Origin of the sequence: Acetobacter sp. AC2005 (genome assembly GCF_037901235.1) — a bacterium.
GTDB classification, from domain to species: Bacteria; Pseudomonadota; Alphaproteobacteria; order Acetobacterales; family Acetobacteraceae; genus Acetobacter; species Acetobacter oryzoeni.
The window spans coordinates 1-57,671 of sequence record NZ_CP149626.1 but is presented as its reverse complement, the minus strand read 5'-3'; the positions used below and the strand labels follow the sequence as shown (position 1 = coordinate 57,671).

At 56.8% G+C, this 57,671-nt stretch carries 45 protein-coding genes and 8 pseudogenes (1 of these 53 running past the window's edge); 27 read left to right on the top strand and 26 right to left on the bottom strand.

Annotation, left to right across the window (positions count from 1 at the left end; genetic code table 11):
* The 4 genes in view from QQM41_RS13240 to QQM41_RS13225 are tightly spaced (each overlapping or abutting the next) and all read right to left on the bottom strand, a layout consistent with a single transcriptional unit that may run on beyond the window.
* Nucleotides 1-872 carry the 5' portion of a restriction endonuclease subunit S gene (locus QQM41_RS13240; protein ID WP_339078197.1) on the bottom strand. It extends 361 nt beyond the left edge of the window, so the window shows 872 of its 1,233 coding nt (coding positions 1-872); the start codon lies at nucleotides 870-872; its stop codon lies beyond the left edge, outside the window.
* Nucleotides 865-1,170: a nucleotidyltransferase family protein gene (locus QQM41_RS13235; protein ID WP_168455094.1), complete on the bottom strand. Its 306-nt coding sequence runs from the start codon at nucleotides 1,168-1,170 to the stop codon at nucleotides 865-867. The genes QQM41_RS13240 and QQM41_RS13235 overlap by 8 nt, the downstream gene beginning before the upstream one ends.
* Nucleotides 1,167-1,571: a nucleotidyltransferase substrate binding protein gene (locus tag QQM41_RS13230; protein WP_168455095.1), complete on the bottom strand. Its 405-nt coding sequence runs from the start codon at nucleotides 1,569-1,571 to the stop codon at nucleotides 1,167-1,169. Before QQM41_RS13230 ends, QQM41_RS13235 begins: the two co-directional genes overlap by 4 nt.
* Nucleotides 1,568-3,181 (bottom strand): class I SAM-dependent DNA methyltransferase, encoded by a 1,614-nt coding sequence (locus QQM41_RS13225; protein WP_339078195.1) that lies wholly within the window; start codon nucleotides 3,179-3,181, stop codon nucleotides 1,568-1,570. The genes QQM41_RS13230 and QQM41_RS13225 overlap by 4 nt, the downstream gene beginning before the upstream one ends.
* A gap of 514 nt (nucleotides 3,182-3,695) precedes the next feature.
* Between QQM41_RS13225 and QQM41_RS13220 the strand changes: the two genes are divergently transcribed.
* The 4 genes from QQM41_RS13220 (at nucleotide 3,696) to QQM41_RS13205 (ending at nucleotide 6,422) form a co-directional block, all read left to right on the top strand.
* On the top strand, nucleotides 3,696-4,376 hold the full coding sequence (locus QQM41_RS13220; RefSeq protein ID WP_061490152.1) for an Abi family protein: 681 nt from the start codon (nucleotides 3,696-3,698) through the stop codon (nucleotides 4,374-4,376).
* A gap of 181 nt (nucleotides 4,377-4,557) precedes the next feature.
* Nucleotides 4,558-4,818 (top strand): type II toxin-antitoxin system RelB/DinJ family antitoxin, encoded by a 261-nt coding sequence (locus QQM41_RS13215; protein ID WP_003618686.1) that lies wholly within the window; start codon nucleotides 4,558-4,560, stop codon nucleotides 4,816-4,818.
* Nucleotides 4,815-5,108 carry a type II toxin-antitoxin system RelE/ParE family toxin gene (locus QQM41_RS13210; RefSeq protein ID WP_339078194.1) on the top strand — a complete coding sequence of 98 codons (294 nt, stop codon included), beginning with the start codon at nucleotides 4,815-4,817 and terminating at the stop codon, nucleotides 5,106-5,108. The genes QQM41_RS13215 and QQM41_RS13210 overlap by 4 nt, the downstream gene beginning before the upstream one ends.
* A 195-nt stretch (nucleotides 5,109-5,303) precedes the next feature.
* Nucleotides 5,304-6,422, top strand: a complete 1,119-nt coding sequence (locus QQM41_RS13205; RefSeq protein WP_339078193.1) for an ATP-binding protein — start codon at nucleotides 5,304-5,306, stop codon at nucleotides 6,420-6,422.
* A gap of 175 nt (nucleotides 6,423-6,597) precedes the next feature.
* Here the strand turns inward: QQM41_RS13205 and QQM41_RS13200 are convergent, their stop codons facing one another.
* Nucleotides 6,598-7,818, bottom strand: coding sequence for an HNH endonuclease (locus QQM41_RS13200; RefSeq protein ID WP_339078192.1), 1,221 nt, complete (start codon nucleotides 7,816-7,818; stop codon nucleotides 6,598-6,600).
* 485 nt (nucleotides 7,819-8,303) lie between these two features.
* Between QQM41_RS13200 and QQM41_RS13195 the strand changes: the two genes are divergently transcribed.
* The 3 genes from QQM41_RS13195 (at nucleotide 8,304) to QQM41_RS13185 (ending at nucleotide 12,675) form a co-directional block, all read left to right on the top strand.
* On the top strand, nucleotides 8,304-9,377 hold the full coding sequence (locus tag QQM41_RS13195) for an alkene reductase (RefSeq protein WP_339078191.1): 1,074 nt from the start codon (nucleotides 8,304-8,306) through the stop codon (nucleotides 9,375-9,377).
* A gap of 609 nt (nucleotides 9,378-9,986) precedes the next feature.
* On the top strand, nucleotides 9,987-11,264 hold the full coding sequence (locus QQM41_RS13190) for a hypothetical protein (protein WP_061498825.1): 1,278 nt from the start codon (nucleotides 9,987-9,989) through the stop codon (nucleotides 11,262-11,264).
* Nucleotides 11,265-11,352: 88 nt separating this feature from the next.
* The gene (locus QQM41_RS13185) at nucleotides 11,353-12,675 is read left to right on the top strand and encodes a ClC family H(+)/Cl(-) exchange transporter (protein WP_339078190.1); all 1,323 of its coding nucleotides are present in this window, start codon (nucleotides 11,353-11,355) and stop codon (nucleotides 12,673-12,675) included.
* A gap of 2 nt (nucleotides 12,676-12,677) precedes the next feature.
* Here the strand turns inward: QQM41_RS13185 and QQM41_RS13180 are convergent, their stop codons facing one another.
* From QQM41_RS13180 to QQM41_RS13160, 5 genes and pseudogenes are all read right to left on the bottom strand, one after another.
* Entirely contained in the window at nucleotides 12,678-15,152 is a 2,475-nt protein-coding gene (locus tag QQM41_RS13180; RefSeq protein WP_408736038.1) for a heavy metal translocating P-type ATPase, read from the bottom strand.
* Nucleotides 15,153-15,734: 582 nt separating this feature from the next.
* A pseudogene (locus tag QQM41_RS13175) lies at nucleotides 15,735-16,070 on the bottom strand (integrase core domain-containing protein); the annotation flags it as partial.
* Between the two features lie 116 nt (nucleotides 16,071-16,186).
* Nucleotides 16,187-16,636, bottom strand: a pseudogene (locus tag QQM41_RS13170) (transposase); the annotation flags it as partial.
* A gap of 14 nt (nucleotides 16,637-16,650) precedes the next feature.
* A complete protein-coding gene (locus QQM41_RS13165) occupies nucleotides 16,651-17,988 on the bottom strand; it encodes an IS110 family transposase (protein WP_339078189.1) in 1,338 nt (445 codons plus the stop codon).
* Between the two features lie 315 nt (nucleotides 17,989-18,303).
* Nucleotides 18,304-18,651 (bottom strand): annotated as a pseudogene (locus QQM41_RS13160) (IS5/IS1182 family transposase); the annotation flags it as partial.
* 74 nt (nucleotides 18,652-18,725) lie between these two features.
* On the opposite strand from QQM41_RS13160, the gene QQM41_RS13155 reads away from it, so the two are divergent.
* From QQM41_RS13155 to QQM41_RS13115, 9 genes are all read left to right on the top strand, one after another.
* Entirely contained in the window at nucleotides 18,726-19,757 is a 1,032-nt protein-coding gene (locus QQM41_RS13155; RefSeq protein WP_339078188.1) for an IS110 family transposase, read from the top strand.
* 413 nt (nucleotides 19,758-20,170) lie between these two features.
* Complete coding sequence (locus tag QQM41_RS13150) at nucleotides 20,171-20,446, top strand: hypothetical protein (protein ID WP_249023744.1); 276 nt, start codon at nucleotides 20,171-20,173, stop codon at nucleotides 20,444-20,446.
* 122 nt (nucleotides 20,447-20,568) lie between these two features.
* Entirely contained in the window at nucleotides 20,569-22,002 is a 1,434-nt protein-coding gene (locus tag QQM41_RS13145; RefSeq protein ID WP_029604385.1) for a DUF6880 family protein, read from the top strand.
* Between the two features lie 105 nt (nucleotides 22,003-22,107).
* On the top strand, nucleotides 22,108-22,332 hold the full coding sequence (gene vapB, locus QQM41_RS13140) for a type II toxin-antitoxin system VapB family antitoxin (RefSeq protein ID WP_086653942.1): 225 nt from the start codon (nucleotides 22,108-22,110) through the stop codon (nucleotides 22,330-22,332).
* On the top strand, nucleotides 22,332-22,736 hold the full coding sequence (gene vapC, locus QQM41_RS13135) for a tRNA(fMet)-specific endonuclease VapC (protein WP_124306977.1): 405 nt from the start codon (nucleotides 22,332-22,334) through the stop codon (nucleotides 22,734-22,736). Before vapB ends, vapC begins: the two co-directional genes overlap by 1 nt.
* A gap of 207 nt (nucleotides 22,737-22,943) precedes the next feature.
* On the top strand, nucleotides 22,944-23,144 hold the full coding sequence (locus QQM41_RS13130) for a type II toxin-antitoxin system CcdA family antitoxin (protein ID WP_012813343.1): 201 nt from the start codon (nucleotides 22,944-22,946) through the stop codon (nucleotides 23,142-23,144).
* A complete protein-coding gene (locus QQM41_RS13125) occupies nucleotides 23,145-23,450 on the top strand; it encodes a CcdB family protein (protein WP_042788970.1) in 306 nt (101 codons plus the stop codon).
* Nucleotides 23,451-23,662: 212 nt separating this feature from the next.
* A complete protein-coding gene (locus QQM41_RS13120; RefSeq protein ID WP_339078187.1) occupies nucleotides 23,663-23,836 on the top strand; it encodes a hypothetical protein in 174 nt (57 codons plus the stop codon).
* A 22-nt stretch (nucleotides 23,837-23,858) separates the two neighbouring features.
* Complete coding sequence (locus QQM41_RS13115) at nucleotides 23,859-24,890, top strand: IS110 family transposase (protein ID WP_237934641.1); 1,032 nt, start codon at nucleotides 23,859-23,861, stop codon at nucleotides 24,888-24,890.
* Nucleotides 24,891-25,352: 462 nt separating this feature from the next.
* Here QQM41_RS13115 and QQM41_RS13110 read toward each other — a convergent pair whose 3' ends face one another.
* Genes QQM41_RS13110 through QQM41_RS13095 form a run of 4 tightly spaced genes read right to left on the bottom strand, consistent with a single transcriptional unit; the run spans nucleotide 25,353 to nucleotide 31,603 of the window.
* The gene (locus tag QQM41_RS13110) at nucleotides 25,353-28,487 is read right to left on the bottom strand and encodes an efflux RND transporter permease subunit (RefSeq protein WP_339078186.1); all 3,135 of its coding nucleotides are present in this window, start codon (nucleotides 28,485-28,487) and stop codon (nucleotides 25,353-25,355) included.
* Nucleotides 28,487-29,521 carry an efflux RND transporter periplasmic adaptor subunit gene (locus QQM41_RS13105; RefSeq protein WP_124296635.1) on the bottom strand — a complete coding sequence of 345 codons (1,035 nt, stop codon included), beginning with the start codon at nucleotides 29,519-29,521 and terminating at the stop codon, nucleotides 28,487-28,489. Before QQM41_RS13105 ends, QQM41_RS13110 begins: the two co-directional genes overlap by 1 nt.
* Nucleotides 29,518-30,960, bottom strand: a complete 1,443-nt coding sequence (locus QQM41_RS13100; RefSeq protein ID WP_339078185.1) for a TolC family protein — start codon at nucleotides 30,958-30,960, stop codon at nucleotides 29,518-29,520. The genes QQM41_RS13105 and QQM41_RS13100 overlap by 4 nt, the downstream gene beginning before the upstream one ends.
* Entirely contained in the window at nucleotides 30,953-31,603 is a 651-nt protein-coding gene (locus tag QQM41_RS13095) for a cation transporter (RefSeq protein WP_010516881.1), read from the bottom strand. The genes QQM41_RS13100 and QQM41_RS13095 overlap by 8 nt, the downstream gene beginning before the upstream one ends.
* A gap of 73 nt (nucleotides 31,604-31,676) precedes the next feature.
* On the opposite strand from QQM41_RS13095, the gene QQM41_RS13090 reads away from it, so the two are divergent.
* From QQM41_RS13090 to QQM41_RS13080, 3 genes are all read left to right on the top strand, one after another.
* A complete protein-coding gene (locus tag QQM41_RS13090; RefSeq protein ID WP_003618791.1) occupies nucleotides 31,677-32,075 on the top strand; it encodes a helix-turn-helix domain-containing protein in 399 nt (132 codons plus the stop codon).
* Between the two features lie 335 nt (nucleotides 32,076-32,410).
* Nucleotides 32,411-33,673 (top strand): sodium:proton antiporter, encoded by a 1,263-nt coding sequence (locus tag QQM41_RS13085; RefSeq protein WP_003618713.1) that lies wholly within the window; start codon nucleotides 32,411-32,413, stop codon nucleotides 33,671-33,673.
* On the top strand, nucleotides 33,673-34,356 hold the full coding sequence (locus QQM41_RS13080; protein WP_339078184.1) for a YoaK family protein: 684 nt from the start codon (nucleotides 33,673-33,675) through the stop codon (nucleotides 34,354-34,356). The genes QQM41_RS13085 and QQM41_RS13080 overlap by 1 nt, the downstream gene beginning before the upstream one ends.
* A 115-nt stretch (nucleotides 34,357-34,471) precedes the next feature.
* Here the strand turns inward: QQM41_RS13080 and QQM41_RS13075 are convergent, their stop codons facing one another.
* Both QQM41_RS13075 and QQM41_RS13070 read right to left on the bottom strand, forming a co-directional pair.
* Nucleotides 34,472-36,217 carry an oleate hydratase gene (locus QQM41_RS13075; protein ID WP_339078183.1) on the bottom strand — a complete coding sequence of 582 codons (1,746 nt, stop codon included), beginning with the start codon at nucleotides 36,215-36,217 and terminating at the stop codon, nucleotides 34,472-34,474.
* Between the two features lie 45 nt (nucleotides 36,218-36,262).
* A pseudogene (locus QQM41_RS13070) lies at nucleotides 36,263-37,080 on the bottom strand (YoaK family protein).
* A 285-nt stretch (nucleotides 37,081-37,365) separates the two neighbouring features.
* On the opposite strand from QQM41_RS13070, the gene QQM41_RS13065 reads away from it, so the two are divergent.
* The 5 genes and pseudogenes from QQM41_RS13065 to QQM41_RS13045 all read left to right on the top strand — a co-directional run bounded on the left by QQM41_RS13065 (nucleotide 37,366) and on the right by QQM41_RS13045 (nucleotide 44,440).
* Nucleotides 37,366-38,160: an ImuA family protein gene (locus QQM41_RS13065; RefSeq protein WP_339078182.1), complete on the top strand. Its 795-nt coding sequence runs from the start codon at nucleotides 37,366-37,368 to the stop codon at nucleotides 38,158-38,160.
* Nucleotides 38,045-38,947: pseudogene (locus tag QQM41_RS13060) on the top strand (Y-family DNA polymerase); the annotation flags it as partial. The gene QQM41_RS13065 and the pseudogene QQM41_RS13060, both read left to right, overlap by 116 nt.
* Before the next feature lie 78 nt (nucleotides 38,948-39,025).
* Entirely contained in the window at nucleotides 39,026-40,411 is a 1,386-nt protein-coding gene (locus QQM41_RS13055) for an IS1380 family transposase (protein ID WP_339078180.1), read from the top strand.
* A 181-nt stretch (nucleotides 40,412-40,592) separates the two neighbouring features.
* Nucleotides 40,593-41,267, top strand: a pseudogene (locus QQM41_RS13050) (DUF6504 family protein); the annotation flags it as partial.
* A gap of 2 nt (nucleotides 41,268-41,269) precedes the next feature.
* Complete coding sequence (locus QQM41_RS13045) at nucleotides 41,270-44,440, top strand: error-prone DNA polymerase (RefSeq protein WP_408874588.1); 3,171 nt, start codon at nucleotides 41,270-41,272, stop codon at nucleotides 44,438-44,440.
* Nucleotides 44,441-44,712: 272 nt separating this feature from the next.
* Here the strand turns inward: QQM41_RS13045 and QQM41_RS13040 are convergent, their stop codons facing one another.
* The 7 genes from QQM41_RS13040 to QQM41_RS13010 form a co-directional block, all read right to left on the bottom strand.
* The gene (locus QQM41_RS13040; RefSeq protein WP_339078180.1) at nucleotides 44,713-46,098 is read right to left on the bottom strand and encodes an IS1380 family transposase; all 1,386 of its coding nucleotides are present in this window, start codon (nucleotides 46,096-46,098) and stop codon (nucleotides 44,713-44,715) included.
* 110 nt (nucleotides 46,099-46,208) lie between these two features.
* Entirely contained in the window at nucleotides 46,209-47,264 is a 1,056-nt protein-coding gene (locus tag QQM41_RS13035) for an ArsO family NAD(P)H-dependent flavin-containing monooxygenase (protein ID WP_339078179.1), read from the bottom strand.
* Between the two features lie 8 nt (nucleotides 47,265-47,272).
* The gene (gene arsH, locus QQM41_RS13030; RefSeq protein ID WP_025440028.1) at nucleotides 47,273-47,971 is read right to left on the bottom strand and encodes an arsenical resistance protein ArsH; all 699 of its coding nucleotides are present in this window, start codon (nucleotides 47,969-47,971) and stop codon (nucleotides 47,273-47,275) included.
* 23 nt (nucleotides 47,972-47,994) lie between these two features.
* Nucleotides 47,995-49,290 carry an arsenic transporter gene (locus QQM41_RS13025; protein ID WP_339078178.1) on the bottom strand — a complete coding sequence of 432 codons (1,296 nt, stop codon included), beginning with the start codon at nucleotides 49,288-49,290 and terminating at the stop codon, nucleotides 47,995-47,997.
* Complete coding sequence (gene arsC, locus QQM41_RS13020) at nucleotides 49,290-49,712, bottom strand: arsenate reductase (glutaredoxin) (protein WP_070324232.1); 423 nt, start codon at nucleotides 49,710-49,712, stop codon at nucleotides 49,290-49,292. The genes QQM41_RS13025 and arsC overlap by 1 nt, the downstream gene beginning before the upstream one ends.
* Nucleotides 49,709-50,062 (bottom strand): metalloregulator ArsR/SmtB family transcription factor, encoded by a 354-nt coding sequence (locus QQM41_RS13015; protein WP_339078177.1) that lies wholly within the window; start codon nucleotides 50,060-50,062, stop codon nucleotides 49,709-49,711. The genes arsC and QQM41_RS13015 overlap by 4 nt, the downstream gene beginning before the upstream one ends.
* Nucleotides 50,063-50,139: 77 nt before the next feature.
* Nucleotides 50,140-50,835: a VIT family protein gene (locus QQM41_RS13010; protein WP_035379753.1), complete on the bottom strand. Its 696-nt coding sequence runs from the start codon at nucleotides 50,833-50,835 to the stop codon at nucleotides 50,140-50,142.
* A gap of 157 nt (nucleotides 50,836-50,992) precedes the next feature.
* On the opposite strand from QQM41_RS13010, the gene QQM41_RS13005 reads away from it, so the two are divergent.
* Nucleotides 50,993-51,598 (top strand): cytochrome b/b6 domain-containing protein, encoded by a 606-nt coding sequence (locus QQM41_RS13005; protein WP_339078176.1) that lies wholly within the window; start codon nucleotides 50,993-50,995, stop codon nucleotides 51,596-51,598.
* A gap of 163 nt (nucleotides 51,599-51,761) precedes the next feature.
* Nucleotides 51,762-52,982 (top strand): chromate efflux transporter, encoded by a 1,221-nt coding sequence (gene chrA / locus QQM41_RS13000; protein ID WP_039998682.1) that lies wholly within the window; start codon nucleotides 51,762-51,764, stop codon nucleotides 52,980-52,982.
* A gap of 450 nt (nucleotides 52,983-53,432) precedes the next feature.
* Here the strand turns inward: chrA and QQM41_RS12995 are convergent, their stop codons facing one another.
* Both QQM41_RS12995 and QQM41_RS12990 read right to left on the bottom strand, forming a co-directional pair.
* On the bottom strand, nucleotides 53,433-54,623 hold the full coding sequence (locus QQM41_RS12995) for an IS91 family transposase (RefSeq protein ID WP_336763672.1): 1,191 nt from the start codon (nucleotides 54,621-54,623) through the stop codon (nucleotides 53,433-53,435).
* Nucleotides 54,624-54,642: 19 nt separating this feature from the next.
* Nucleotides 54,643-55,275 (bottom strand): annotated as a pseudogene (locus QQM41_RS12990) (tyrosine-type recombinase/integrase); the annotation flags it as partial.
* 79 nt (nucleotides 55,276-55,354) lie between these two features.
* On the opposite strand from QQM41_RS12990, the gene QQM41_RS12985 reads away from it, so the two are divergent.
* On the top strand, nucleotides 55,355-56,386 hold the full coding sequence (locus QQM41_RS12985) for an IS110 family transposase (RefSeq protein WP_237934641.1): 1,032 nt from the start codon (nucleotides 55,355-55,357) through the stop codon (nucleotides 56,384-56,386).
* Nucleotides 56,387-56,725: 339 nt separating this feature from the next.
* Here the strand turns inward: QQM41_RS12985 and QQM41_RS12980 are convergent.
* Nucleotides 56,726-57,004: pseudogene (locus QQM41_RS12980) on the bottom strand (phage integrase N-terminal SAM-like domain-containing protein); the annotation flags it as partial.
* Between the last annotated feature and the right edge of the window lie 667 nt (nucleotides 57,005-57,671).

Genomic DNA, 57,671 nt, shown 5'->3' with positions numbered 1-57,671 from the left:
GCAAATGTACAAACTCGTTCGGTAGGACTTGCTGCAATATTGGGTGCATTATTATGGTATCCGATAATGCCATTTTTCCCTTGATCGAGAACTGGTACTTTTCCTGATAATGCTAAGTCTTTCTGACTGTAGAGCTTTCCAACTTTCAAGCGTTCAACACAGTCTCCAATGCGTGAGATTTTCCATCCTTTGGGCTTTTCCTCATCGTCCAGCCTATCGGGAAAAAGTTCCCACAGTTCTGGTGCGAGGTAAGGGGCTTCTCCGGCCATTTTTGCCCGTGCTGGGCCGAAATCGACAAACCAGTCCCGAAACAACGCCCGCGCCATCGCCTCCAGCGTCTCGTTCGTCCGACGGTTGAGGTCGATCTTGTCGTCAATGGAAGATAGTAAAATTCCGATGCGTTTCTGTGTATCAAAAGAGGGATAGGAAATAGGAACCGATCTGAGAGCTTTTTGACTGATTCCCGGAACGGTTGTGCCTGTCGAATAGCTTTCGAGTATGTTCTGCTGTGATGGAGAGGATAACAAGTAACGCAGAAAGGTGTTGTCAAGAACACCGCTTTTCCCACGCAAACAAACGATGCGCTGGCCTAAGGCATATTGGACAGTTTCTTCTGTAAGCTGGATAACTTCGCCCATAGGGCCTTCTGTCGTCATCACAACATCGCCAACGTGCGGCAAACCTCTCACCATCCATTTCGAATAATAATCGGAAGCGATTTTTTGTTCGATGGGGTGAAGCAATCCGCTAGTTTTTACGACTTTTGCGGAAAGAACCGGTATTCCTACTGACGATTTCGGCGGACTCTTCCCTCGATAGTCTAATAGGGCTTCGAGGCAGTTCTCGAGAACATCGTCTTGCCAATCAGTCATGAAATATGATGCCTGAGTTATCAATTATGTTTTGGAATGCCGCATCGGCTTGCGCCCAATCCAGCACATCGACTTTCCACGGGAGATCGGACTCTGAAAACGCCTCTTCGAGCCGCGCGCGCGTTTCCAACGGCAACGGTTCGTCCCCCATAACCGCCAGATCCAGATCAGAGAACGGCTTGGCCTTCCCTGTCACGCGCGAGCCAAACGCCCGGACCTCCCGGTCAGGCACAATCTCGTTGAGAATACGCAGCACGATGGCCCGCTCTTCGGGCGTGATGTCGATCCGGTCCGTCACGCGGTCCGGTCTTTCAGAACAGCCAGCAGGAACGCCGCCTCGTCGATAAAATCCGGGATCGTCGCCACAACCTGCTTTGCGGAGGCCTCGTTATAGGTGTGGCTGGTCATGTTCCGCATCTTGCGAAACACGCTCCATTGCGGCCATGCGCTTTTGAGAAGCCCGGCTTCATTGGCGGAGCGGATCAGGTCCGGAAAGCCCATGCGGTCATATTCCTCGGGAGAGGCAGAATTGGCTTCCAGAAAGCGCTTCAGGGTCTTGTGGCTGAGTTCATAGGTAAATTCGAAACGCTGAATTAACCCGTCGCGCAACTGCTCGTCGTCTGGGTGGGCCACATGCCGCGCCCAGCCTTCCTTCAGACGACCCAGCGCCCGTTCCAGTGGAGTAAGATACAGGGTCATGAAGCCTCCTGCGGGACGATCAGCTTCAGAGACGCGGTGATTTTCGCGTTCAGTTCCTCGCCCTGTTGGAACTGCTCCTGCAAGGTTTTCTCCAGCGCCGCGAAGCGTTCCGCAAAGGGCACGCTGTCTTCTTCAGCCTCTTCCGCACCGACATAGCGGCCGGGTGTCAGCACAAAGCCGTGCTGCTCCACCTCGTCGAGCGTGACGGACTTGCAGAAGCCGGGAACGTCCTCGTAGGGGGCCGCGTCCTGCTCGCCGCGCCAGGCATGGTAGGTGTCGGCGATGCGGGCGACGTCCTCGTCCGTCAGTTCGCGGCGGGTGCGATCGACCATCGTGCCGAGCTTGCGGGCGTCGATAAACAGCATTTCCCCGCGACGGTCCCGCCAGCCTTTGGGGTTTTTGGTCCGGGTCAGGAACCACAGGCAGGCCGGAATCTGGGTCGAATAGAAAAGCTGGCCGGGGAGGGCCACCATGCAGTCCACGACATCGGCTTCCACCATGCGGCGGCGGATATCGCCTTCGCTGTTCTGGTTGGAGGACATGGAGCCATTGGCCAGCACCACGCCAGCGGTGCCATCTGGGGCCAGATGCCACAGAATATGTTGGAGCCACGCATAGTTGGCATTGCCCGCAGGCGGCTTGCCATATTGCCAGCGCGGGTCTTCCTCCAAGGAAGCATTCCACCAGTCCGACACGTTAAAGGGCGGGTTGGCCAGAATATAGTCAAAGCGCAGGTCTTTCAGCTCGTCACGCAGAAAGCTGCCTTCATTGTTCCAGCGAATGTCCGCGCCAATACCCCGCACCGCAAGGTTCATGCGGGCCAGACGCCATGTAGTGTGGTTGCTCTCCTGCCCGTAAATGGCAATGTCACCCAGCTTGCCCCCGTGGGTTTCCACAAAGCGTTCGGACTGCACGAACATGCCACCAGACCCACAGCAGGGGTCATATACCCGGCCCTTATAGGGTTCGAGCATGGAAACCAGCGTGCGCACCACGCTGGAAGGCGTGTAGAACTCACCCCCACGCTTCCCTTCGGCTCCGGCAAAACCACCGAGGAAGTATTCATACACCCGGCCCAGCACGTCCCGCGCCTTATCCTCCGTATCGCCCATGCCAATGTCGGAGATCAGGTCGATCAGCTCACCCAGCATGACGGTATCAAGGGCCGGGCGTCCGTAATCCTTTGGTAGCACGCCCTTGAGCTGTTCCGGGTTGGCTTTCTCGATGGCCAGCATGGCCTCATCAATCATCTTGCCGATATTGGGCGAGCGGGCATTGTCCTTGAGATGAGACCACCGAGCCGTCTCCGGCACCCAGAAGATATTCTCGGCCAGATATTCGTCAGGATCTTCCGCTGCTGCCGGGTCTTCCAGCATCAGTTCAGCATGCCGGGCTTCAAATGCAGTGGAGATGTAGCGCAGGAAGATCAGGCCAAGGGCCACATGTTTGTAGTCTGAAGGCTCAAGGTTCTTGCGCAGCTTGTCCGCCGCCAGAAACATCTGCTGTTCAAAGCCCAGTGTTGCGGTCGCTGCCTTGGCCTTGCGTGCTTTGGTGGTTTTCTTAGGAACAGAGGCAGCATCAGGGTTTTTACGTGGACGACCGCGTGGCATGAACACAAAGCCTTAATATGACAATAAATTAGAGCTGCATTTTGGCCTATTCTAGCCGTCTGGTCGAGTAGGAAGGGCAGGATTGTGGGTTTCCGTTACAAGATAACCGTCATAAGTCGACGTACTGATCGTATTGGTAGCAAACTTATCGGCGAACATGGAACAGATCCTGCAAATGCTCTCAAATTCTATTGCTCGTGAAATCAACTTGCGGAGAAAAGCTGAACTCCATTGATACCATAAATGACACAGATAAGCGGTCTCGTAATGGTGCAATATTCAACGGTGAGCTTCTATCTAATTTACTCTATGAAGCCATTAACTTCAAACACCGTCTTTTTTTGAAAATCGCCCCCCTTCCCTATACCTACGTGCGATAATTCCACTTATCGCAAGTAGGTAGAGGACCATAAAAAAAGGCCCTGTGAAGGGCCTTTAGTGCGTGCCCTCGGGCGCATATCCGAAGACAGAGGCGTATCCGAGAGATACGAAACAAGATATACGCGTCAGCGTCATGACGGTCAAGAATTTCCCGCTCTCGGAACCCGTTCTCCAGGCGCTGCAGACAAGCTTGTCGCCGGAGCGGTTTTCAACCTATCTCCGGGCCTCTGGCGGCCATCAGGAAAAGGCCCTGCGTCTCTACACGCGCAATACAGCCCTTAGTGCGGCCTTCTACGGGCCGCTGCAAGGCCTGGAGATTGCCGTGCGCAACGCCCTGCACCGGGAACTAACCGCCCGATTTGGACCTGCGTGGTATGACAATCGACTGACGGGCCTCAATCCCAAAGCCCAGGATCAGATTCTGCGTGCCAAACGCGACGTTCAGCGTGAGCACCGGCAGGCGGATCCACCCCATGTTGTGGCCTCGCTCAGCTTTGGCTTCTGGGTCGCACTGCTTGGCAAAGGCGGCAACAGCAACTACGAGATGATCCTGTGGCGCCCCGCACTGGCCAAAGCGTTTCCGCACGCCCGCCTCGGTCGAAAGCAGGCGCATCAGCAACTGGATTATCTACGGACGTTTCGCAACCGCATAGCCCACCACGAGCCGATATTTACCCGCCACCTCGCGGCCGATCACGAAGCCATTCTTCGGGTGACTGGATGGATCTGCCCCCTCACCCGCGACTGGATCGCCTCTCACAGCCGCGTGCCAACTCTCCTGGCACAACCGGCCTCAGCCGACCTGTTATTTTGAGTGTTCCAAGCTTAACGCAATGACCGCAAGGGGCAGGAGCAGACAGGCGGCAATCGCCTCTTTTCTGCCGTTTCCGCAACCGATCAGGTTTCTCGAATGCAGACATCAGCATCGACCATCTTTCGCTTCATTTGTACCAACATCTGTGATACATATGTGCATACACGCAAGGAGGCTTTGTATGTCTGCTGTTACATTCCGGGTAGATGAAACGCTGAAGGCAGCCGCAGTTAAGAAGTTGTCGGCTCAAGGCATTTCACTTTCTGACGCACTGCGCGATACGCTCGCGTATATTGCTGAAACGGGTCGCTCTCCCGTCAAGCGGAGGCTTGTCACAGACGAGGATGCGGAGCTTATCGAGATTGTGCGCGAACGCCTAAAAAACCCTGCCCAAAAGCATCGTATGACTTTTGCAGAGCTTAAGAACCGTCATCGCGAATGAAAGAGTATTGTCTTGAATTCGACGACAGAGCACTCAGAGAGTGGGATGCTCTTGACGGCAGCGTGCGTAAGAAATTTGAAAAGAAGCTGGAAAAGCTGATCTGGCACCCTCACTCTCCAGGAAATGAGCTTCATCGCGACCTATCAGGGTTTTACAAGATCAAGCTGCTGAAAGATGGCTGCCGTCTTATTTATCAGGTCATCGACGAACGGATCATCATTTATGTGATTGCCGTTGGCCGCAGAGCCGATAATGAGATTTATGAATTAGCATCAAAGCGGATAGAGTGAATTTACTTTCCGGCAGAAAATCAACTCCTGCCTTCATCTCATGCGCAGGGTTCGATAATCTGTATTGCTGAAAGTAGACGTCGAATCATACTCGGAAAATCTTCTTTCCTAACCAGAATCTACGTTTTAAAATCACTTCGATGGCGTGCATTGATCTAACGGTGTTCGCGTGAATTTGAATGACGCGAGGCGACATTGCTCACGAGAGCGCTTAATGAAATTACACTAGCCGACTTACAGGCACTTATCGACAATCAGGCACCAGAAAGCCGCAGGCTCGAATACAAACGTGATTTGTGGCCGCGAAATAAAGATGGAAACAAAGAGTTCCTTAAAGATATCTCCGCTTTCGCAAACAGCCAAGGTGGTGATTTGATTGTTGGAATAGAAGAAGTCGAGGGACAACCTAATGCGCTAGTAGGGATCGAGGTCGATGATACTGGCGCCGAAACTCTTGTCTTAGAGGAAAGGCTGCAATCTGGACTTGAGCCACGTTTATCAGGAGTGCGCCCACGCTGGCTTACCCTCGAAAATGGCAAACACATCCTCATCATACGCGTTCCAGACAGTCTCTCTGGCCCGCATCGCATACTCTCAACAAGTCAGTTTTACGCTCGAAGGAATGGGGGGGCTTACCCAATGGATACGCATGAACTGCGCGATGCCTTCATTGGGGGAGAGAGACTACACGAACGTCTTCGGGCGATACACCACGCTGACCAAAACATAAGCCATCGACAAGAACTACCTTTCGCAGTGAGTTCCGATCCTTCTGCAGTCATTTCTGTAATTCCTCTCGATATATTCCGTGGCGCGAGAGACTTAGATATTACCGTCGAAGAGAGTGTTGTCCCTCCTATACCCCAAGGAAATAGCGGAGCATCTTGGAATATAATTTTGGAAGGTGTCCTCTGGTCCGTAGGGCAATCACCCCATCCAGCCTTTGCTCTAACTCATAGGCAAGGCCGGTTCGATGGTTTCTGGACAATCGGCGGCATGCGTGAGGTAGCGAAAAACGAGAAAATGCTATTGGCCTTTCCAGACTCATTTAAGAACGGTCTGTATTCGAACGCATTTGGAGCTCAAACTAGGCTCAGGCAATACGGTGTGTATGGACCATGGCTTGTGATGGTTTCCCTCGTTAATATCAAAGGCTCTCAAATTCCCCGAGATACTCAAACCTTAGATATTGAGCCTCCTTTACGAAGGACTACTGCTTATTTGGGGGAAATCATGACGGAAACCATAACAGAGGACACACTACAACCACTGTTGAGCGCTTTCCAACGGACGTATGGGCGGCTTAAACGATAGAAGCAGTTCATATTGGACCGCTCCAGGATCGGCAGAGACGTTTCCTTTTCGGTATTTTCGCCGGAGAGCCGACCTTCCGCTTGCCCCCCTTAGCGGCCTATCTATTCGGAAAATGCGAAACAGGCACACAGATTCCGTCAGAACCAGCCACCTCTCTATTACGCCTTCGGTAGGACTATTCTGCTCCAGGTTGTTTTGACCGTCTCAATAGAAATTTTTCCTTGGTAGGAATCTGCATCAACGCGGCGACCAACTTCTGACTGATCTCGATTATGGCTGCTCTGCCCTTCTCATCCATCTCGATCATATCACCTTCATCGTAATAGTGCCCCAGGACATCATTGAGGACATTGTGGATAGTTCGTTCCCGGCTCACATCCTGATGGAGCTTGAGAACTGTTGACACGCGCGCAAGCGAGACGTCATTGAGTCTGCTGCCATCGGGTGCGTTGAGCCAGTCGAAATCGAGTGACACCTTGGCGGCCAGATCACCGTCCCAACGTGCCGGATTGAGTGGATCGGATGCGAGCCCGATCTCAATATTCCTTGGCCCACCTTTTTCAGCCAACACCATTTGCCAAGAAGCGATGTTAAATGCGTGATAATAGGCAAGAGTTCGCCCATAATCATCGCTTCTGACATAAATGAGATTGAACATCGGCCCATGGTTTTCCAGCAAATACTGATAGGCAGATTCAGGAAAATCACGAGCATCCACAGTGGTGAAGCACTGAAGGAAGTCTTCGCTCCCCTTGACGACGAAGTCGCGGGCTTGGGCAAAAGCCGCGTCTTTTAAAGGCATCGTCCCAACACGGGTTGCCAGCAAGACTAGGCTGGATTTTACCATCGAGCGGACGACTTCCTCACCGCCGCACTGGATCCGAGAGTGGAGTGTGCCGGGATATTCGTTCTGAAAGGAAGCGTACTGTCCCTCAATTTTGGCCCAGAAATGATCCTCGGTTACGCCTATAGCCGCTGCGGCATGAGCAACATATTTCCTAAATTCCTCCATGCTATCGACGCTGAAACTGACATCATAGCGCTCGTTGCCCAGTGGTGTGATAGTGAATGGTTTACCCCCAACGCGCTTGGGTCTACCACGAGAATCGAGAGTGATCGTTCCGGTCGATGCGAGGATTTTGGACAGACCGGGTGGAGGTTGACCGCTCCCGCTTTTCATCTGGAACATGTTGCGGAGCATGCGTAACTGCTCAGGCAGAACCTTGTCGATCGTCCCACCGAAGGATTGATTGCAGTGATTGCAATCAGCCCATTTGGTCGTCATTCGCCCACCTAGCGCGTCGAGCAGAATATGTTCAGGTTTAGTGCGAGTGCCCACTTCATTATCGCAGAAAATGCAAAGCACCTTGTCTTGTAATAACCTCTGCCGAATCATTATTAGCTCCAGTTACCCGTTGTGACGCGATAATTACGCCAGCGCCAACGTCACGGACGATTACAGCTTTTTCTGCCTTCAAAAGAACTTTTCGAGTCGGTGTGTGTAGTGAGCGGCAGCAATATCGCACTATAGAGAGAAATCGGTCGTGATTAACAAACTGAATATGTTTTATACACGTACACTCAATTAAACGTTTAGCTCTAATTATTCCGTAACCAAATGCCGGATTCTGGCAAGTTTCTGGGATGGCCTCGAACAGGTTCAATATCTTAGCGAGCGTCGTCCATTTGAGTGTCCGGTTTACCGATAGCCTTATCAAAAGCAGACATTCCGTTCCCCCCCCCAAATCTGCCTGTCGGCTTCACCAATTCAGCAGACAGGCAGTGCTCACCTCAAGTCAGACGAGGTTGTAAGCCTTCTGTTGTATTCCTCGTGAGGCTTCCCAAATTCATAGGAACTGCATCTTTTAAGAAGGATCTGTCATGACCAGCCTGTTTGAGCCGATTGAACTGGGAAGCATTTACGCCAAAAACAGAATTCTCATGGCGCCGCTGACACGCGGCAGAGCAACCCGTGATCATGTGCCCACCCCCATCATGGCCGAATATTACGCGCAACGGGCCGGAGCCGGTCTGATCATCTCAGAAGCGACCGGGATCAGCCGCGAAGGTCTTGGCTGGCCGTATGCGCCGGGCCTGTGGTCGCAGGAACAGGTGGAAGCCTGGAAGCCCATTACCGCCGCAGTTCACGCCAAGGGCGGAAAGATTGTGGCCCAGCTCTGGCATATGGGTCGGATGGTTCATTCCAGCGTGACGGGCCAGCAACCTGTGTCCTGCTCGGCGACAAAAGCGCCTGAAGCCCTCCATACGTACGATGGCAAGCAGGCTCCTGAAGTCGCCCGCCCTCTCACCAAGGAGGACATTGCCCGCATCCTGAACGACTACGAAAATGCTGCTCGCAATGCCCTTCAGGCAGGCTTTGACGGTGTGCAGATTCATGCCGCCAACGGTTATCTGATCGACGAATTTCTGCGGGACGGCACCAATCATCGTTCCGACGAATATGGCGGTTCGCCGGAAAACCGCATCCGCTTCCTGCGTGAAGTCACCGAACGCGTGATCGCAACGATTGGCGCGCACAAAACGTCAGTAAGGCTGTCCCCCAATGGCGATACGCAGGGCTGCATCGACAGTCATCCAGAGCAGGTTTTTGTGCCGGCCGCAAAGCTGCTGAATGACCTCGATATCGCTTTCCTTGAACTGCGCGAGCCCGGACCGAACGGCACGTTCGGCAAGACCGACCAGCCCAAGCTGCATGGTCCGATCCGCGAAGTCTTCAGGAAGCCGCTGGTTCTGAATCAGGACTACACACGGGAAGAAGCGATCGAGACAGTCGCTACCGGTGTTGCGGACGCCATTTCGTTTGGTCGGCCTTTCCTCGCCAATCCGGACCTCGTGCGTCGTCTGGAAGACAATCTGCCCCAGAACAAGGACGATATCCGCACCTGGTACTCGCAGGGTGCAGAAGGCTATACGGATTATCCGCTTGCTCGCTGATACCCTATTTTTCCCGCAAGTTCCTTCCAATGGAAGGAACTTGCATTTGAACTATAGAAAATATTTAGCCGCCGACGTGATACTTGTCGTGAAGTAGGCGAAATCACCTGAATAGTTCTACTCCCTGCCATGAATGTGAACACTGCGAAAGGCTGTTTTCGGTAACTCTATCCCGATAGCCGACTGTCTGTTTCCCCCCATTGTTGACATAAACGCTAAAAGAGATGGAATCTGAAATTTCACTTGCTGTTTTTATCACTAATCAGTGGTTTTTTCTCGGCCAAATAGAATATTATCCATATTAAATGGATTCATAACTCACTGATAAAACAGCATTCGAATTAACATTATCTTCTGGCTTTCGACAAGGTTTGTCGAAAGCCAGAAGATGATGATAAATCTGCCAATCAAGCAGAAGTCCCGACAACCACGCGGACAGATTCAGGCATTCCGCTTACGCCTCATCCCGGTCATAAGCGGGGCTATTCGACTTTCCGGAAAGCGGACATGAGTATCATAAACCTCGCCAGGCCTTGCGATTATCCGCATTGACGTGAGATGCTGTTACAATCAGTGTCAAGAGCGAATATAATTGTAGCTTCTGGACTGATGACCGACCTTATTCGAGACCTTATCCTTCGCTGGCGTGATGATCCGGCAGGCACCTATCAGAGCTGGTTTTTGTGGGATGAACGCCTCAAGAACTTCCGGTCTATCCGCCGTGGTCTGCAGCAGGTCGTTACCGAGATTACCGCTGGCACATTCGGGGTCGCCTATCGTGGCTCATCCCTGGAAACAGTTGTTCATTCGATCGCTGAACAGCGTCAGATATTCAAGGGTGCGGATCATGCATTCCTGTGGAAGCCGAAGCTACGCATTCCCGATATCTACGAAAATCCTGCAAACCAGAAAGCATTCGGGCAGCTTCTCGATACCTGCCTGTGTTGCAATACCGACGAGCACGTGGTCTCGGCCATCCACGCGATCGATGCCCGGAAGATAAAAGGGCTGGGACCAGCCGTCGCCAATCTGCTGTATTTCCTGCATCCTACGATCATGCCGCCTTTCAATACGGCAATCGTGAACGGCTATAACGCCTTGACCGGATCAAAGATGAAGTTGGGCCGATGGGAGGAATATCTTGCCATGCGGCAGGGCATTCTGAAGCTGAATGCGACCTATCGTTCGCTGCTGTCCAATGATCTGGGCGCTATCGGAGGACTGCTGTTTGATCTCGGAAGCGGACGCTATACAGCGCCACCTCTCGAGGATAACGAAACAGCGCGGAAACTCTGGGAAGCCGATCTTCACCAGGTGAGGGAGCAGAGCGCAAAAGAGGCTCGGATACTGGCAGCAGAGCGGGAAACGGATCATACCCATACCGAGATTCAGGGCTGGCTTCGCGATCTGGGGCATTCTCTGGGTTACGATGTCTGGATTGCGGCCAATGATCACAGTCGTCCATGGCAGGACGGTAAATTGGGGGATGGCTGCCTGTCGGTGTTGCCAGGGTTCACGACGGAAACGCAGGGAGCGGAATCCGTGCGTCTGATCGATGTCCTATGGCTAGACCGGGACAGCCACAGGATTGTGGCAGCCTTCGAGGTCGAGCATTCAACGACCATCTATTCAGGCATCGTGCGCATGCTGGATCTTGCTCTTGGGTCGGAGGCGCAGGCTCTGGAAGGACTGTTCCTTGTTGCTCCAGACAAGCGGGAAGCCGATGTGCGCGAACAGTTGAAGCGACCGGCCTTCAGCAGGATTGCCGATCTGAAAGTCCGGTATCTACCTTATGGGGCGCTGGAGAAGGATCGCGCAGCTATCGCCCGCTTTGGTCACGGACTGAAGCCTGTCCAGGCGATTTCGCATGCTTTGACACCGATCTGATGTTGTTATCGGCATAAGAGCAAAGATGCTAAACTTTTCTCAGACTCCGGGGTCGGGTTTGCAACGATGATAATCCGGCAAGAAGGCGATGGCAGACACCACTCATAGTCAGGAAACACAGCACGCGGTGATGATCCAGCCGCCTAGCAGTCTCACTGTGCTTTCCCTTCTTTCCATTCTGACAGGTGTCGTTGTCGGAGCGGTCTGTGGGACATTCCGGCTGTTACTTGAACATGCTGCGGGGTTGAGAACGACGCTGGCGCTTGATGTCCTGCACCCGCTTCCCGCCGGTCTGATGATTATTGCGATCGGCAGCATCACGGCCTTCATCGCGGCCTGGATGGTCAGGCGGCTGGCGCCTCTGGCTTCTGGAAGTGGGATCCCTCATGTCGAGGCCGTCCTGGCCGGACTTGCAACACCAGCTTCTGTCGGCCTGATCCCGGTCAAGTTCATCGGAGGATTGCTGGCCATCGGCGGAGGACTAGCGCTGGGGCGTGAGGGGCCGAGCGTGCAGATGGGTGCCACGGCTGCCAATACGATCGGTCGGCTGTTACGGTTGGGACCGGCGGATTGCCGGTCATTGCTGGCGGCTGGTGCCGGAGCTGGACTGGCGACAGCGTTCAATGCGCCAGGCGCTGGCGCGATCTTTGTGCTGGAAGAGCTGGTCGGCAAATTCGAGGCGCGAACCGCCTGTTCCGCACTCGGTGCTTCCGTGTCCGCCATCCTTGTCGCCCGCGCGTTGCTGGGCGGTGATCCTGATTTCGTGGTGGCCGACAGTCCCATGGTCATCAGCGTTTCAACGCAGTTGCTGTTCTTGCTGACGGGGCTTGCAGTTGGCCTGCTCTCGGTCGTTTACAACCGGACAGTTCTGGCCACGTTACGGCTGGCTGAACGGATGAATGCCAGCGTGGAAATCCGGGCTGCGGCAATCGGCGCGATCGGTGGGCTGATCGTCTGGCTTACACCTCACCTTGCTGGTGGAGGCGACTGGATCACGCAAAGCGCCATCGATGGAACGCTGATCTGGGCAGCGCTGCCAGGATTGTATGCCCTGCGTCTGGTCTTCGGCTCGATTTCCTATGCCGCAGCAACGCCGGGTGGCCTCTTCGCTCCCATGCTGGCTCTGGGTGCTCTGACCGGTCTGGGCTGCGGAGATCTGGCCCATGTTCTGGCGCCCACGCTGGCGGTGCGGAGCACACCCTTTGTTGTGGTTGGTATGGCGGCAATGTTTGCGGGAGCAGTGCGGGCACCTTTGACCGGGATCATTCTTGTGACGGAAATGACAAATACGCCCAGCCTGCTGCTTCCGCTGCTTTCGGGCAGTTTTGCCGCGATGTTCGTGGCCGACGGCATGGGGGAAGCACCGATTTATGAGGCATTACGCACCCGCGCCGCGGCCGAAAAACGCTAGGTTCAGTCTTTCCCTCGACCAAGCCGAAGCGCGTTAGTGACAACCGTCACGGACGACAGAGCCATGGCCGCGCCGCCGATAACCGGTGAGAGAAGAAGCCCGCAGATCGGATAGAGCACACCGGCGGCGATCGGAATGCCGATCCCGTTGAACAGGAAAGAGAAAGCCAGGTTCTGCCGGATGTTGCGCATGGTCGCATGGGCAAGCCGTCTGGCCCGGACCAGTGCTTCCAGGCTGCCATGCGCCAGAGTGATCCCGGCGCTTTCGATCGCTACGTCAGTGCCGGTTCCCATTGCGATCCCGACGGATGCGGCCGCAAGAGCTGGAGCATCATTCACGCCATCGCCCGTCATCGCGACATGTGCGCCCTGCGCCGTTAGGTGTTTGACGATATCGGCTTTGTCCTGTGGCTTCAGACCGGCATGGACTTCCGCGATATTTCCCGCCTGCGCCGCCACAGCCTTCGCCGTCGCATCGCTGTCACCCGTGAGCATGATGATCCGCAGACCATCGGCGTGGAGCGCCGCAAGAGAGGCCCGCGTATCCGCGCGGAGAGGGTCCGCCACGGCGATCAGCCCGGCGAGCCTGCCGTCTACCGCCACAAACATCACCCCGGCTCCGGCTTCACGATGCGCCGTCGCACTAGCTTCAACAGGGGACGCATCAGCGCCAGCCTGCTTCAGACACTCAGCATTGCCCACGACGACGACATGGCCCTCAACGCTGCCGCTCACGCCCAGTCCCGGCTGCGACTCGAAATGGGTAAGAACGCCGGGCTCCCCATGGCGGTCTTTCAGGCCCTGAACGATAGCCTGTGCCAGAGGATGCTGGGAGTGTGTCTCCACAGAGGCGGCATAACACAGCACATCGTTTTCCGGCCAGCCATTGGCTGCCTCCACGGCGATGAGCTTGGGGTGTCCTTCCGTCAGCGTGCCGGTCTTGTCCACAACCAGCGTATCCACCCTGTCGAGCGCCTGAAGCGCTTCGGCATTGCGGACCAGAACGCCCTCGCGTGCGCCCCGCCCTGTACCGACCATGATTGACATGGGCGTGGCCAGCCCAAGCGCGCAGGGACAGGCAATGATCAGCACCGAGATGGCATTCAGAAGAGCATGCCCAAAGCGCGGAGCCGGTCCAACGGCGTACCATACGATGAAAGTCAGCACGGAAATAGCCAGCACCAGCGGGACGAACCATCCGGCCACCCGGTCGGCCACGGCCTGAATGGGTGCGCGGCTGCGCTGGGCGGTGGCAACCATCTTCACGATCCGCGCCAGCATGGTATCGCTGCCGACGGCCTGCGCTTCGATTTCGAGGCTGCCATTGCCGTTGATCGTACCGCCAGTCACCGTGCTGCCGATCTTTTTGGCAACGGGTGCTGGCTCCCCGGTAATCATGGCTTCGTCAACGCTGGATGTGCCATCGAGAACCCTGCCGTCGACAGGGATCGACTCTCCCGGCAGCACCCGCAGTCGGTCTCCGACCCCGACAGCGTCCACGGCTATGTCTGTCGGCTGCCCGTTCTCTCCGATACGGTGAGCCTGTTTTGGTGTGAGATCCAGCAGGGCGCGGATGGCATCACCGGTGGCGGCACGTGCACGGAGTTCCAGAACCTGTCCCAGCAGAACCAGCGCAACGACCACGCCCGCCGCCTCATAATAGACCGGCAGGGCTCCGTCGGGCATCCTGAAGCTGGCCGGGAACGCCCCCGGTGCGAACGTCGCGGCCAGACTATAGCCAAACGCGGCGCCGACGCCGAACATGATGAGCGTGAACATGTTGAAGTGACCGGTCCGCAGTGAGGCGAGTCCACGCTGGAAGAAAGGCAGTCCTGCCCAGCAGACAATCGGAGTGGTCAGCGCAAGCTGAACCCAGGGAGACCATGGTCCCGGAACAAGGTGCAGGCCGACATCGCCCCCCATGGCAATGAGCATCAGAGGAACCGCAAAAAGCACGGAGACGATCAGACGACGTCTGAAATCATGCAGTTCGGGGTTTTCCGTCTCTGCTCCCGTCGGTTCCTCCGGCTCCAGCGCCATGCCACAGAGCGGACAGTTCCCCGGATGATCCTGCCGGATCTGCGGATGCATCGGGCAGGTCCAGATCATCCCCGGCGTACCCTCTCCGGCGGCGGAAGGCCGTTGCGGCGCATGATGGCAGCTCATGCCCCGCATGGAAGGCACCGCCTTTTCCTGCACTTCTTTCACAGGTTCCAGCGTCATGCCGCATTTGGGGCATGTGCCGGGATGCGCTTCCCTGATCTCGGGATGCATCGGACATGTCCAGACGGTTGCAGGTATCACATCATTTTTGACGAATGCCGTTGGATTATCCTCGAATTTCTTTTGACAGTGGCCGCTGCAGAAAAAAGAGATGTGACCATTACGATCGCTTTTGAACCTGCTGGTAGCCGGATCAACCAGCATCCCGCATACGGGATCGCGTGTTTTCGTGTTGGCTAATAACATCGTTGGCATTGTTTTTGTTCCGGATATGAAGAGGTGAATGTCTTTAAGTTACCGGTGCCTCGACAGAAGATGTGACGGTGTCTTCATTCTTAAGACCTTATTCGGTGATGCGCGTGATTATGCATCCGGGCAAGCATGAATCTGAGAAAGACCGCGATCAGGTTGCACTGAGTTGCGAGAGCCACGTTGAGGCGTCGAGGTGGTAAAGAGTGAAAAATGAGTATAAAAAGTGGTTTGAGAACGTGGCGAATGGATATGGCCGGATTCCAACTCGAGGTTATGTAAGTGAGTAGCCCCGAGCCATCGATACGGTTCAGAACGCGCAGTGTGGTACAAGTGACGGTGTCTGTCGCAATCAGATCTCCGCCAGCTTCACTGTTGAAGGATATGAACCAGATTATGCTCCAGTTGAATTGACGGAATCCAAGTCAATGCGGAACAACAGACGCATGATGGTTTCACTTTGGTTAAATTTACGCGATTGAAGCGTTAGAAAAAAATTTGTTTCCACAGTCTGGGAGTTAAGGATTCTCAGTCCAACAATGGTCCGTTGGTAATCCCCCCATTTTTAGTGGGGCATTGAATGAGAATTCAGGCAGCTGTTTTTAGTTTCTGGGCGGGGGTTAGCCCGCTGTTCCCCATGTTGGGTCTGTCATGGTTATATGTCCAGAGCCATTGTGTTGCGACCTCCTGCACGTCCTGAATGCTTTCAAACAAATACTTCTCCAGCCATTCCTGCCGGACAGTTCTGTTGTAGCGTTCAATATAGGCATTCTGCTGCGGATTACCCGGTTGCGTATAGATCAGGGTAATCCCCTGTTTTTCGGCCCATGAAACCAACGTATGACTGACATATTCAGGGCCATTATCCATTCGGATGGCTTCTGGCCTGCCACGCCACTCCATAACCTGGAGGGTTCGAAGAACCGTTGATTGATTTCCCTTCTGCCTGATTTCAGGTTTTTAGCGAGTTGATTGCTGGTTCGTGGACCTGATTTTCACTCTGCGTATTGAGCAGAGAGAGGGTCTCATGCCCTGAATTGCTACGCGCTCGCGTTAATCCGCTCCAGGAGGAGAAAGCGGCGCATATTATAGACGATATTGGCCAGCCCGATCCTCATGGTGGCTCGGGTTATCCCTACGGTTCGTATGAACAGTCCTGTCTGCGATTTCTGATCGGCAAAAACATGCTCGACACGCGACCGAATAACGGACTTTCCGGCGTTGGATCTCTGGATATGTCGTGGCATCGGCTTGAGATGAGGCTTTTTCCTGTGAACCTTCGAGACAAAGCCATGCTTGTCCATGAAGTCCTCATTGGCTTTTGAGCGGTAGGCTGTATCCGCCCAGACTGTTGATGCCATATTGGTTTTATCCAGCAGGCCCTCGCGTAGTCTGGCACCATCGCTGGCCGCTGCATCGGTCGCTTTCCATTTGCGGATCAGCCGAAATTTCCGGTCGATGGAAACATGATCTTGTACCGGGAGCGCAAGCGATTTTTGCGGTTTCAGGGAGTCTTTTCAATCCGATTGGAACGACGTCCTGCTCTGATGTTTTCTCCAACGGTATAGCGCTCCAGAATGATGGCTTTTGCTTCAGAGAGGGTGATGCTGTTTCCCTCCCTGTCGCGCACTTCGTAAGGCTTTCCTCGTTTGAGAACGCTGAAGATCCGGTTCACAATACGATTGGCAACGGCACATAAAGCCTGTTTGTGATGATGACCTTTCACTGTCATCAGCCTCCAATAAAGTTCTGCCAGTTCAGGATCTGTTTTTCGTGCCGTATCAGCAGCAAGATAAAGTGCTTGTTTGATGCGGTTATTGCCACCCTGGGTCAGGGTCTGGCCCGCTCGCTCCACACCACCACTATCAGCCCTTCTGGGAAACAGGCCACAAAAACCCCGTAAATGTTTTTCAGAATGAAACCGCTCAATGTTCTGCAAGATACCAATCAGGGTCGGCGCGAGATGACGGCCGACACCCGGAATACTGAGCACAAGACCCTGTGGGTCGAGGTGTTTGTAGAGGTCAGCAATATGCCGCTCAAGATCTCCAACAGTCTGAATTTTCGCCAGAACATTCTTAATTTCCATCGCGATCTCGAACTGCAGTTCCGAAAAATCAATGTGTGTCCCATGAAGGTCCTGAGCGTATTGCGCCGCTTCACGCAACCCTGTGATCAGCGTTTCCACAAAGGGCCCACTGCGCGGATGGTTCCCTCCCGCATGGGCTGCAACATATTTGGCGAGCGTCGTACGACGCGCCTTCAAAACATCCGAGGGGTGAAACCATTTCTGCAACAGGGCCAAAGAGAGCCGCGTTCCTAAGTCGGGCAAGACTGCTTCAAGCCTGGGGGATGCCCAACGAATGAGATCAAGCAAACGCCGCCTGGCATCCGCGATCTCGTTCTGAAAGCGGCTTCTCTGTTTGGTCAGACGTTGAAGAGCGTGGCTTCGTGGATCCGGAATATGGACTGGATCAAGGCGTGGTCCACCAAATGATGGCATGGCCGCCAGGATCTGGGCATCAGCCATATCTGTTTTGGCGTGTTCGGAAAGGTAACGGCGTAGAGCCTTGACCCGCTTTCCCTTGACGCGGGCTACGGTGATGCCAGCATCCGCAAGGTGGTGGGCAACAGGAAACCAGCTCATACCGGTTGGCTCCATGATGGCCTGAATGTGGTCATCCGCCCTCAGCCCCATCACGGCAGTCTGAACAAAGGCGGCAAGTGAGGGCTGATCATGCCTGAAACGAATTGCACGGCCATTAGGGCGGCCATCGTCATAGATCTGAGCGAGGTGATCTCCGCGAATGGCCAGATCAATACCAATGGTACGGAATGTCATGGTCGGTCCTTTCTGGTGAGGGAACCAACGCTGCGGTCACAGTCAGGTGTGTCATTCGTGGCCGATCAACTTCACTCAAAGCAGACGCCACAATCATGTTACTCTTGCCCCGTCAGCGCGGCCGGGCCGGGTTCATGCTTCACGGAGACGAGACGATCGGCGGATCTCTCAGGGATTTTAGCCCCGAACCGGCCTGGTTCATCCTGACAGTATAGACCCGGTTCCCGGCATGCCGGGAACCGGGTCTGATCCACAAGCACGTTTTCGAAGCCTGCGCTTCTCTGACTTTCTCCATGGCATCAAACCCGGCACCGCTATCGATACCTGCGATTTATAGCCAAAGAAAGGGATGGCCAGATCTGTTGCGGGCATACTCCCGTCATCCTGACGCTTTGCTTTCGTGAACTTCAATGTCCATCGGGCATGATGATCTTTATGGGACAACTTTGAGGGCTTGTCCTGCCAATCCTGCGGGATCCGTCCTTCGCGCAGATCGGCCTTCTCTTCATTGGTATTGCGCTGCTTTGGGGCCGCTACCAGTGTAGCATCCAGGATCTGACCTGACATGGGGAGATAACCGGCATTCCGCAGGGTCGCATCAAAGCGGTTGAACAAAACATCAATTGCTCCCGCCTGTGTCAGACGCTCACGAAACAGCCAGATGGGGTGGACGGCCTCCCTGCGGCATCAATGTGCCATGATGGAGGTTCACTGACCATCAGGAGGAGACCGCCCGTATGAAAGCTAGCATAATTGGCCTTGATATTGCCAAATCCGTTTTTCAGGCTCATGGGGCTGACGCAATTGGAAAGTGCGTTTTCAAGCGCAAGCTTGGTCGCAGTGAAGTTTCTGCATTTTTTGCAAAACTTGACCCATGTGAAGTTGTTCTGGAAGCCTGCGGGTCAGCTCATTACTGGGCACGGGTGATCAGCAGGATTGGTCATGATGTCAGACTGGTTCCTCCTGATCGGGTCAAATCATTTGTCAAAAAAGGCAAGAAAAACGACGCTGTTGATGCGGCTGCGATCTGCATGGCGGCGACTCATCCTGATACGATGTGTGTTCCGATCAAGAGCGAAGAGCAGCAAGGTATCTTGTCACTGCATTCTACCCGCGCTCTTCTGGTCAAACAGCAGACCATGCTGAGTAATGCGTTACGGGCTCTTGCTTCCGAGTTCGGGCTGATAGCCCCTCTGGGCACACGCCATCTGCCAGAACTGATGGCAAAAATAGAGACATCAGCCGACCTACCTGCTGCCATGAAGCAGAGTGCCATGTTGTTATTTGAGCATTATGAAAAGGTCGCTCAGAGCATTGATGCTTTGGAAGTGCAGATCCGGGCGCGTGCAAAAAGCGATGACGATGCGCGTCGGTTGATGACCATCCCTGGGGTCGGTCCTATAACGGCTTCTCTGATTGTCGCCTCGGTCGCGGATATTGGCTCTTTCGCCTCTGCGCGCCATTTTGCCGCCTGGCTGGGGCTTGTGCCTCGTCAGCATTCTACCGGCGGTAAAACCCGTCTGGGAAGGATTACCAAAACGGGCAATCGGCAGATAAGAACGTTGCTGGTTCTTGGTGCGACGGCCATGCTTCATCGTGCCCATAAGTGGGATAGCGCTGCGGGTCAGTGGCTATGCGAACTCATGGCGCGTCGTCCAAGGCGTCTGGCAACAGTTGCACTTGCCAATAAAATGGCTCGTATCATCTGGGCGTTGTTGTCACGTAAAGAGATCTATCGTCCGGCTGGTGTCAGTGTTTCAGCAGGCTGACCTGCACCAGCAGAACGATGGACACCGGAGCTTGCTCCGGTAGATCCGGCAGTATGTACGAACCGACGTGATGGGAAGACTGTCATTCAGCAACAGTTCAGGCCATACCGTTCGACCGTCTGTGCCCCTGAGCACGTGATACCAGATTGGTGCCTGACACGTGAGCGCACACCCATGATGGCCAGCGCATAAAGTCGCATAACCAGGCCGGACATAAGAGCGCATCTGACCGGGTCTTCGCGTTAAATCGGTATTCATCATCCAGCCGGTAGAATAATACGTTTTGGAAATGACATCGGGAGAACAATATGAGGTATTGCGCTTAAACGGCCGTCCACATAAGAGGGTTTTTCGAACCCTCCATCTGTGACGCGGCTGGAAGCGGCGTTTACGCTGATGATCGTCTGGCCGGGGTGCAATTTCTTGGGCTCCATCGCGTCGTCGATCATCTCGAACGGGAAGGGCTTCGGATTGAGGCAGTTCCTGTGCCATCTCTGTCGCCGCCAGCGCTGGTCGCGGTGACTCTGGCCGCGTTCCTGGCTGCGCGAGAAAGAACAACCTTGGCAGAAATCATGCAAAACGTGATCGACGTGCCGCCAGAAAAAGAGCTGCTTGTTATGCTCAAAAATGCAGGATGGGAGTCACGAAGGACCGCCACCGGGCGCTTCTGGGTGAAAACCAGGGGGTGAATAGCTGAGATCGGATACGTCCGTCCGGCTTGGATGGGCGTATCCGATGAAAGGAAGGCCCTGACACGCCGGACCAACACTGGGCGATTGCGCTTCCAGAGGGAGAGCCCTAACCTGCTTCCATGACTCGAAATCCCTCTGAAAAGCCCAAGTCCCGTGCCTCAGCGAAAGTCGGCACGACTGTCACGAAGGATAATCTGAAGGCGCTTGGTGCGGACCGACTTGCGGACCTGCTCATCGAACTGGCAGGGCAGGACACCGCACTGACCCGCAGGCTTCGCATGGCGCTGACAGCGGTTCACGCGAAGGATAAACTCGGCAAGGAGATCGAAAAGAGACTGCGCACGATCCAGCGTTCCCGTGGGTTTCTGCCCTGGGACCGGATCCGTCCTCTGGCTGCTGAACTTGATACCTTGCGGCAATCCATCCTGGGTGACGTTGCCTCTGCCGATGTCGGGCAGGCCATTTCAGCCATGAGGCTGCTTGTGGAGATTGCCCCATCCGTCTACGAGCGCTCGGACGACAGTTCCGGATACCTGTCGGACGTCTTCCGGGAGGCCGCTTCTGATCTTGGCGTTCTCTGGGGACGACAGGCCAACCGGGATCCCGCCATCGTTGTCACAGACCTTCTTACGCTTCTCGATGATGACGGGTATGGCACCTGTGATCGTCTGCTCGCCGCGTGCGGCACGGCATTAGGCGAAACGGGCGCAGCCATGCTCAGAACTATGCTTCTGGCACGACTGCGCGACCTTCCTGCGTCAAAGGGGAATAGCGATTATCATACCGACATCGCGCGTATGCAGGTGATCAGGCACCTGCGGGATCTTGCGGATGCCATGGGTGACGTTGATGCGTATAGTGAAGCTGTCAGCCTGAGTGACCGCCAGTATGCCTATACCGGCGACGTCGCACGCCGCTTGCTGGACAAGGGGCGCGCCCGGGAGGCACTTGACTGGCTCGACCGGGAAACTGAAGAGAACTCTCGCTTTTACAAGGAAAACGACGATCTGCGGATTGAAGCATACGAGGCCGTTGGAGACCGAGACAAAGCTCAGGCTCTGCGATGGAACGTTTTTCGGGAACGCCTGAGCCTGCCGCACTGGAAAGCCTATCAGCGTCATCTCAGTGATTATGATGCGATCGACGCCGAAGAGCAGGCACTCGATCACATCCGGAATTTCCCGAATAGAAGCGTGGTCCTGTCTACTCTTCTGGAATGGCCCGCTCTCGACGAAGCTGCCCGTCTCGTGCGGCATCATACAGCGGAACTGGACGGACGGGACTACGGGACGCTGCGTCCGGCAGCGGAACGTCTATCTGAAGCTTATCCCAACGAAGCGACGCTGCTCTACCGTCTGCTGGTCGAGGCCGTGCTGGACAGGGCGCTTTCCCGTTACTACGCCTATGCCGCAAAGGATCTTGCGTCCTGTCAGCGACTTGCACCCATGTTGACCATGGCTGAAGGCATGGAATCCCATGAAACGTTCATGACCCGGTTGAAGGCTTCACATAAGCGCAAACTGGGATTCTGGTCATTGATCGCCGTGCCCTGAGAGCAGGGTTGGGGGAAAATGGTCTGGCCAGTATTGCGAGCGAATTCCATTGTTACCCGGCAAGAGTTTGGATATACTGTCGGCATATCCCAAATGGAGGTTACGATGCTCACCCGCACGACGCTCTTTCTGTCCAATCGCTCTCAGGCCGTGCGTCTTCCCAAAGCGGTTGCGTTTGACGCCAGCCTGAAAGACGTCGTGATCATCCCGGACGGTGCGCGTCGCATAATCGCGCCCGCGAATGCCGCTTGGGACGATTTCTTTGCCGCGCCGGGCACTCCACTGCCTGAGCGTGATCAGCCGAGGATGCAGGAACGCGAAAGCTTCTGATGCTTCGTTATCTTCTGGATACAAACTTTTGCATTCGTGTCCTGCGTGATCGTCCGCAAGGCTTGCGTGAGCGTTTCAATGATAACGCCGAGGCGCTCTGCATCTCGGATGTCGTGCTTTACGAACTTCTCTATGGAGCCGAAAAATCTCACGATCCGGCAAAGATTCGACGTGAGGTTGAGCATTTTGCCGCACGTCTGTCTGTTTTGCCGTTTGATGATGACGCCGCAGCCCATACAGCGGAAATCAGGGCAGAGCTGGAAAAGCGTGGCTGTGTCATCGGCCCATACGATTTGATGATTGCCGGGCACGCTCGAAGCAGGGGGCTTGTCGTTGTGACTGGAAATCTACGAGAATTTACGAGGGTAGATGGGTTGCGATCTGAGGATTGGACGGCCGGTTAAGGGATAAGTGGAGCTTCTGCTTCGGCTTCTGCCTCATGTCAGACGTAACAGGAATTGCTGGAGTTTTCTGAAAGCAGGCATATAGCGAGATGATAATATGCGCATGGAAATGTGTATAAACATGTGCTATGTTTCAGTTCTCATGTAAATAGGATCAAAGCTATGGTTCGTGTGCACTCCACCAGCCCGTTGCGTCGTCCCACTAATGTGACGTTACCTGCTCAGTTACTCGAAGAAGCCAGATCGCTTGATCTCAACATATCGCAGGCCTGCGAACAGGGGTTGAAGTCAGCGATCGCTTCGGTTCGTGCTCAACAATGGCTCGCAGAAAATCGCTCCTCTCTTGAAGCATCCCGACAGTATGTCGAAAAGAATGGTCTTCCTCTGGCGGATTATCGGAACTTCTGAATGGCGCGTTTTGATGTGTATTGTTTGGCCGGACGAGGTGAAGCGCGTTTCGTTTTAGATGTGCAGGCAGACCTGCTGGACGAGTTGGGCACCCGCATCGTGGTGCCGCTTTTATCACAGAAAGTGGCACCCAAGCCGGCAAAGAGACTGAATCCGATTTTCGTAGTCGATGACCAGTCGTTCGTTATGATGACACAGTTTATGGCTGCTGTACCTGACCGTGATCTGAAAAAAGTCGTGACGTCATTGTCTCTTTATCAGGATGAAATCATCCAGGCTATTGATCTACTTTTAACTGGTTTCTGAGGGAGAGCCTTGGTCGGCTTCCGCCTACATGTCGGACATAAAAGTGGGTTGGCTCGCCTTTCGCATAACGGACATAGTCCGCGCAGTCCCCCGCTATCACTTGGAGCCGAGAGTGGGGTGATCGTTATGGGAAATAACCAGCAAGAATACAGGCGCTTAGGTTGGCCGTAGCAAGACACGCCCGAAGCCACTGGGCAGGGAGTATAAATCATTTGGATCCGGCAACGATGCTTTCGGTTTTCGGCCTTGACACGATGATGTTCGGTGCGGGCAGCAATCCAGATTTTCTGGACAGCGTCAAGATTCATGAAGGCAATTCCGAACCCAACCAGATGGGGTGGACGGCCTCCCTGCAGCATCAATGTGCCATGATGGAGGTTCACTGACCATCAGGAGGAGACCGCCCGTATGAAAGCTAGCATAATTGGCCTTGATATTGCCAAATCCGTTTTTCAGGCTCATGGGGCTGACGCAAATGGAAAGTGCGTTTTCAAGCGCAAGCTTGGTCGCAGTGAAATTTCAGCATTTTTTGCAAAACTTGACCCATGTGAAGTTGTTCTGGAAGCCTGCGGGTCAGCTCATTACTGGGCACGGGTGATCAGCAGGATTGGTCATGATGTCAGACTGGTTCCTCCTGATCGGGTCAAATCATTTGTCAAAAAAGGCAAGAAAAATGACGCTGTTGATGCGGCTGCGATCTGCATGGCGGCGACTCATCCTGATACGATGTGTGTTCCGATCAAGAGCGAAGAGCAGCAAGGCGTGTTGTCACTGCATTCTACCCGCGCTCTTCTGGTCAAACAGCAGACCATGCTGAGTAATGCGTTACGGGCTCTTGCTTCCGAGTTCGGGCTGATAGCCCCTCTGGGCACACGCCATCTGCCAGAACTGATGGCAAAAATAGAGACATCAGCCGACCTGCCGGCTACCATGAAGCAGAGTGCCATGTTGTTATTTGAGCATTATGAAAAGGTCGCTCAGAGCATTGATGCTTTGGAAGTGCAGATCCGGGCGCGTGCAAAAAGCGATGAGGATGCGCGTCGGCTGATGACCATCCCTGGGGTCGGTCCCATAACGGCTTCTCTGATTGTCGCCTCGGTCGCGGATATTGGCTCTTTCGCCTCTGCGCGCCATTTTGCCGCCTGGCTTGGGCTTGTGCCTCGTCAGCATTCTACCGGCGGTAAAACCCGTCTGGGAAGGATTACCAAAACGGGCAATCGGCAGATAAGAACGTTGCTGGTTCTTGGTGCGACGGCCATGCTTCATCGTGCCCATAAGTGGGATAGCGCTGCGGGTCAGTGGCTATGCGAACTCATGGCGCGTCGTCCAAGGCGTCTGGCAACAGTTGCACTTGCCAATAAAATGGCTCGTATCATCTGGGCGTTGTTGTCACGTAAAGAGATCTATCGTCCGGCTGGTGTCAGTGTTTCAGCAGGCTGACCTGCACCAGCAGAACGATGGACACCGGAGCTTGCTCCGGTAGATCCGGCAGTATGTACGAACCGACGTGATGGGAAGACAGTCATTCAGCAACAGTTCAGGCCATACCGTTCGACCGTCTGTGCCCCTGAGCACGTGATACCAGATTGGTGCCTGACACGTGAGCGCACACCCATGATGGCCAGCGCATAAAGTCGCATAAACAGGCCGGACATAAGAGCGCATCTGACCGGGTCTTCACGTTAAATCGGTATTCATCATCCAGCCGGTAGAATAATACGTTTTAGAAATGACATCGGGAGAACAATGTGAGGTATTGCGCTTAAACGGCCGTCCACATAAGAAGGTCGAGCCAGACCGAATGGTGGCCGAGCGTGATACGGAAGCAGTTTTCATTCTGGGTTCTATTGGCATATCGGACATAATCTTCAAGTAGTTCTGTGCAGCAGTGGCCCATACCTGTCACTTGAACAAGGTTTCCGGAACTCCCGTTTCGTTTTCAGAAAAACTACCAAATCTAACAGCAAGAATAGGCAAAACAAACAGGTTAAGTATCATTGATGTCATGAGCCCTCCAAGAATGACAGCGGCCATAGGTCCTTCGATTTCCCGCCCAGGCGCATTCATATCAACAGCCAGAGGCGCCAGTCCAAGCGCCGTAACGAGCGATGTCATGAGTACGGGGACGACACGGTCTCTGGCCCCCCGGAGCGCTGTTGTTACTCCCCATGTAAGATCTTCCCGCTCGACCAAAGCCTCAAAATGCGAAATCATCATCACCGAATTCCGAAGCGTAATCCCGAATAGTGTAACGAAGCCGACTGTTGCCCCAAGAGTTAGCGTTGTGCCGGAAACAATGATTGTCAGAATGCCGCCTACAAATGCGAAGGGAAGATTGACGAGTATCAGAGCGAGATTGCGCCATCCTTGTGTGATTATTGAGAGCAGAATCATGACCGCTATGGCAGCGAGCCCGGAATTTATAAACAGTTCCTTGCGTGATTGTGATTCAGCTTCCGCTGCGGATGTAAACTGAACGTAGGTTCCAAGAGGCAGTTTGATATTTTTTGCTATAGCCGTGCGTGCGTCCTGAACGAAAGATTGAGCTGATCGTCCTGTAACATTTGCGGTGACAGTCTGTGTTCTCTGTGCTCCCAGATGTGACACCTGATAGCGACCGTTCGTCTCATATATGTCTGCAACAGCGCGGAGTGGTACGTAGTTTCCGTGAACAGTATGCAGTGGCAGGGAACCGACAGACGCAACATCATTACGACTTGCGTCATCAAGACGAACCATAACATTAAAAGCCGCAGAACGCTCGTATATCTGCCCCACGGTTTCACCCTGCCAGGCTGTATGGATGGATCGGAGTACATCCGCCGACCGAAGCCCCCAGCGCTCCAGATCAGCAGGGCGTAGCCGAATAGCAAGTTCCGGAACACCAGGAGGTGCTTCTATCCGGACATCTGTTGCGCCATGTATCTGATGCAACATGCGGACAATATTATTTGCCTGGATATCCAATACATCCAGATCATCGCCAATAATATTGATTGCCACAGCCGAAGACGAACCAGAAAGGGTTTCGTTTACGCGCATCGTCAAAAAACTACTGACAGAAAAACTGGCCCCAACGAACCCGTCAAGCGCTTTGCGAACGCGGGCATCAATCTGTCGGGAAGCCTTCCCATCCACCTGATTCAAATCAACCTCAAACTCGCTGGTATGTGGTCCAGACGTGTCCTCATCCAGCGAGGCGCGTCCGACTCTCTGAGCAACCGAACGGATTTCGGGAAGCTGACGAAGTTTTTCTGTAACCTGTCTACCTAATTTCAGAGACTGTTCCAGGGAAGTCCCCGGAACTGCCGTCATATGAATGATAAGGTGACCTTCCTTGAAATCAGGAATGAAATCGCTTTCAAGGAATGGAAGGGCCGCAAACCCTATCAAGGTGGTCAGGATCATCCCGCCTATAACAAATCGGGGATGGCGCATTAATCTGGCCAGAAGACGTTCATAAGCTCTGGCGGTCCACCCTGCCAGGGGGGGCTCTCTCCGGGTTTCTCCAGGCGTCGCCAAGAGCCATGCGCAGAGTGCAGGTACAACGGTTACAGCAGCGGCAAGAGAAGCCATGACCGCAAGAACATAAGCTGTTGCCAGTGGAGCAAACAGTCGTCCCGAAAGTCCGGGAAGGGCGATGACAGGCAAGAAAACGATAATGACAGCAAAGGTCGCGTAAACCACTGCACTGCGGACTTCAACGCATGCATCGAGTACGACGCGCGCTGTAGATGCGGGCTGGACCAGAAGCCGGTTTTCACGCAATCGGCGTGTAACATTTTCGACCCCGATCACGGCGTCATCCACGACCTCGCCGATGGCGATAGCAAGCCCCCCCAGGGTCATGGCATTCAAAGTAACCCCGAGTGTCTCCAGCAACGACAGGGCTATCAGAATAGCCAAAGGTATGGTGGCGCAACAGATTGCAGCGGTTCGCAGGTCAAAAAGGAAAAGAAAGATTACGGCAACCACCAGAAAACCGCCCAGAAGCAATGCTTGTGTGGCATTCCCCAATGCGGTCGTAATGAAATTGGCGGGTCGGAACAGGTCAGCATGCAATGTAATCCCCTGTCCCTGCAATTGCGGGCGGAAATCGGTAAGTGCCGCCTCGATTTCCCGGGTCACAGCCATCGTATTGGCACCGTACTGTTCCCATATATTAACCACAATGCCTGTCTTTCCCTCGATACTGGCCGCGCCGAAGGCGGGAATAGGGGCTTCAGTTACAGTGGCAATACTGCCCAGTGTGACAGCACCATTATCAGAGCGGACAATCACAGTGCGGGCCAGACTTTCTGGCGTCAGGGCCTGACCGTCAGACTGAAGAACGACTCTTTGGTTCGGGGTATCAATAAAGCCGGCCCCCTGTATGCCAGTTGCTTCCTGGGCAGCCGCAAGGACGTCATCAAGTCCGATATGATGCAAGATGAGTTGGTCTGGATGTACCTGTATCTGGAGTGACCGACGCTCCCCGCCAAACACACTGACTCCAGCCACACCAGGCAACGCCAGCAGACGCGGCCTTAATGACCAGTCAGCAAGCGTGCGCAACTGCATAAGGGACTGTTGTTCCGACGTCAGACCAATCACCAGTACCAGACCGGCGGATGAGGTCAGTGGCGTCATAGTCGGAGCATGAACACCGGCTGGCAATTGCTGTGCAACAACATTCATTTGTTCCCCGACCAGTTGCCGGGCGCGATAAATATCGGTCGATGTCGCAAACAGGACGTTGACGACTGACAGTCCCTGAATCGAAGTCGATTGCACGCGCTGAATACCCGGGAGGCCGCTCAGGGCAATTTCCATTGGGCGACTAACCAATGTTTCGACCTGTTCCGGCGTAAAACCAGCGGCTTCGGTCTGGATCGTGACCCGTGGCGGAATGAATTCCGGAAACACATCATAGCTGGCATGTCTCAAGCCATACAGGCCATAGAAGAACAACAGACATGCGGTTGCGATAACCACGCCCCGGAAGCGGATCGAAAACCCGATAATAGCTGCCTGAAGGCTGAAAGAACGTCCCGTCATCAGTCGTCATCGTCTCCTGATTCAAGCTGAGCTCGGAATTCTTCAGACAGAAGTAATTGCGTACCCTCTACGACGATTTGCGTTTCGTGTGTGATTTGTCCTGGAGTATCTTGGATCAGGTAGCCACCTTCTCGGTCCGGCACGTCGGTCGTAAGGGGTAGGCGTGTAAATTTTCCGTGTCCGTTATCACGGTATATCCACGACTTACCTTGCAGCCAGATAATAGCTGATGCAGGTATCCGGATACCGGGACGTTCCTCTTCGGTAGGCAGGAGAACGGAAACATTCATGCCCGCGACAAGCTGACTTTCAGCCGACGCAAAATAGAAAAAGCTACGCCCCTGAATAGCAGGATCGGTCATGGTTACAGGAGACAAATAGTGGAGCATTGTCCCGTGTCCACCCGTGTTTCCATAATCGGTCACATACGCCTGACTTGGTGGGGTTGGTAGATCCGTATCTGGTGGAAGGGTCACCTTGACCAAGACCACTTGTTGTTGAAGTAACTGTGTAATGAAAATTGTATTTTTTTCGGTAGCGTCAGATATGACCGAACCAAATTGCTGTCTGATAATATTAAGTGCGTTATTCACCCGGACCTGTTCTGCTTTTACCATAGCTGAGTTGGACTGAAATCTGGCTGTTGTCTCCTGGAATTGTTCCTGAGAGATATTCTGCCGGTCGCGATACAGTCCTTTGTCACGATCGAGTTTCGCACGGGCAAGCGTCTGCTGTGCCTGCATGCTCTCCAGCCGCGCTTTCATGTCAGCATAATCACTAACAAGAGTGATAAGTTGTGTTGCGTTCAGAACGTAACCATAGGCGGGAACCAACTTTCTCCAAGGCACGATGCTGGGTCGTGCAGAAGCGATGCCACTCTTCGTAACTGCTTCCGGGGAGACCGTCACGGTCGCCTCTGCGCCAAGAACCGAAACTGGTGGATCATCATCATCTGCAATAGCAATGTCCGCCACGTTTAGAACTAGGAAGACAGAAAGACCTACAAGAGGCAGCCAGAAGGCCCTCGCTTTCATGGTGAGTTCCTTTGGTTATTTTCAAGCAGGCCGGAAACCTGCGCGGCACTGGTGTGATCAAAAATGGGCTGCTGCATGCTATCTTCGATCTGACCTATGGCTTGCCGTTGCTGAATTTCTGCTTCAAGAAGAGCGGTCTCTGCTTGAATCTGCTCTATATGAGTCATAACCATCGTTGGTCGGTCGATTGCGCCTGACTGAAGGCGGTGCTGCATCTGGTTCAGCCTTACCCGTACGGTTTTGGCAAGTTCATCCGCCTGTAGCAGAATTGATGTCGTGCCGCGGTAATTGGCCGTAGCCTGCGAGATGGACTTAAACACCGTGTTCTCTGCACGCCGGAGACGAGCCGCCGCCTCATGCTCCTGCCCAACAGCTTCAGCTATGGGGCCTTCGTTCTGATTGAAAATCGGAATTTGCAGAGAGGGATTTACCTCAAAGCGATTTGAAAAATCCCAGTTATAGGCGGGACTGATGGTGACATCGGGATAGCGTCGGGAAACTTCGACCCGTAGAGCCTGTCGGGCGGCGTCATAAGACGCAAGAAGTTCCCGCAGATCCGCGCGTTGCATTACGGCTTGGTATCTCATGTCCTGTGAATCGCGGTATTCCATGAGGTCGGGACAGACATCAAATGCTTTTGTATCAAGAGCAATGGAATCAAGTGCTTCGGCAGGAACCCCGATTGCTCCTGCCAGAGCTGCCTTACGGACGGCATACTCGCGCCGCAGATCACTGACAGACAACTCGGCATGGATCATTTCCGTCCGTACCTGCGATATTTCGAGAGCGGATGCTCGCCCCTGATCAAAACGTGCCTGTTCCAGGGTAAAGAGTTCGCGTTTAGCTGCCGCAGTCTCTTCCACAAGCTTGAGGCGCCCGGATACAGCCCAGACGCCGAGAAGAGCAGACCGCGTGTCGCTGCGTAGTTTCCATGCAGTATTGATGACTTCCCATTGCGCGACGGCAGCCCGATATCTGGCTTCTTTGATACGGTGATAACGCCTGCCGAAAAATTCGATCAGTATTGACGCGCCGTAGCCGACGTAATGAGCCGATGGGCCACCCAGCACCGTGAAACTGGGATTGGGCAGTTGACCGGCTGTCTTGATTCCAGCGCGAGCCGTTTCCAGTTCAGCTTTAGCTACAAGGATATCGGGATGAAAATACAAGGTAGCAAGCGTCAGGCGAGTGATGTCCCATGCGTTTTCCTGACTCGATACGTTTGGTCCGAGAACTTTTGTAATGAATTCTTGCAATCCGGCATCCGTAAATTGACGGCTGGAAAATTTCTGGACATCTGATTCCGGCGAAATATTTGAGTGATCACTATTTGTACAGCCACAGAGCAGGGGAAAAATCAGGAGAATGAATGCCGCATTATAGCGTGTGCGTCTCCTTACCTGCTTAATATATTCTAGAGTATTATATGATTTATACATTGATATGTCGTGATATATCTGATTTGTTATCTGTTAGTTCTACTCTCGATTGTCGCATAATCTGCACACCTCCACTAATACCAAGCATCGCAAGGATGGCAGCTACCGCAATATCCGGCCACGCAGAACGAGTGCCAAACACGCCCAGAGCTGCCAGCACAACGGCAACATTTCCGATCGCATCATTACGAGAGCAGATCCATACAGAACGGCGGTTGGCATCACCTTTCCGGTGTGTCCATAATATGAGGGCACAGGCCAGATTGACCGCGAGGGCAAGCAGACCAATGCCGCCCATTGCGTCTGGGTGAGGCGGATGGTTGCTGTTCATTACTATCCACCCAGCATTGGCCATTACCCATAGCCCAGCCATGAACAGGGTCAGGCCTTTCAGAAAGGCCGCGCCAGCTCGCCATCGCAATGCCATTCCGGCAACACTGAGGCTTATTGCGTAGTTGGCGCTGTCGCCAAGGAAATCAATCGCGTCCGCCTGTACGGATGCAGATCCAACCGACACGCCAGCCCCAGCTTCAACGGCAAACATGCTGGCATTGAGAAAAAGCGCGATCAGGAGCGCTCTCCGCCATGATTTATTGATTGGTAGCGGCGTATCTGTGCATCCACCACAGCATCCTCCTGCCATCCAGCGCCTCCCTGACGAATCATCTGTTTTAATGTATGCTCCCTGTAGCAACTACAGGGTCAAGAGGCAGGGAATGCGATCGATTGGTGCCTTGGGGAAGGCGACGAATACCAAAGTCGAGACGATCCGCTATTACGAACGGATCGGTCTTCTGGCTCCGCCACAGCGGACCGATGGCAATTATCGCACTTATGATGATGAGGCACTCGCGAGACTGTCTTTTATTCGTCGATCTCGGGATCTGGGTTTTTCATTAGACCAGGTAAGAGCTCTATTATCCCTAACGGATCAGGGAACCCAGGATTGTAAGACAGTTGATAGAATTGCTCGTGACCATATGGCAGAAATTGAGCGCAAAATTGCGGATCTCATCGCATTGCGCCATGAACTTTCTACGATGATAGAATCATGCGGGGGAGGTAATATTTCAGAATGCCGAATTATTGAAGCACTTTCTCCGTTTGATAATTAGTTCTCCTGACTTTTTTCGCAGCCAGTCGATTCTGCATTTGACGGAAGATTACCCGAAATAGTTATACGGCCTCATCCTCACGTGTCAGAATCTGAAAAATCCTCATGGAAAATTCAAGGACTATACGTGCTCCCATGGTGGCAGTTTATGATCAGGCCAGTTCTGAAGCAGACATTCGGCTTCCCCCCCAAATCTGCCTGTCGGCTTCAAGAATTAAGCAGACTGGCGGCAGTCGCCCTCATTTTTGTCATTCAATGCCCGGTTAAGCTTCTCGAATAGCGGACTATTTTCGGTTTTTCTTGACGTAAGGAGCCTGAGCAGTCAGCGGTGAGGTCATGGATACCATCAGCCTTCTTGCTCTACTCCTGACGCTCTCGGCAGGCTTCAGCATTCTCAACCACCATACGTTGCGTGTTCCTGTCACGATCGGCGTTCTGGTCTTCTCATTGCTGACCTCGCTTCTGGTCATGATCCTGAACCCTCTGATCCCGGCCTATGACCTTCAGGCTCTCCCACGGTCTGTACTCGGCGCGATCAATCTGCCTGCGGCACTTCTGAACGGTGCCCTGTCGCTGCTGCTTTTTGCGGGAGCCATGCAGGTGGATGTCGGGCATCTGCGAGCAAAGCTGATGTCTGTGACCGCTCTCTCCATTCTGGGAACCGTTCTGGCCGTGGCTTTTCTGGCGGTCGCGGCGTGGTGTGTTTTCCCGCTGCTGGGCCATGCCGTTCCCTTTACATGGTGCATCGTGCTCGGCGCTATCCTCGCTCCGACAGACCCGGTTTCGGTCGTGGGAATGCTGAAACGTCTGGGACTGCCAGGACCGCTACAGGCCGTCTTTGCGGGCGAGAGCCTGTTCAATGACGGCGTGGGCGTCGTCATTTTCGGTGTGACGATCGGGCTGGCGACTGGAGACAGTCAAGGGGTGGGCGCTTCTGAGATTGCCATGAGCTTCTGCCGCGAAGCGCTCGGTGGTGGTCTTCTTGGAGCGATAACCGGGTGGATTGCTCTTCGTGTGCTCAAGGGACAGCGTGACCCGCATATTGATCTGCTGACCTCACTGGCTCTGGCGACCGGAACCTTCAGCATCGCCAATCAGTTGGGGATGTCCGGTGCGATTGCCGTCGTCGTGGCCGGTCTCTGCTTCGGAACCAGCTACAGCCATTCCATTTTCGATGAAGTATCGCGCAAGGAACTCGACATTGCATGGACGCTGATTGACGAAGTGCTGAACGTCCTGCTGTTCATGCTCATCGGCTTTGAAATACTGGAGATCACGCCGCATCTGTTCACGGTTCTGGCGACGCTTGCCGTGATCCCGCTGTCCATTGCCGTGCGGGCATTGAGTGTGCTGTTCTCCACCCTGCCGGTTCATCTCCGGCAGTGGGAGCGGGGCCGTGTCCTCGGCATCCTGACATGGGGCGGCCTGCGTGGCGGCATCTCGGTTTCTCTGGCGCTTGGCCTGCCGCACGGAGACCTGCGTGATCTGCTGCTGCCTGTCTGTTACGGTGTCGTGGTGTTCACCATCATCGTGCAGGGGCTGACCATGGAGCGGGTCGCCCGCAGGCTCTATCCGTCAATCGTCTCCCGGCCGCAGTAATGCCGTCTTCCCTTCTTCCCGTCTCGATTTCCGCCCGGCGGGTTCTCATTCTCGGGCTTGTCGCAGGCTATGTGGATGCCCTGAGTTTCGTCGATCTGAGCGGTGTCTTTGCCGGCGCGATGACCGGCAATACCACGCATATGGGCGCCTCGTTTATCAGTGGGAACTGGCAGCACGGCCTGCTTCTGATGGGTGTGCTGGGCGTATTTTTTCTTGCCGCTATTCTGGCCAGCCTGATGCGGCTGTTATGGTCGCCAGCTTGCGGGGTCATGGTCATGACGATCTTCATGGTTCTGGCGCAGGCGGTTCAGGGATCGTCCCTGCGTTACTGGGGAGAATTTCTCGTGCTTCCGGCACTTCTGGCCGTGCAGGGCGAAACGATCGCGAAATTCTCCGGCACGCCCATGCCCACGATCGTCGTGACGACAAACCTGTTAAAAGCCGCATCGGGAATTGCGGAATGGATGGCGTCATGGATTGCGCCGGACAGGAACATTCGCCCTGTCGCAGGAAGCATTTTTCTGCCGCTACTTTCGTGGGGGGCTTTTCTGGCAGGCGTGATGGCCGCCGCTACGGGGCTGGCCCTGCACGGTAGTTTTCCGTTCCTCTGGCCCGTCCCTTTCCTTGTCTTTCTATACCGGGATATCTGGCAAACGGAGCGTTCCGGGCAGGACGATAATTGAACACCCTGTCTGACAGGTCAGGATCAGACGCAGGACGTAACGCGTTTATGATGCGAATCTGCCTCTCGGTCAGGTCAGATTTTCATGCCTGACAGCCGACATTCAGCTTCCCCCCTCAAACCAGCCCGTAGCGCTCCAGCAGATCGTCAATCTCCGTTCCGTGCGTCAGATGCCGGATCAGCCCCGACGCCGGTACCTTCTCTCCGTCCCGCAGTTCCGCTGCCGCCTGTAGCAGCATCCGGACATCGAAAATGCCGCCCGACACTTCCGGCACAGCCCGCCTGACGCCACACAGCGTATAGACCGCCTCCATCGCCGTGCGGACGGAATATTCCGTGGTGAAGACCGTATCGCGTGGCGTTTCGGTGAACTGCCCCAGAAAGGCCAGGTTGACGCTTCCATCCGGCACCACGTTCGGCCGGTCCGCCGGTGCGCGCGGCATGAACTGCGCCGTGATGAACGGCATCATGCACGGACGCGTCGTCGCCCCTGTCGCTGCCATATCGTCGATCTGGTCCATCGGCACGCCCATATGGAACAGCCACTCACGGGTGATTTCCTCCCCCGTGCAGTCCTGCATGGGCTTTTTCACGTAATCACCCGGCACGTCACTGAACAGACCATAGAGCCAGGCCACCACCTGACTTTCGGGCTGCCCTTTGAAATGGGGCTGACGGCTGACCACCCAGCTCATCAGCCAGGATGAATCGGCAATCGTGACCGGGCCACCCGTGATGATTTTCCCAGAAAACGGATCACGCCCCGTAATCCGCTTTACAAGCTCAGGAATCCGCGCATCCCGGGTCGTAACGGTTGCCGACAGCCAGCGGGATTTTGTTGTATCGCCACAGAAAACATCCGGGTTGCCGAATGCGGAATCCTGCGCTGCGATATTCCGCCAGAGCTGCCAGATGCTCCCCTCTTCGATAGCCGTGTCAATCGGCGCAGGTGTATGATGGTCGCCCCAGCGCGAATTCTCCACCATGGAACCGTTGGTCACGAACACCAGTTCCTCTGGCCCAAGATCAACACCGGCGGACGCGCCATTGTCCAGCCAGTCGAGATGGGTCGCAACTTTCTTTCCGCCAGAAACATCAACAGCAACATTTGTCACCTTCACGCCATGACGGAACACGACGCCCTGATCGGCAAGCCATGTGGCCAGTGGTTGGCTCAGGGATTCCTGTTGGTTGTATCTGGTGAACTTCAGCGTATGCAGATCCTTCAGTCCGAGAATCTGATGCACGAACCGTGCGAGGTAACGCTTCATCTCAATAGCGCTGTGCCAGGTCTCGAACGCAAACATCGACCGCCAGAACAGCCAGAAGTTCGAAGCCATGAAATCGCCGGACAGCACATCCGCGATCGTCTTTCCCGCCAGTTCGTCCTCATCGGTCAGAATGAGGGTAATGATCTCGCGTCGCGCCTTTCCCGTGAGCGTCAGCCTGTCACGATCAGCGAGGGGCTGCCCTTGATTACACATGGCGCGGATCGGACTGGTGGATGGATCGGCCTGATTGACCTGCCAGACCTCATCCAGCACCGATGCGCCGGGAATTTCCAGAGACGGAATGGAACGGTACAGATCCCACAGACACTGGAACTGCTCTTCCATCTCCCGACCGCCGCGGATCAGCCAGCCGGTCTCCGCATTCCCCGCTCCGTCCAGCGCGCCGCCGTCGCTGTCCGAGGCTTCAAGAATGGTGATGGCTGAAGGCGTCATGCCTGCATCCCGGATCAGGAACGCCGCCGCCGCCATGCCCGCCAGTCCTCCGCCCACGATCCACGCTGACCATCCTGCCATATCCTGTGGCGCAGGGGGTTGGACAAAAGCCTCATAATTGCTGTGGGCATATCTCATGGCGCGTGTCCTTTTCCGGAAAAGGGCCGATGGCGGGCGGCATTGCTATTCATACGACCCCCAATGACCCGATCTGTCCTTGCGATGTATCAAGTGCTGTAAACAGGAATACCTCTCCCCGCAAGAGGGGACCGGTGCCGGTTTATGCTCCACCACAGGCTCATGCGACAGCGCGCCCGGCAGGGAAAGGCAGGCCAGAAGCCCCGCCAGAACCAGAAGAAACAGACCGGACCACCAGCCATACAGAAAGGCGCCGGCCACGCCGCCCAGCGTGAAGGACAGCACGATGGCGGCATGCAGACCCAGGCGTTCGCGCGTACCGGTCCGTCGGGCCGGGTCAACCGGATGGAAAAACCCTTCCAGCCAGTCCGCCAGTTCCAGCCCCACATCGGTGAGCATTCCTGTCATATGGGTGGTGCGGACACGCGCCCCGGAAATGCGTGTGACCGTGGCGTTCTGGAGCCCCATGAGGAAACTCAGCCCGTAGGCCAGCACCGGATCCCGTGGCTGGGCCGAAAACAGAAAATCCACAGCCCCCAGAAGCCCAAGCAGGCAGGCTTCCAGCAGAATGCTCCGTGCGTAGATCGACGGCAGGTTGTGGCGACGGCCCGCATTGACCAGCAGCGCGGACAGCACCGCGCCGGCGACGAAGGCCAGTATCAGACCGCAGCAGGACAGGACCAGTTCCATGCGCCCTTCATGCAGGCCACTCGCCAGTGCGGAGACATTGCCTGTCATATTGGCCGAATAATAGCCTACGGCCAGAACCCCGGCAGCGTTCACTGCACCGGCGATGGCCGCCAGCGTACAGCCCAGACGCCTGTCGATGCTGGCGTTGGCTCCGAGCCCTCGTGAACAAGCACCTGTGCCTCCCGTCGTGACTGACCGCATGAGGGGGGACTCCGTGTTTATCGGTTTCCCCGGACAGCGATCTTTTTTATGAGCGGGATGGTAACAGCCCGCCCTCTTTCGACAAAGCGTCCTGTTTTCAATTTCTTAGGACGATATCTTCCCGGATTGTGAATTGCCACAGATGTGGCGCGATACGCTGCTCCGAAAGATGAATGTTGACTCCCCACACCAATAAAGAACAAATAAGGAACATAAAATCAGGAAATTTGCCTGCACAAGGAACACCGAGCCGTGACATGACTGCTGAAACCCAGAAAAAACCTGGCCTGGAGACGCTTCGGGCGGCGATCAGCCGTCTCGAAGGGCACAGCGACCGGCGCCGCAAGGTGCTGCCCTTTGGCGTACGCGAGATCGACAGTCGTCTGCCGGGAGGCGGTCTGGCGCTGGGCGCGCTGCACGAGGTGGCGGGCGGCGGCAACGATGCGCTGCACAGTGCGGCCGCCGGTCAGTTCTGCGCCGGGATCGCGGCCCGCACGCGCGGTAAGGTGCTCTGGATCGTCACCCGTCAGGATGTGTTCGCCCCTTCCCTGAAACAGATCGGGCTATCCGCACGGCGGACCATTTTTGTCGAGGCAGGCTCGGACGTCGATGTGCTGGCCTGTTTCGAGGAGAGGCTGCGGCATGGTGGCCTCGGGGCCGTGGTCGCCGAGGTGGCGCGTCTGTCCATGACGGCCTCACGTCGCCTGCAACTGGCGGCCGAAACGTCCGGCTCTCTTGGCATCGCCATCCGACGCTGGCGACGGCAGACGGATGCGGCGGATTTCGGCCAGCCCACTGCCAGTGTGACCCGCTGGCGGGTCTCCGTCCTGCCATCTGTGCCGCTGCCGGTACCCGGCGTGGGAAGACCACGCTGGTTGCTGGAACTCATCCGTGCCCGCGCAGGCGAATGTGCTGACTTTGAAGTGGAGGCCTGTGATGCCAAAGGGAGGCTCGCCCCATGCAGCCCGATCGCGGATCGTCTCTCTTTACCTGCCGCTCTGGCCGACAGACCGGATCAGGAAGCGGCTGGGCAAAGACGCGCCAGCGCCTGAGGCGCCACTGGCGCTGGCCGGGCGTGAAGGACGACGACGGGTTGTCTCGTCGGTCGATCTCGCCGCCCGCAAGCTGGGGCTGCGTCCCGGCACACCGGTGGCCAAGGCCCAGGCGCTCTATCCCGATCTGGTGCTGATAGACGCCGATCCCGAGGGCGACCGGCTGGGGCTGGAAAAGCTGGCCCTGTGGTTCCAGCACCGTATCGCGCCGATCGTGGCCGTCGATGCGCCGGACGGGCTGATTCTGGACACGACCGGGGCGGATCATCTGCATGGCGGTGAACTTCCCATGCTCAAGGACATGGTTCATCGCATGGCGGGCGCCGGCTTTCGGGCAAAAGCTGTGGTGGCTGACACATGGGGCGCCGCACACGCCATAGCCCGCTATGGTCGGGCACCGATTGTCGTTGTGCCACCCGGTGAGATAGCGGGTACGTTGGCTGATCTCCCCCTTGAAGCGCTGCGCCTGCCAGACACGATCATCGACGGACTGGCCACGCTGGGGGTGTCCCGCATCGGGCCACTTGCCGCCATGCCCCGTGCACCTCTGGCGCTGCGGTTCGGGCCGGATGTAGCCCGCAGGCTGGATCAGGCTTTCGGGCGTATTGGGGAAGCCATCGTGCCAGTCCGCCCGGTCGATCCGGTCGAGGTCAGTCGCAATTTCGCCGAGCCGATCGGCGCGGCGGAGACCATCGCGCGCTATATCGGCAAGCTGGTGCCACTGCTCTGCCAGGGGCTGGACGAACGCGGACAGGGCGTGCGGCGTCTCGACGCGGAAATCTCACGGAAGGGTTGTACATCGGGTCAGATTATGAAAAAGTCTGTTTTGTAGAAAAGATATTTTCATAAGCAATAAACGAACCCGATGCAGACAGAGTGTAGCGCAGGCGCGTATGAGTTTCCAGCCTCCTGTGGACGGCGTGTTGTGGCCCGTTTTGACGGGGGTCGCATGAGTTCGGATGGGGGCGTCATTCTGGTGAAGCAGGCTGATGACATTCTGGGTCTCAGCCGCCGCTTTGCTGCCTGTTTTCGCGATAAGCGGCATCCCGGCTTTGTGGAATACCGGGTTGAAGACCTTGTCCGTCAGCGGATCATGGGCCTGGCACTGGGCTATGAAGATCTCAATGATCACGATGCCCTGCGGCATGACCTGATCTTTGGTCTGGCCTCGGGCCGTCTGTCAGGAGGCCGGGCAAACTGCGCAGCATTGGCTGGCAAATCTACACTGAACCGGTTGGAGCGCAGTGGGCAGCAGGCAGACCGTTACTGTCGTATCATTGCTGATCATGAGGCTCTGGCCGGGCTGTTCGTCACACTCTTCATGGATCAGCATGACCGGGCGCCTGCCCGGATCATTCTGGATGTGGATGCGACCGACGATCGTATCCATGGTCATCAGGAAGGCCGGGCCTTTCATGGGTATTACGGCCATAACTGCTATCTGCCGTTATACATCTTCTGCGGAGACCATCTCCTCAGCGCTACCCTGCGCACGGCAGACAGGGACCCGGGGAACGAAGCGCTGGCAGACATCAGCCGGATCGTGAAACAGATCAGGAGCCGCTGGCCCCGGGTGCGTATCCTTATCCGCGGAGATAGTGGCTTCGCCCGCGACAGCCTGATGACATGGTGCGAAGACAACCACGTTGACTTTTTATTCGGGCTTGCGGGGAACACCCGCCTGTATGACCGGATTGCCTCCCTGTCCGCCGAGGTTTGTGACGCAGCCACCACAACAGGCAAAGCGGCACGCGGCTTTGCCTCCTTTGACTGGATCACAAAGGACAGCTGGACACGCCGCAGACGGGTCGTGGCCAAGGCCGAGTGGCGCCATGGCAACCGCTATCACCGTTTCATTGTCACCACTCTGCCGCAGGGAACGTCCGAGCCGCGTCACCTTTACGAACAGATCTACTGCGCCCGTGGGGATATGGAAAACCGCATCAAGGAATGCCAGATGGATCTGTTCTCCGACAGAACATCGTCCCACACCATCCGCGCCAACCAGCTGCGACTGTGGTTCTCGGCCGCAGCCTATGTCCTGTTGACCGCTCTGCAAAAGATGGCCCTTGGGCAGACCTCTCTGGAGGCGGCGACCTGCGGCACAATCCGCGCACGGCTGCTCAAAATCGCGACAATCGTAAAGGTCAGTGTCCGTCGGATTGTCCTGTCCATGCCGGACATGTTTCCCAGCCAGCACGAATTCGCCCTCGCTCATGCACGATTGCGAAGGCTTTGCCTGGCGCCCTGACGAAACAGACAGCGCACAGGCCACATAGCTCCCACCAACACTGCCTTCTCAGGCCGTGACACCCTCACTGCGTTCAGAACCCGCCGCCAGAAGTAGAATATCGTCAATATTCCAGATCGGGCTCCTGTGGGATGACTGAATTCTACAAAATAACCCAAAATTTCCTCAAGTGTGAGAAATTCGCGTCGACCTGCTGCTGCATCGCGTCGACAGCCGCACCGAGGCGATCCGGGTGGCGACCGCCGTGCCGGTGCGCGACGTCAAACGCCTGACCCGGCTGCTGTGCGAGAAGATCGAAAACATTGATCCAGGGTTCGGCATTGAGCGCATGGTGCTGATCGCCTCACTGGCCGAACCGATGGACCGGAGGCAGACCGTCTCCTCCCTGATCGCCGAGGAAGAGGTCGACGTCTCCGACCTGATCGACACCTTGGCCAACCGTGTCGGCACGCAGGCGCTGTACCGGTTTGCCCCGGTGGAAAGTGACCTGCCTGAATGCTCCTTCTGCCGTGTGCCTGCACTGGCGCCTGAGGAGACGAAGGACTGGCCGGAGCACTGGCCACGCCCTACCCGGCTGCTGGCACGACCTGAGCCGGTACAGGCCATGGCGGAACTGCCGGACCAGCCGCCGTTATTTTTCATCTGGCGTGGTGTGCGGCGGAAAGTGAAGTGCGCTGACGGCCCGGAGCGTGTCTTTGGCGAATGGTGGAAGAATGACGCGGAACTGACCATCGCCCGGGATTACTTCCGGGTGGAGGATACCAGCGGCGAGCGGTTCTGGCTCTACCGGGCCGGCGACGGCGAGCACGGCGAGACCGGCTCACAGGGCTGGTTCCTGCATGGGATCTTCGGGTGAGCATCTCGGCACCACGCTACGCCGAACTGCAGGTCACGACCTATTTCTCGTTCCTGCGTGGAGCCTCGTCGCCGATCGAACTGTTCGAACAGGCTAAAGCGCTTGGGATCGAGGCGCTCGGGATCTGTGACCGCAATTCCCTGGCGGGCATGGTGCAGGCATACGGAGCCGCGAAGGCTACCGGCGTCCGGCTGGTCGTCGGCTGTCGCCTCGACCTGGCTGATTTCCCGCCGGTACTGGTCTATCCGACCGACCGCGCGGCCTACGGCCGGTTGTGTCGGCTGCTCACCATAGGCAAGGCCCGAGCCGGCAAAGGGAAATGCCATCTGCTCCGGGAGGATTTGGTTGCCTGGGGTGAAGGTCTGATCGTTATCATGATCCCGGATACGGCGGATGATGCCTGCGCCCTGCATCTGCGCAAGCTGAAAGACGCCTTTGCCAACCGGGCCTATCTGGCGCTGACCCTGCTGCGCCGCCCCAATGATCAGATGCGATTGTATGAACTGGCGAACCTGGCCCATCAGGCACGTGTGCCAACCGTTGTAACCAACGACGCGTTGTTCCACACCCATGACCGCCGCATCCTGCAGGATGTCGTCACCTGCATCCGCCACAACACCACCATCGACGAGGCGGGGTTTGTCCGCGAACGTCACGCGGACCGCTATCTCAAGCCACCGCAGGAGATGGCCCGGCTGTTTAGCCGTTATCCCGAAGCAGTGGCTCGCACCCAGGATATTGTGGAGCGCTGCCGCTTCTCGCTCGACGATCTGGCCTATCAGTATCCTGATGAAGTCTCCGCGCCCGGCCAGACACCGCAGGCGGCGCTGGAGGCGCTGACATGGGAGGGGGCGGCACGCACCTATCCAGAAGGCGTTCCGAATGACGTGGCGGAAACGCTCCGCCACGAACTCGGCCTGATCGGGCGTATGGCCTACGCGCCGTATTTCCTGACGGTGAACAGCATTGTCCGCTATGCCCGTAGCCAGGACATTCTCTGCCAGGGCCGCGGCTCAGCCGCCAATTCTGCCGTCTGCTACGTGCTCGGCATTACTGCCATCGATCCGGCCCGCAACTCGCTGCTGTTCGAACGCTTTGTCTCCGAAGAGCGGGGTGAGCCGCCGGATATCGACGTCGATTTCGAGCATGCCCGCCGTGAACAGGTCATCCAATGGGTCTATGAGCATTACGGCCGTAACCGGGCGACGCTGACGGCGGTGGTCATCCGCTATCGCGCCAAAGGGGCGCTCCGGGACGTCGGCAAGGTGATGGGGCTGCCGGAGGATCTGATCCGAACTCTCTCGGGCCAGATCTGGGGCTGGGGGCGCAAGCTGGACAATGACGCCCTGAATGACACCGGTATTGATCTGTCCGACCGGCGCATCCGCCTGACACTCGACCTGACGCGCTGCCTCATCGGGGTGCCCCGGCATCTGTCACAACATCCCGGCGGTTTTGTGCTGACGCATGACCGGCTGGATGAGCTGGTGCCCATCGAGCCCGCCTCAATGGAGGCCCGCCAGATCATCGAATGGGACAAGGACGATATCGACGTCCTGAAATTCATGAAGGTCGATATCCTGGCCCTGGGCATGCTGACCTGCATGAAGAAAGGGCTGGACCTGCTGGCCGAATACAAGGGCCAGCATTTCACGCTCCAGAGCATTCCGGCCGAAGATCCGCGCACCTACGCCATGATCAGGAAGGCTGACACGATCGGCGTGTTCCAGATTGAATCCCGCGCCCAGATGTCCATGCTGCCGCGTCTCAAACCGCGTGTGTTCTACGATCTCGTCATTGAAGTGGCGATCGTGCGTCCCGGCCCCATCCAGGGGGATATGGTCCATCCCTATCTCCGAAGGCGCGAAGGGATCGAGCCGGAAAACTATCCGACACCTGAACTGGAAAAGGTTCTGAAAAAGACGCTCGGGATCCCGTTGTTTCAGGAACAGGCGATGCAGGTCGCCATGATCTGTGCGGGGTTTACCGCCGCCGAGGCCGATCAGCTTCGGCGGGCCATGGCGACTTTCAAAAATACCGGCACGGTCTCGCAGTTTCAGACACGACTGATCGAGGGCATGCGCGCCAATGGGTATGATGAGGAATTCGCCGAGCGGATCTACCAGCAACTGGAGGGTTTCGGTTCTTACGGGTTTCCTGAGAGCCACGCAGCCAGTTTCGCCATTCTGGCTTATTCATCATCCTGGATGAAATGCACCCATCCGGACGTGTTTCTGGCCTCGCTCCTGAATTCCCAGCCAATGGGGTTCTATGCACCAGCGCAGCTTGTGCGTGATGCGCGCGAGCACGGCGTAGAAATCCGGCCTGTCTGTATAAATGCCTCACGTTGGGATAGCACTCTGGAAGAACCGGAGCGATCAGACGGGATGTTCGCCGTGCGGCTGGGCATGAGGCTGGTCAAGGGGCTAGCCAATGACGATGCGGCCCGGATTGTTGCTGCACGAGCGTCACGCCCCTTCACCTCGGTCGATGACCTGTGGCGTCGGGCCGGTGTGAAGGCGGCAGCCCTGACCCATCTGGCCGAAGCGGATGGGTTCCGGCCTTCGCTCGGGTTGACACGACGCGAGGCGCTGTGGGCGATCAAGGCTCTGCGCGATGAACCGCTGCCGCTGTTCGCGGCAGCGCAGGTGACAAAGGAAGCGAAAGAACCGGAAGTGCTGCTCCAGCCCATGCGCGATGGGGCCGAGGTGGTGCGGGATTACAACCGGCTTGGCCTGACCTTGCGGGATCATCCCTTGGCCTTTCTGCGCAAGGATCTTCAGGCAAGGGACATCATGTCCTGTCGGCACGCCTTGAACGCAAAGGATGGGAAGCGTCTCACCATGGCGGGGCTTGTGCTGGTGCGCCAGAGGCCCGGATCGGCAGAAGGCGTGGTCTTCATGACGCTGGAGGACGAGACGGCCAACATGAACGTCATCATCTGGGCCGATATGTTCGATGCAAACCGGCGTGTGGTGCTGGGCGGACAAATGCTGGCTGTGACAGGCATGCTCCAGAAGGAAGGTGACGTCGTGCATCTGGTCGCGAAGGAGATCACCGACCTGTCAGGCATGCTGGCGGACGTCGCGAACAGATCATTGCATGATGTCGACACACAACAGCAGGAGGCACATTCGGAACTTATCGCGGTGAAATCAAGAAATTTCCACTAACCTATACGTTGGAGTGATCAGTGGGCGGACATATCGTGTCGGTTTTCGCCTCTTCTCGGCCGTGTTCAGACTTGCTCAAAGTTTCGACGCGAATTTCTCACACTTGAGGAAATTTTGGGTTATTTTGTAGAATTCAGTCATCCCACAGGAGCCCGATCTGGAATATTGACGATATTCTACTTCTGGCGGCGGGTTCTGAACGCAGTGAGGGTGTCACGGCCTGAGAAGGCAGTGTTGGTGGGAGCTATGTGGCCTGTGCGCTGTCTGTTTCGTCAGGGCGCCAGGCAAAGCCTTCGCAATCGTGCATGAGCGAGGGCGAATTCGTGCTGGCTGGGAAACATGTCCGGCATGGACAGGACAATCCGACGGACACTGACCTTTACGATTGTCGCGATTTTGAGCAGCCGTGCGCGGATTGTGCCGCAGGTCGCCGCCTCCAGAGAGGTCTGCCCAAGGGCCATCTTTTGCAGAGCGGTCAACAGGACATAGGCTGCGGCCGAGAACCACAGTCGCAGCTGGTTGGCGCGGATGGTGTGGGACGATGTTCTGTCGGAGAACAGATCCATCTGGCATTCCTTGATGCGGTTTTCCATATCCCCACGGGCGCAGTAGATCTGTTCGTAAAGGTGACGCGGCTCGGACGTTCCCTGCGGCAGAGTGGTGACAATGAAACGGTGATAGCGGTTGCCATGGCGCCACTCGGCCTTGGCCACGACCCGTCTGCGGCGTGTCCAGCTGTCCTTTGTGATCCAGTCAAAGGAGGCAAAGCCGCGTGCCGCTTTGCCTGTTGTGGTGGCTGCGTCACAAACCTCGGCGGACAGGGAGGCAATCCGGTCATACAGGCGGGTGTTCCCCGCAAGCCCGAATAAAAAGTCAACGTGGTTGTCTTCGCACCATGTCATCAGGCTGTCGCGGGCGAAGCCACTATCTCCGCGGATAAGGATACGCACCCGGGGCCAGCGGCTCCTGATCTGTTTCACGATCCGGCTGATGTCTGCCAGCGCTTCGTTCCCCGGGTCCCTGTCTGCCGTGCGCAGGGTAGCGCTGAGGAGATGGTCTCCGCAGAAGATGTATAACGGCAGATAGCAGTTATGGCCGTAATACCCATGAAAGGCCCGGCCTTCCTGATGACCATGGATACGATCGTCGGTCGCATCCACATCCAGAATGATCCGGGCAGGCGCCCGGTCATGCTGATCCATGAAGAGTGTGACGAACAGCCCGGCCAGAGCCTCATGATCAGCAATGATACGACAGTAACGGTCTGCCTGCTGCCCACTGCGCTCCAACCGGTTCAGTGTAGATTTGCCAGCCAATGCTGCGCAGTTTGCCCGGCCTCCTGACAGACGGCCCGAGGCCAGACCAAAGATCAGGTCATGCCGCAGGGCATCGTGATCATTGAGATCTTCATAGCCCAGTGCCAGGCCCATGATCCGCTGACGGACAAGGTCTTCAACCCGGTATTCCACAAAGCCGGGATGCCGCTTATCGCGAAAACAGGCAGCAAAGCGGCGGCTGAGACCCAGAATGTCATCAGCCTGCTTCACCAGAATGACGCCCCCATCCGAACTCATGCGACCCCCGTCAAAACGGGCCACAACACGCCGTCCACAGGAGGCTGGAAACTCATACGCGCCTGCGCTACACTCTGTCTGCATCGGGTTCGTTTATTGCTTATGAAAATATCTTTTCTACAAAACAGACTTTTTCATAATCTGACCCGATGTACAACCCTTCCGTGAGATTTCCGCGTCGATAAGCAGACCTTCTATATCGGCGACGCAAGCCAGGCCGCCAGTTGCCGGACCATGGATCTGGCGACACGGCCGGCGCCCAGCAGCGTGGCGGATGCGGGCCCACACCAGGAGCCATAACCCAGCAGCCAGAGACGTGGCTCCCTGACGGCCTGCTGCCCGTTAACACGGATCAAGCCGTCCGGCTCGATCACGTCGAGTGATGCAAATACACCGAGCGCGGGTCGGAAGCCGGTACACCAGATGATCCTATCGATGGCTTCTTCCCGCCCGTCGGGCCAGACGACGCCCGTCGCCGTCACACGTACAAACGGGCGCACCGCGTGGAGCACGCCTCGCTCCCTGGCGGCGCACACAGGTGGGACCATGACGATATCGCCAAAGCCGCTGGTGGGCATGGCCGACGGGCCGCCGAGAACGCGAGCGGTCGCCCGCTCGAACAGGACCCGTCCGTCCACGTCATCGGGCAGAAAGATGGGATCATGCAGCGTGACCCATGTTGCCTGAGCGACAAGCGACAGCTCCGCCATAATCTGTGCCCCGGAGTTGCCCCCACCCACCACCAGTACACGTCGGCCGGCAAAGGGCGCGGCATTCCGGTAATGGCTGGAATGGAGTTGCGTCCCGCCGAAGAGGTCACGCCCCGCGACATCGGGAACAAAGGGGGCTGACCACGTACCGGTCGCCCCGATAACCGCACGGCCAAGAAAATCACCCGCGCTGGTTCTGACAGTCAGAAGTTTTCCGTTCGCGCGCTCCACACACTCGACCATGACCGGACGGCGGATCGGCGGCGCATAGCGCGCCTCGTAGCGGTGCAGATAGTCCAACACCTCGTCACGGGTCGGATAGCTGCCATCCGGCGTGTCTGGCATCGGCCAGCCGGGCAGCGAACTGTAGGACGCGGGTGAAAACAGATGCAGGGAGTCCCAGCCATGCACCCATGCACCACCCGCCTGCGTCCCGTTATCAAGAATGACGTAACGCAGTCCGGTCCGTCGTAGAAAATACGACGCGGCGAGGGCCGCCTGACCGCCTCCCACGATCACAACATCGAACTGTTCCGCCATTGCCCGGCTCACAGACTTTCCGGGAGACGGAATTCCGCCTTGCGTTCGCTGTAGCGATCAACGAGGTAGTCGGCCCGGTCGCGCAGCAGCCATGTGAACTTCATCAGCTCCTCCATGACATCTACCATCCGGTCATAGAGGGGGGATGGCTTCATCCGGTCATCGTCACCGAACTGGGTATAGGCCATCGGCACGCTGGACTGATTGGGGACGGTGAACATCCGCATCCACCGGCCCAGCACCCGCAGGGCATTGACGGAATTGAAGCTCTGCGATCCGCCCGAAACCTGCATGACCGCCAGCGTGCGGCCCTGCGTCGGGCGGATCGAGCCTTCCGTCAGGGGCAACCAGTCGATCTGGTTCTTGAACACGGCAGTGATGTTGCCGTGCCGTTCGGGGCTGCACCAGACCTGGCCTTCAGACCAGATCGAGAGTTCCCGCAGTTCCCGCACCTTCGAATGACTTGCGGGCACGGAATCCGCTACCGGCAGGCCGGTCGGGTCGAACACCCGTGTCTCGGCCCCCAGCACCTTCAGGATGCGTTCTGCCTCAAGCACCAGCAACCGGCTGAAGGATCGGGGGCGTAAAGAGCCATAGAGCAGAAGGATACGCGGCGGATGGTCCACACGCGGTTGCGGTTCCAGCCGCGCGAGATCGACCTGTTCAAGATATTCGGGGTGAAGGGCCGGCAAGTCAGGTTCAGTCATTGTGATATCGGTCCATTCATGCATTACGGCTGGCTGATTAGAGGCAGCCACAGGGCCAGCGCCAGGAGTGTGACCAGCAGGACGGGAGGTGTGATCACCAGACCCACCTTCATATATTGCCCCCACGTGACCCGATGGTTCCTGGACGCCAGCACATGCAGCCAGAGCAGTGTCGCGAGACTGCCGATCGGCGTGAATTTCGGCCCGAGGTCGCAGCCGATGATGTTGGCATAGACCATCAGGTCGCGTGTCAGCGGCGTGATGTCGTGCGCCTGCTGGATCGCCAGTGCCCCGACCAGCACACTCGGCATATTGTTCATGATGGACGACAGAACAGCCGCCAGAAAGCCGGCGCCGATGGTGGCGATGAACGGCCCCTGATGGCCAAGCCAGACCAGTGCGGCCGCAAGGTAGTCGGTCAGCCCGGCATTGCGCAGGCCATACACCACCAGATACATGCCCAGCGAGAAGATCACGATCTGCCATGGCGCGCCCATCAGCACCTTGCGAACAGGGATCACCCGGCCATATCCGGCGACTGCCAGCAGGATGCCGGCAGCCAGGCAGGCCACGATACAGACCGGAATATGAAATGGCGCGGTCAGGAAATAAGCTGCCAGAATCAGGGCCAGCAGCGGAAAAGCCGCGCGGAACACAAGGTGGTCACGAATAGCCGAGACAGGTGCTGGCAGTTCAGAGACGGGGTAGGTCTGGGGCACCTGCCGCTGGTAATAGAGCCACAGGACGGCAAGTGTCGCGCCAAGGGCAGCCAGATCGACGGGGACCATGATCGCGGCGTAGCGGTCAAAGGGAATGTCGAAGAAATTGGCGCTGACGATGTTCACCAGATTGGAAATCACCAGCGGCAGGCTGGTGGTATCCGCGACAAAGCCGGTCGCGATGATGAAGGCCAGCGCCGCGCCATGGTTCAGACGGAGTTGTGTGAGGATAGCGATGACAATGGGCGTCAGCAGCAGGGCCGCGCCGTCATTGGCGAAAACCGCTGCAATGGCCGCTCCCAGCACCACGATCAGCGGGAATAGCGTCCGGCCTCGCCCTTTGCCCCAGCGTACGACGTGCAGGGCGGCCCAATGGAAGAACCCTGCCTCATCCAGCAACAGCGAGATGACGATCAGCGCGATAAAGGTGAAGGTCGCGTCCCAGACGATGTGCCAGACGACAGGAATGTCATGCCAGTGGATCACGCCAGCCGCCAAGGCCACGGCGGCACCTGCCATTGCGCTCCAGCCGATGCCCAGCCCCCGAGGCTGCCAGATGACAAAAACCAGCGTGACAACGAAAAGCAGAAGAGCCAGCATCAGGAGATCCGCTTTCCGGATTCATCGACGATCTTCTCGCCGTCCTCTTTGACGAAAGCGCCCCGCTGCGGGTTGGGCAGGATTTCCAGAGCCGCCTCGGACGGACGGCAGAGCGCAACACCGAGGGGGGTGACGACGATCGGCCGGTTCATCAGGATCGGGTGTGCGATCATGGCGTCGATCAGCGTATCGTCCGTCAGGGTCGGATTATCGAGGCCGAGCTCGTGAAAGGGCGTGCCCTTTTCCCGCAGGACCGCGCGCACCGGAACCCCCATACGGGCGATCAGATCGAACAGTTCCGCGCGGCTCGGTGGGGTTTTCAGATATTCGATGATCCTGGGCTCCTCGCCGCTATTGCGGATCAGTGCCAGCACGTTGCGCGACGTGCCGCAGGCCGGATTGTGGTAGATAGTGACGGTCATGGGCATGAGGCCGGGCTCGGGCTGCAGGAAGACAGGTTCGCGATCAGGGGCGCGCAGAGTTCGGGGCTGCCCGCACAGCAGTCTCTGACGAGGAAGAGCATCAGGTCGCGCAGGCGCGGAAGACAGGCGCGATAGACGATCAGCCGGCTGTGGCGCTGCGAGGTCAGCAGGCCGGCACGGGTCAGGGTGGCAAGATGGGCCGAGATCGTGTTCTGCGGGACATCGAGATGCCGCGCGACGTCTCCGGCGGGTAGTCCGTCCGGTTCGTGGCGCACCAGCAGGCGGAAGATCTCCAGTCGCGTGGACTGCGACAGAGCGCTCAGGGCAGCGAGGACAGATTCTGTATCCATAAATCGACGATCACGGATATATGGGATGAAGTCAAGACTACCCAGGACATGCCTCGTTCAGAGCTTGGAACGCGGCTTCACACGCCGAACAGGCGGCCGATCCCGCCCGTGACGATCATTGCCACAATACCCCAGAACGTCACACGCAGTGCTGGGCGCAGAGGCGCTGCGCCGCCGGCAATCGCGCCAACGACCCCCAGAACAGCGAGAACCACGACGGACGTCAGGGACACGCCCCAGGATACCCACGCCACGGGCGTCAGAACCGCCGCCAGCACAGGCAGTAGTGCTCCGGATGAAAAGGCGGTTGCCGAGGCGAATGCCGCCTGTATGGGTCGTGCCGCCGTGGCTTCGGACAGACCCAGTTCATCCCTTGCATGGGCACCGAGCGCATCATGCTTCATGAGGGCAACGGCGACCTTGCGCGAGAGGTCTTTATCCAGCCCTCTCTTCTGATAAATCCCGGCCAGTTCGGTGACTTCGCCCTCCCAGTCCGTGACCAGTTCCTGTTTCTCGCGGGCGATGTCGGCGTGTTCGGAATCGGCCTGGGAACTGACCGAGACATACTCGCCTGCCGCCATGGACAGGGCGCCCGCGACAAGCGCGGACAGTCCCGCGACGAGAATGCTGCCGCGTGTCGCATGAGAACTGGCAACGCCGACGATGAGGCTGCCGGTCGACAGCGTTCCGTCATTGGCGCCGAGAACGGCCGCGCGCAGCCACCCCAGTTTCTCGACGGCATGGCGTTCGGCCAGAGGATGGAGACGCGACATAAGGTGACCTGTTGCTTCTGATAAATACAAACCAGATTTAGGCCCCTGTTTTTGCCACGGCAATAGGCATTTTATTCTGACATTGCGAGCTATTTTCAATAGTATTTATATTTTCGTAAAATATTCTCTGTTCAGAATCCTGTCAGGTAAGCATGATATGGAAGTGAATCCAGGGTTCCTTTTCATCGAGACGCATATGCCTTGTTCAACGCCGGACATTACCGACACCCTGCGCTACGACAGGCCGACGATCGTCCTTCACTGGACCACCGCCTTTCTGGTGCTGCTTCAGTTTGCTCTTGGCGAAACCTGGAACTGGCCGGCAAAACCCGTCCATCATCTGATGGTCGTCGCGCATCTGACCGTCGGTATCCTGCTGACGGTGATCATGGCGTTCCGCATAGTCTGGCGTCTGACGAAAGGCCGGCATCTGTCGGACCTTCTCCGTCCAGTGGACCGGGTATGCGCTCTCGGGGCGGAGTACACACTCTATGGGCTGCTTCTGGCGGAAATTTTGCTGGGCTACTTCTGGCGATGGGGTGCCGGGCAGACGATGAGTTTTTTCGGCCTTCTGATCCCATCCCCGTTTGCACGGTTCCCGGCGGAAACCGTGACGTGGCTTCACACGCTGCATGAGTGGAACGCCTGGCTGATCATGGGCTTTGCGACAGGCCATGGCGCGGCGGCGCTTTTTCATCAGTTCGTCCTGAAGGACAAAGTTTTCGGGCGCATGTTGCCGCAGTGTTTCTTGCTCCGTCAGTGAGGCGGTCAGTATCCTGTCTGATTGTATGACTGGGCACACCGTGATGCTGGGCCGCCAACAAGCCAGAAGTGATGATTTTTTGTTGTCATCAGCAGCTTCACATGAATGCCGGTTCATGGGAATTGTCTCCTGTCGAACGGGAAAATAAGAAAGTATCGACCCAATGACGATCGTGCCGCGTGGCGTGGGACCAGAAAGACCGGGGTCGGCTCTTGAGGTGCTCCTCATCTTTCTCAGGCTGGGCGTCACCTGCTTCGGCGGGCCGATCGCGCATATCGGGTATTTCCGGGACGAATTCGTCGTCCGACGCCGGTGGCTCAATGAGCGCGCCTATGCCGATCTCGTCGGGCTGTGTCAGTTCCTGCCCGGTCCCGCGAGCAGCCAGGTGGGATTTTCCATTGGCCTGATGCGGGCCGGTTATGCAGGCGGTCTTGCGGCGTGGGCGGGGTTCACCCTGCCTTCGGCACTTATACTGGTCCTCTTCGCCTATGGCGCGAACGCGCTTGCCGGCCCGACTGGTGCAGGCCTTCTGCATGGACTGAAACTCGTCGCCGTCGCCATCGTCGCACAGGCCGTATGGGGCATGGCGCGCACGCTGTGTCCGGACCGGACGCGAGCTTCGATCGCGGTCACGGCCGCGCTCATCGTTCTGTTCGCCATCTCACCGCTTGCCCAGATCGCGGCCATCGTTCTCGGGGGCCTCGCCGGCTTGTGGCTTTGCCGCTCTGTGCAGACGTCAGATGGCGAGCATATTACAGTGCCCGTATCGCATCGTGCAGGGATCGTCGCACTGGCTCTCTTTCTGGCGTTGCTCTTCGGTCTGCCCGTTCTCGCCTGCCATGGCGCACCAGAGGGCGTTTCCCTGTTCGACGCCTTCTACCGGTCAGGCGCGCTCGTGTTCGGTGGCGGTCATGTCGTGCTGCCCTTGCTGCACGAGGCTTTCGTGACATCGGGCTGGGTCAGCGACGACACCTTTCTCGCCGGTTATGGCGCGGCACAGGCGGTTCCGGGGCCGCTTTTCACGTTCGCGGCCTATCTCGGCGCGGTCGTCGGGCAATCTCCCCACGGTGTTGCCGGTGCCGCTTTCGGTCTTTTCGGCATCTTTCTGCCGGGCATCCTGGTCCTGATCGGAGCTTTGCCCTTCTGGGACACCTTCCGCAGCCAGCGGGCCGTTCAGGCGACGATGCGCGGCGTCAACGCAGCGGTCGTGGGCCTGCTGGGGGCGGCGCTCTATACACCGGTCTGGACGAGCGCGGTCAGGTCGGCGGCGGATTTCGGGATCGTGCTGGTCGGTTTCGTCCTGCTGACCGTCTGGCGGGCGCCACCCCTGGTGGTAGTCGGTATCAGCGCGCTGGGAGGGGTCGTCATTGGGCAGGCGGCATAATGAAATGTTCAGTCAGCGACGTGCATCGACGCGTGATCGCCATACCGTTTTTCAACGCACACTTCAATAATGGCGCGTCGTTATAAGGGCCATGTTTCGGCCGTTTCCTGTGTAAGTCAGCCAGAAAACGGACAGGCAGTTTCCCTGAAGGGTTTCGGGCGCCGCGAGGCGTACGAAAGTCTGGGAAGACCGAACCCGCGACACCGGGACTCAGTTATGGGGAATTTGCAACTGGCGCTACCCGGGGGAGAGCCTGAGCCAGAGCATACAGGTGCGTTTGTGGAACTGGAACGGGTTTTTTATGACCGGATCTGCATGACGCGATGACAGAACTGGCGGTGCAGACAGCGATTTTCCCGGTTTTTCCGGTGATGCGTACAGAAGCCCCGGTTTGCCGGGGCGGAGCCACTCCGACATCGGGATCGGTCATGCTGTCGTATCTGCGGGCTGTCATGGTGATCCCCCGGTCGGATCAGTCGCCCGTGGTGGCCCTCGGGGCTGGCACCATCGGGGAAGGATCTGGATGACGATCATCGGACCACCACAGCATGGGCACGGCGGTGGCGTGATCGGTTCGGCTTCCGGGACTTCTGGCGCTGGTGTGGATATGACCTTGAGCAGTTCCCGCACCCGGGCGAGGCTGGCCTTGCGGCTGGAACTGGCCAGCAGGCCATAATGGCGGATGCGATGAAATCCCCGTGGCAGGACATGCAGCATGAAGCGGCGGATGAACTCATCCGTGGCGAGTGTCATGACCTGCTGCTGATGGGCCGTGTCCCGCCGGTAGTCCTTGTAGCGGAACGTCACGCCGTTTTCGTTGAACGCCAGGAGGCGGCGGTTCGAGATGGCGACACGGTGGGTATAGCGCGACAGGTAGGCCAGCACTGCTTTAGGACCGGCAAAAGGCGGTTTGGCGTAGACGACCCAGCGCGTGCTGCGCACAGGGGCCAGATACCGCAGAAAGGCACGGCGGTCTGCCAGAGGGGCAAGCTGCCCCCGAAAGGCCAGCCGGTCGGCATCGAAAAGTGCGCGCAGCCGGGTCAGGAACAGGCGGCGGAACAGTTTGCCCAGCACGCGAACGGGCAGCAGGAAAGCCGGTCGCGATGAGATCCAGCGCTGGCCATCGGGCGAGAGACCGCCACCCGGCACGATCATGTGCACATGGGGATGGTGGGTCAGCGCCGAACCCCAGCTGTGCAGCACGGCGGTGATGCCGATGCGCGCCCCCAGATGCCGGGGATCGGCGGCGATCGTCATCATCGTCTCCGAGGCGGCCTGGAACAGCAGGGCGTAGAGAACGGCCTTGTTCTGGAGCGCGATGTCGGCGATCCGCGCAGGCAGGGTGAAGACGACATGAAAATACCCGACCGGCAGCAGATCGGCCTCCCGCTCGGCCAGCCATGTCCGCGCGGCGTTTCCCTGACAGCGCGGACAATGACGGTTGCGACAGCTGTTATAGGCGATCCGCCAGTGTCCACAGTCCCCGCAGGCCGCGACATGACCACCAAGGGCCGCCGTGCGACAGTGTTCGATCGCCGACATGACCTTGAGCTGCTGCAGGGGGAGACGGCCGGCATGGGCTGACCGCCAAGCAGGGCCGGCAGCCCGGAAGATGTCCCCCAGTTCGAGGGAGGCGGACATGACCGCCCCCGCCCGGGGATCAGCCGTCGGGCCTCGCCTGCGTTGTCGCCAGCATGCCCAGTCTGTCGAGCGGACTGATGACGGCCCGCACGGTCCGTGTCGCAACTTTTGTATAAAGGGCCGTGGTCTCCAGGCGGGAATGACCCAGCAGAACCTGGATCACTCGGACATCGACACCATCCTCCAGCAGGTGCGTGGCAAAGCTGTGCCGCAGGGTATGAGGCCCCACACGTCTGGTGATCGAAGCAGCCCGCGCGGCATCGACAACCACACGATGGAGCTGCCGTGTGCTGATGGGCCTCATGGTGTCCTGCCCGGGAAAAAGCCAGCCACCGGAATGCATCACGCCCTGCTGGCGTCCGGCCTTCCACCACTCCCGCAGCAGGGGCAGAAGGTCTGCCGGAAGCATGGCGTTGCGATATCGTCCCCCTTTGCCCCGTTCGACCCTGAGCAGCATGCGCTCGCTGTCGATATCACTGATCTTGAGAGCTGCGACCTCGGCCACCCGCAGGCCTGCCCCATAGGCGACCGACAGGGCGGCCTGATGCTTGAGGCATACGGTCGCGTTGAGCAACCGGGCAACTTCATCGCGGCTCAGCACGACGGGCAGGTTGCGGGGCTGCGCCACCCGGACCAGCTTGCGTGCAAGGTCGAGATGGGGTGGACGGCCTCCCTGCGGCATCAATGTGCCATGATGGAGGTTCACTGACCATCAGGAGGAGACCGCCCGTATGAAAGCTAGCATAATTGGCCTTGATATTGCCAAATCCGTTTTTCAGGCTCATGGGGCTGACGCAAATGGAAAGTGCGTTTTCAAGCGCAAGCTTGGTCGCAGTGAAATTTCAGCATTTTTTGCAAAACTTGACCCATGTGAAGTTGTTCTGGAAGCCTGCGGGTCAGCTCATTACTGGGCACGGGTGATCAGCAGGATTGGTCATGATGTCAGACTGGTTCCTCCTGATCGGGTCAAATCATTTGTCAAAAAAGGCAAGAAAAACGACGCTGTTGATGCGGCTGCGATCTGCATGGCGGCGACTCATCCTGATACGATGTGTGTTCCGATCAAGAGCGAAGAGCAGCAAGGCGTGTTGTCACTGCATTCTACCCGCGCTCTTCTGGTCAAACAGCAGACCATGCTGAGTAATGCGTTACGGGCTCTTGCTTCCGAGTTCGGGCTGATAGCCCCTCTGGGCACACGCCATCTGCCAGAACTGATGGCAAAAATAGAGACATCAGCCGACCTGCCGGCTACCATGAAGCAGAGTGCCATGTTGTTATTTGAGCATTACGAAAAGGTCGCTCAGAGCATTGATGCTTTGGAAGTGCAGATCCGGGCGCGTGCAAAAAGCGATGAGGATGCGCGTCGGCTGATGACCATCCCTGGGGTCGGTCCCATAACGGCTTCTCTGATTGTCGCCTCGGTCGCGGATATTGGCTCCTTCGCCTCTGCGCGCCATTTTGCCGCCTGGCTTGGGCTTGTGCCTCGTCAGCATTCTACCGGCGGTAAAACCCGTCTGGGAAGGATTACCAAAACGGGCAACCGGCAGATAAGAACGTTGCTGGTTCTTGGTGCGACGGCCATGCTTCATCGTGCCCATAAGTGGGATAGCGCTGCGGGTCAGTGGCTATGCGAACTCATGGCGCGTCGTCCAAGGCGTCTGGCAACAGTTGCACTTGCCAATAAAATGGCTCGTATCATCTGGGCGTTGTTGTCACGTAAAGAGATCTATCGTCCGGCTGGTGTCAGTGTTTCAGCAGGCTGACTTGTACCAGCAGAACGATGGACACCGGAGCTTGCTCCGGTAAATCCGGCAGGATGTATGAACCGACGTGATGGGAAGACTGTCATTCAGCAACAGTTCAGGCCATACCGTTCGACCGTCTGTGCCCCTGAGCACGCGATACGAGATTGGTGCCTGACACGTGAGCGCACACCCATGATGGCCAGCGCATAAAGTCGCATAAACAGGCCGGACATAAGAGCGCATCTGACCGGGTCTTCACGTTAAATCGGTATGCATCATCCGCCAGTAGAATAATACGTTTTGGAAATTGCATGGGAAAGACAATGTGAAGCATTGCCTTTAAACGGCCGTCCACATAGGGCGGTCGAGCGTCTGGGTGAAGAAAAACCGCAGCGCCGACACGATGGCATTCATGGTCGGTGTCGGCATGCCAGCCGCGTTCTGCGCAATCTGGAACTGGCGCACATCCTCGACTGTTGCCGTGTGGGGTGAGCGGCCCAGAAACGTGGCGAACCGGCCGACATCGCGAAGGTAATTGCGCTGCGTCTCCCGGGAGAACCGCCGCACCGCCATGTCATCAAGCAGGCGCTGGCGAAGGGGACTGATTGCAGCAATGCACAGGGACTCTGTCATCATCCGGCTCCTTCTGGTGGGAAGAAGCCAGAGTGCTTGGCCCGATCAGGACAGTTCCAAATAAAACAGATCGCTCACGCCGTGGTGACAGACCTGCACACCGCACCAATCCCGCGCAGCGGGTTCGTTCTCCCCCCTGATCCGCCTGTCTGCTCCTGTATCACTGAGCAGACAGGCTGCAGTCGCCCTATGTTGGTCATAAGCAGAGCTGTTCTGGTCGCCGGTAGCAAGCCAGACTTCATCAAACACACCCCTTCAGCATCTCTCCATGCCGAAACGCAGTCAAACCAAAGAAATTTTCCAATCCTAGCGATATCCGGCTCCCACAATCGCCGAACAGTGTTTGCAGTATGCCAGATCCAAGCGGCCCTGATATGGACATCTGCGTGAGTTTCGTGTCGTAGCGTGATGTTTCTAAAACGGCAGAACTCGATATCATCAGTCTGCAAAGCGTAATTCGCTTTCAAAAGTTGCCACGGCCTATTGGCAAATATTACCCATCTACCATCCAGACGGCTACATTTATCAATTATAGCCTTATCAAGCTCGGGTCTTCCAGACCAGTCTATGTGCTTGTTATTGTTTGGAAGAGGACTATCCATGACATTTCGAAATTGAAACCAGTCATGTACTTCATCCTCCCTCGTATCAAAAGAAATGGAATTCTTAA

Excerpts from the sequence above, each read along its gene's own strand:
- QQM41_RS13230 (WP_168455095.1), bottom strand. The coding sequence starts at position 1,571 with ATGACCCTGTATCTTACTCCACTGGAACGGGCGCTGGGTCGTCTGAAG.
- QQM41_RS13225 (WP_339078195.1), bottom strand. The coding sequence starts at position 3,181 with ATGCCACGCGGTCGTCCACGTAAAAACCCTGATGCTGCCTCTGTTCCT.
- QQM41_RS13220 (WP_061490152.1), top strand. The coding sequence starts at position 3,696 with ATGACGGTCAAGAATTTCCCGCTCTCGGAACCCGTTCTCCAGGCGCTG.
- QQM41_RS13215 (WP_003618686.1), top strand. The coding sequence starts at position 4,558 with ATGTCTGCTGTTACATTCCGGGTAGATGAAACGCTGAAGGCAGCCGCA.
- QQM41_RS13210 (WP_339078194.1), top strand. The coding sequence starts at position 4,815 with ATGAAAGAGTATTGTCTTGAATTCGACGACAGAGCACTCAGAGAGTGG.
- QQM41_RS13200 (WP_339078192.1), bottom strand. The coding sequence starts at position 7,818 with ATGATTCGGCAGAGGTTATTACAAGACAAGGTGCTTTGCATTTTCTGC.
- QQM41_RS13195 (WP_339078191.1), top strand. The coding sequence starts at position 8,304 with ATGACCAGCCTGTTTGAGCCGATTGAACTGGGAAGCATTTACGCCAAA.
- QQM41_RS13190 (WP_061498825.1), top strand. The coding sequence starts at position 9,987 with ATGACCGACCTTATTCGAGACCTTATCCTTCGCTGGCGTGATGATCCG.
- QQM41_RS13185 (WP_339078190.1), top strand. The coding sequence starts at position 11,353 with ATGGCAGACACCACTCATAGTCAGGAAACACAGCACGCGGTGATGATC.
- QQM41_RS13180 (WP_408736038.1), bottom strand. The coding sequence starts at position 15,152 with ATGCCAACGATGTTATTAGCCAACACGAAAACACGCGATCCCGTATGC.
- QQM41_RS13165 (WP_339078189.1), bottom strand. The coding sequence starts at position 17,988 with ATGACATTCCGTACCATTGGTATTGATCTGGCCATTCGCGGAGATCAC.
- QQM41_RS13155 (WP_339078188.1), top strand. The coding sequence starts at position 18,726 with ATGAAAGCTAGCATAATTGGCCTTGATATTGCCAAATCCGTTTTTCAG.
- QQM41_RS13145 (WP_029604385.1), top strand. The coding sequence starts at position 20,569 with ATGACTCGAAATCCCTCTGAAAAGCCCAAGTCCCGTGCCTCAGCGAAA.
- vapB (WP_086653942.1), top strand. The coding sequence starts at position 22,108 with ATGCTCACCCGCACGACGCTCTTTCTGTCCAATCGCTCTCAGGCCGTG.
- vapC (WP_124306977.1), top strand. The coding sequence starts at position 22,332 with ATGCTTCGTTATCTTCTGGATACAAACTTTTGCATTCGTGTCCTGCGT.
- QQM41_RS13125 (WP_042788970.1), top strand. The coding sequence starts at position 23,145 with ATGGCGCGTTTTGATGTGTATTGTTTGGCCGGACGAGGTGAAGCGCGT.
- QQM41_RS13115 (WP_237934641.1), top strand. The coding sequence starts at position 23,859 with ATGAAAGCTAGCATAATTGGCCTTGATATTGCCAAATCCGTTTTTCAG.
- QQM41_RS13110 (WP_339078186.1), bottom strand. The coding sequence starts at position 28,487 with ATGACGGGACGTTCTTTCAGCCTTCAGGCAGCTATTATCGGGTTTTCG.
- QQM41_RS13105 (WP_124296635.1), bottom strand. The coding sequence starts at position 29,521 with ATGAAAGCGAGGGCCTTCTGGCTGCCTCTTGTAGGTCTTTCTGTCTTC.
- QQM41_RS13100 (WP_339078185.1), bottom strand. The coding sequence starts at position 30,960 with ATGTATAAATCATATAATACTCTAGAATATATTAAGCAGGTAAGGAGA.
- QQM41_RS13095 (WP_010516881.1), bottom strand. The coding sequence starts at position 31,603 with ATGGCAGGAGGATGCTGTGGTGGATGCACAGATACGCCGCTACCAATC.
- QQM41_RS13090 (WP_003618791.1), top strand. The coding sequence starts at position 31,677 with ATGCGATCGATTGGTGCCTTGGGGAAGGCGACGAATACCAAAGTCGAG.
- QQM41_RS13085 (WP_003618713.1), top strand. The coding sequence starts at position 32,411 with ATGGATACCATCAGCCTTCTTGCTCTACTCCTGACGCTCTCGGCAGGC.
- QQM41_RS13080 (WP_339078184.1), top strand. The coding sequence starts at position 33,673 with ATGCCGTCTTCCCTTCTTCCCGTCTCGATTTCCGCCCGGCGGGTTCTC.
- QQM41_RS13075 (WP_339078183.1), bottom strand. The coding sequence starts at position 36,217 with ATGAGATATGCCCACAGCAATTATGAGGCTTTTGTCCAACCCCCTGCG.
- QQM41_RS13065 (WP_339078182.1), top strand. The coding sequence starts at position 37,366 with ATGACTGCTGAAACCCAGAAAAAACCTGGCCTGGAGACGCTTCGGGCG.
- QQM41_RS13055 (WP_339078180.1), top strand. The coding sequence starts at position 39,026 with ATGCAGACAGAGTGTAGCGCAGGCGCGTATGAGTTTCCAGCCTCCTGT.
- QQM41_RS13040 (WP_339078180.1), bottom strand. The coding sequence starts at position 46,098 with ATGCAGACAGAGTGTAGCGCAGGCGCGTATGAGTTTCCAGCCTCCTGT.
- QQM41_RS13035 (WP_339078179.1), bottom strand. The coding sequence starts at position 47,264 with ATGGCGGAACAGTTCGATGTTGTGATCGTGGGAGGCGGTCAGGCGGCC.
- arsH (WP_025440028.1), bottom strand. The coding sequence starts at position 47,971 with ATGACTGAACCTGACTTGCCGGCCCTTCACCCCGAATATCTTGAACAG.
- QQM41_RS13025 (WP_339078178.1), bottom strand. The coding sequence starts at position 49,290 with ATGCTGGCTCTTCTGCTTTTCGTTGTCACGCTGGTTTTTGTCATCTGG.
- arsC (WP_070324232.1), bottom strand. The coding sequence starts at position 49,712 with ATGACCGTCACTATCTACCACAATCCGGCCTGCGGCACGTCGCGCAAC.
- QQM41_RS13015 (WP_339078177.1), bottom strand. The coding sequence starts at position 50,062 with ATGGATACAGAATCTGTCCTCGCTGCCCTGAGCGCTCTGTCGCAGTCC.
- QQM41_RS13010 (WP_035379753.1), bottom strand. The coding sequence starts at position 50,835 with ATGTCGCGTCTCCATCCTCTGGCCGAACGCCATGCCGTCGAGAAACTG.
- QQM41_RS13005 (WP_339078176.1), top strand. The coding sequence starts at position 50,993 with ATGGAAGTGAATCCAGGGTTCCTTTTCATCGAGACGCATATGCCTTGT.
- chrA (WP_039998682.1), top strand. The coding sequence starts at position 51,762 with ATGACGATCGTGCCGCGTGGCGTGGGACCAGAAAGACCGGGGTCGGCT.
- QQM41_RS12995 (WP_336763672.1), bottom strand. The coding sequence starts at position 54,623 with ATGTCCGCCTCCCTCGAACTGGGGGACATCTTCCGGGCTGCCGGCCCT.
- QQM41_RS12985 (WP_237934641.1), top strand. The coding sequence starts at position 55,355 with ATGAAAGCTAGCATAATTGGCCTTGATATTGCCAAATCCGTTTTTCAG.